The 57,671-nt window shown below is 56.6% G+C and carries 42 protein-coding genes and 1 pseudogene (1 of these 43 running past the window's edge); 22 read left to right on the top strand and 21 right to left on the bottom strand.

Going from position 1 to position 57,671, the window contains the following annotated elements; all coding sequences use genetic code 11:
- Positions 1–7,753 carry the 3' portion of a putative Ig domain-containing protein gene (locus EV660_RS17135; protein WP_071479094.1) on the top strand. The gene continues 188 nt to the left of window position 1, outside the view, so 7,753 of the gene's 7,941 nt are visible here — the last part of the coding sequence; its start codon lies beyond the left edge, outside the window; the stop codon is at positions 7,751–7,753.
- Between the two features lie 180 nt (positions 7,754–7,933).
- Here the strand turns inward: EV660_RS17135 and EV660_RS17130 are convergent, their stop codons facing one another.
- Positions 7,934–9,280, bottom strand: coding sequence for an IS5 family transposase (locus tag EV660_RS17130; protein WP_071479095.1), 1,347 nt, complete (start codon positions 9,278–9,280; stop codon positions 7,934–7,936).
- 358 nt (positions 9,281–9,638) lie between these two features.
- On the opposite strand from EV660_RS17130, the gene EV660_RS17125 reads away from it, so the two are divergent.
- Positions 9,639–10,469 (top strand): helix-turn-helix transcriptional regulator, encoded by an 831-nt coding sequence (locus EV660_RS17125; protein WP_071479096.1) that lies wholly within the window; start codon positions 9,639–9,641, stop codon positions 10,467–10,469.
- 545 nt (positions 10,470–11,014) lie between these two features.
- Entirely contained in the window at positions 11,015–17,188 is a 6,174-nt protein-coding gene (locus tag EV660_RS17120; RefSeq protein ID WP_071479098.1) for a VCBS domain-containing protein, read from the top strand.
- Between the two features lie 298 nt (positions 17,189–17,486).
- Here EV660_RS17120 and EV660_RS17115 read toward each other — a convergent pair whose 3' ends face one another.
- Positions 17,487–18,095: a TetR/AcrR family transcriptional regulator gene (locus EV660_RS17115; RefSeq protein WP_071479099.1), complete on the bottom strand. Its 609-nt coding sequence runs from the start codon at positions 18,093–18,095 to the stop codon at positions 17,487–17,489.
- Positions 18,096–18,192: 97 nt separating this feature from the next.
- Here EV660_RS17115 and EV660_RS17110 point away from each other — a divergent pair, with 97 nt between their 5' ends.
- On the top strand, positions 18,193–18,927 hold the full coding sequence (locus tag EV660_RS17110; RefSeq protein WP_071479100.1) for an alpha/beta hydrolase: 735 nt from the start codon (positions 18,193–18,195) through the stop codon (positions 18,925–18,927).
- Between the two features lie 553 nt (positions 18,928–19,480).
- Here the strand turns inward: EV660_RS17110 and EV660_RS18725 are convergent.
- Positions 19,481–19,654 (bottom strand): hypothetical protein, encoded by a 174-nt coding sequence (locus tag EV660_RS18725; RefSeq protein WP_168800335.1) that lies wholly within the window; start codon positions 19,652–19,654, stop codon positions 19,481–19,483.
- 130 nt (positions 19,655–19,784) lie between these two features.
- On the opposite strand from EV660_RS18725, the gene EV660_RS17105 reads away from it, so the two are divergent.
- Positions 19,785–20,303 (top strand): hypothetical protein, encoded by a 519-nt coding sequence (locus tag EV660_RS17105; protein ID WP_134014094.1) that lies wholly within the window; start codon positions 19,785–19,787, stop codon positions 20,301–20,303.
- 560 nt (positions 20,304–20,863) lie between these two features.
- Entirely contained in the window at positions 20,864–22,603 is a 1,740-nt protein-coding gene (locus EV660_RS17100) for a recombinase family protein (RefSeq protein WP_071479103.1), read from the top strand.
- A gap of 165 nt (positions 22,604–22,768) precedes the next feature.
- Here EV660_RS17100 and EV660_RS17095 read toward each other — a convergent pair whose 3' ends face one another.
- From EV660_RS17095 to EV660_RS17065, 7 genes are all read right to left on the bottom strand, one after another.
- Positions 22,769–24,271: an amidohydrolase family protein gene (locus tag EV660_RS17095; protein ID WP_071479104.1), complete on the bottom strand. Its 1,503-nt coding sequence runs from the start codon at positions 24,269–24,271 to the stop codon at positions 22,769–22,771.
- On the bottom strand, positions 24,268–24,915 hold the full coding sequence (locus EV660_RS17090; RefSeq protein ID WP_071479105.1) for an aspartate/glutamate racemase family protein: 648 nt from the start codon (positions 24,913–24,915) through the stop codon (positions 24,268–24,270). Before EV660_RS17090 ends, EV660_RS17095 begins: the two co-directional genes overlap by 4 nt.
- The gene (locus tag EV660_RS17085; protein ID WP_071479106.1) at positions 24,906–25,796 is read right to left on the bottom strand and encodes a polysaccharide deacetylase family protein; all 891 of its coding nucleotides are present in this window, start codon (positions 25,794–25,796) and stop codon (positions 24,906–24,908) included. Before EV660_RS17085 ends, EV660_RS17090 begins: the two co-directional genes overlap by 10 nt.
- Positions 25,793–26,608 carry a polysaccharide deacetylase family protein gene (locus tag EV660_RS17080; RefSeq protein WP_232727325.1) on the bottom strand — a complete coding sequence of 272 codons (816 nt, stop codon included), beginning with the start codon at positions 26,606–26,608 and terminating at the stop codon, positions 25,793–25,795. The genes EV660_RS17085 and EV660_RS17080 overlap by 4 nt, the downstream gene beginning before the upstream one ends.
- A 113-nt stretch (positions 26,609–26,721) precedes the next feature.
- Complete coding sequence (locus EV660_RS17075; protein WP_071479108.1) at positions 26,722–27,513, bottom strand: BtpA/SgcQ family protein; 792 nt, start codon at positions 27,511–27,513, stop codon at positions 26,722–26,724.
- Positions 27,514–27,543: 30 nt separating this feature from the next.
- Positions 27,544–28,542, bottom strand: coding sequence for a carbohydrate kinase family protein (locus EV660_RS17070; protein ID WP_071479138.1), 999 nt, complete (start codon positions 28,540–28,542; stop codon positions 27,544–27,546).
- Positions 28,543–28,546: 4 nt separating this feature from the next.
- Positions 28,547–29,668 carry an SIS domain-containing protein gene (locus EV660_RS17065; RefSeq protein WP_071479109.1) on the bottom strand — a complete coding sequence of 374 codons (1,122 nt, stop codon included), beginning with the start codon at positions 29,666–29,668 and terminating at the stop codon, positions 28,547–28,549.
- A gap of 109 nt (positions 29,669–29,777) precedes the next feature.
- On the opposite strand from EV660_RS17065, the gene EV660_RS17060 reads away from it, so the two are divergent.
- The 5 genes from EV660_RS17060 to EV660_RS17040 all read left to right on the top strand — a co-directional run bounded on the left by EV660_RS17060 (position 29,778) and on the right by EV660_RS17040 (position 34,630).
- A complete protein-coding gene (locus EV660_RS17060; RefSeq protein ID WP_071479110.1) occupies positions 29,778–30,581 on the top strand; it encodes a DeoR/GlpR family DNA-binding transcription regulator in 804 nt (267 codons plus the stop codon).
- A 171-nt stretch (positions 30,582–30,752) separates the two neighbouring features.
- Positions 30,753–31,799 carry an ABC transporter substrate-binding protein gene (locus EV660_RS17055; protein WP_071479111.1) on the top strand — a complete coding sequence of 349 codons (1,047 nt, stop codon included), beginning with the start codon at positions 30,753–30,755 and terminating at the stop codon, positions 31,797–31,799.
- Positions 31,800–31,864: 65 nt separating this feature from the next.
- On the top strand, positions 31,865–32,875 hold the full coding sequence (locus EV660_RS17050) for an ABC transporter ATP-binding protein (RefSeq protein WP_232727326.1): 1,011 nt from the start codon (positions 31,865–31,867) through the stop codon (positions 32,873–32,875).
- 38 nt (positions 32,876–32,913) lie between these two features.
- Positions 32,914–33,801: an ABC transporter permease gene (locus EV660_RS17045; protein WP_244927335.1), complete on the top strand. Its 888-nt coding sequence runs from the start codon at positions 32,914–32,916 to the stop codon at positions 33,799–33,801.
- 13 nt (positions 33,802–33,814) lie between these two features.
- Positions 33,815–34,630, top strand: a complete 816-nt coding sequence (locus tag EV660_RS17040) for an ABC transporter permease (protein ID WP_071479114.1) — start codon at positions 33,815–33,817, stop codon at positions 34,628–34,630.
- Positions 34,631–34,976: 346 nt separating this feature from the next.
- On the opposite strand, the gene EV660_RS17035 is transcribed toward EV660_RS17040, so the two are convergent.
- The 9 genes and pseudogenes from EV660_RS17035 to EV660_RS17000 all read right to left on the bottom strand — a co-directional run bounded on the left by EV660_RS17035 (position 34,977) and on the right by EV660_RS17000 (position 44,231).
- Positions 34,977–37,364 carry an aldehyde dehydrogenase family protein gene (locus EV660_RS17035; protein WP_071479115.1) on the bottom strand — a complete coding sequence of 796 codons (2,388 nt, stop codon included), beginning with the start codon at positions 37,362–37,364 and terminating at the stop codon, positions 34,977–34,979.
- Positions 37,365–37,385: 21 nt separating this feature from the next.
- A complete protein-coding gene (deoC, locus tag EV660_RS17030; protein ID WP_375781731.1) occupies positions 37,386–38,369 on the bottom strand; it encodes a deoxyribose-phosphate aldolase in 984 nt (327 codons plus the stop codon).
- A gap of 302 nt (positions 38,370–38,671) precedes the next feature.
- Entirely contained in the window at positions 38,672–39,334 is a 663-nt protein-coding gene (locus EV660_RS17025) for a TenA family protein (protein WP_071479116.1), read from the bottom strand.
- On the bottom strand, positions 39,331–40,245 hold the full coding sequence (locus EV660_RS17020; protein ID WP_071479117.1) for a ribokinase: 915 nt from the start codon (positions 40,243–40,245) through the stop codon (positions 39,331–39,333). Before EV660_RS17020 ends, EV660_RS17025 begins: the two co-directional genes overlap by 4 nt.
- The gene (locus EV660_RS17015) at positions 40,245–41,207 is read right to left on the bottom strand and encodes a carbohydrate kinase family protein (protein ID WP_244927336.1); all 963 of its coding nucleotides are present in this window, start codon (positions 41,205–41,207) and stop codon (positions 40,245–40,247) included. Before EV660_RS17015 ends, EV660_RS17020 begins: the two co-directional genes overlap by 1 nt.
- A gap of 75 nt (positions 41,208–41,282) precedes the next feature.
- Positions 41,283–41,423, bottom strand: a pseudogene (locus tag EV660_RS19125) (LacI family DNA-binding transcriptional regulator); the annotation flags it as partial.
- Positions 41,420–42,187 carry an ATP-binding cassette domain-containing protein gene (locus EV660_RS17010; RefSeq protein WP_071479119.1) on the bottom strand — a complete coding sequence of 256 codons (768 nt, stop codon included), beginning with the start codon at positions 42,185–42,187 and terminating at the stop codon, positions 41,420–41,422. The pseudogene EV660_RS19125 and the gene EV660_RS17010, both read right to left, overlap by 4 nt.
- The gene (locus tag EV660_RS17005; RefSeq protein ID WP_157798968.1) at positions 42,184–43,218 is read right to left on the bottom strand and encodes an ABC transporter permease; all 1,035 of its coding nucleotides are present in this window, start codon (positions 43,216–43,218) and stop codon (positions 42,184–42,186) included. Before EV660_RS17005 ends, EV660_RS17010 begins: the two co-directional genes overlap by 4 nt.
- Positions 43,219–43,301: 83 nt before the next feature.
- Positions 43,302–44,231, bottom strand: coding sequence for a substrate-binding domain-containing protein (locus EV660_RS17000; protein ID WP_071479121.1), 930 nt, complete (start codon positions 44,229–44,231; stop codon positions 43,302–43,304).
- 146 nt (positions 44,232–44,377) lie between these two features.
- On the opposite strand from EV660_RS17000, the gene EV660_RS16995 reads away from it, so the two are divergent.
- The 3 genes from EV660_RS16995 (at position 44,378) to EV660_RS16985 (ending at position 46,389) form a co-directional block, all read left to right on the top strand.
- A complete protein-coding gene (locus EV660_RS16995; protein ID WP_071479122.1) occupies positions 44,378–45,241 on the top strand; it encodes a BtpA/SgcQ family protein in 864 nt (287 codons plus the stop codon).
- On the top strand, positions 45,238–45,516 hold the full coding sequence (locus EV660_RS16990) for a hypothetical protein (RefSeq protein ID WP_071479123.1): 279 nt from the start codon (positions 45,238–45,240) through the stop codon (positions 45,514–45,516). The genes EV660_RS16995 and EV660_RS16990 overlap by 4 nt, the downstream gene beginning before the upstream one ends.
- A gap of 330 nt (positions 45,517–45,846) precedes the next feature.
- Entirely contained in the window at positions 45,847–46,389 is a 543-nt protein-coding gene (locus EV660_RS16985) for a UPF0149 family protein (RefSeq protein ID WP_232727329.1), read from the top strand.
- 336 nt (positions 46,390–46,725) lie between these two features.
- Here the strand turns inward: EV660_RS16985 and EV660_RS16980 are convergent, their stop codons facing one another.
- Positions 46,726–47,652, bottom strand: a complete 927-nt coding sequence (locus EV660_RS16980) for a LysR family transcriptional regulator (RefSeq protein ID WP_084634583.1) — start codon at positions 47,650–47,652, stop codon at positions 46,726–46,728.
- 287 nt (positions 47,653–47,939) lie between these two features.
- Between EV660_RS16980 and EV660_RS16975 the strand changes: the two genes are divergently transcribed.
- The 8 genes from EV660_RS16975 to EV660_RS16940 all read left to right on the top strand — a co-directional run bounded on the left by EV660_RS16975 (position 47,940) and on the right by EV660_RS16940 (position 55,643).
- A complete protein-coding gene (locus tag EV660_RS16975) occupies positions 47,940–48,722 on the top strand; it encodes an enoyl-CoA hydratase/isomerase family protein (RefSeq protein ID WP_071479124.1) in 783 nt (260 codons plus the stop codon).
- Positions 48,723–48,734: 12 nt separating this feature from the next.
- Positions 48,735–49,925: an ATP-grasp domain-containing protein gene (locus tag EV660_RS16970; RefSeq protein WP_071479125.1), complete on the top strand. Its 1,191-nt coding sequence runs from the start codon at positions 48,735–48,737 to the stop codon at positions 49,923–49,925.
- Position 49,926: 1 nt separating this feature from the next.
- Complete coding sequence (locus tag EV660_RS16965; protein WP_071479126.1) at positions 49,927–50,850, top strand: succinate--CoA ligase subunit alpha; 924 nt, start codon at positions 49,927–49,929, stop codon at positions 50,848–50,850.
- Complete coding sequence (locus tag EV660_RS16960) at positions 50,847–51,668, top strand: citryl-CoA lyase (RefSeq protein WP_071479127.1); 822 nt, start codon at positions 50,847–50,849, stop codon at positions 51,666–51,668. Before EV660_RS16965 ends, EV660_RS16960 begins: the two co-directional genes overlap by 4 nt.
- Before the next feature lie 2 nt (positions 51,669–51,670).
- Positions 51,671–52,156, top strand: a complete 486-nt coding sequence (locus tag EV660_RS16955) for a tripartite tricarboxylate transporter TctB family protein (protein ID WP_084634584.1) — start codon at positions 51,671–51,673, stop codon at positions 52,154–52,156.
- A gap of 6 nt (positions 52,157–52,162) precedes the next feature.
- Positions 52,163–53,650, top strand: a complete 1,488-nt coding sequence (locus EV660_RS16950; protein WP_071479129.1) for a tripartite tricarboxylate transporter permease — start codon at positions 52,163–52,165, stop codon at positions 53,648–53,650.
- A 37-nt stretch (positions 53,651–53,687) separates the two neighbouring features.
- Complete coding sequence (locus tag EV660_RS16945) at positions 53,688–54,719, top strand: tripartite tricarboxylate transporter substrate binding protein (RefSeq protein WP_157798969.1); 1,032 nt, start codon at positions 53,688–53,690, stop codon at positions 54,717–54,719.
- A gap of 180 nt (positions 54,720–54,899) precedes the next feature.
- Positions 54,900–55,643, top strand: coding sequence for a TSUP family transporter (locus tag EV660_RS16940; protein ID WP_071479130.1), 744 nt, complete (start codon positions 54,900–54,902; stop codon positions 55,641–55,643).
- A gap of 871 nt (positions 55,644–56,514) precedes the next feature.
- Here EV660_RS16940 and EV660_RS16935 read toward each other — a convergent pair.
- Complete coding sequence (locus tag EV660_RS16935; protein WP_071479132.1) at positions 56,515–56,976, bottom strand: Lrp/AsnC family transcriptional regulator; 462 nt, start codon at positions 56,974–56,976, stop codon at positions 56,515–56,517.
- Positions 56,977–57,671 lie beyond the last annotated feature (695 nt).

Genomic DNA, 57,671 nt, shown 5'->3' with positions numbered 1-57,671 from the left:
GCGCGGCGGTGAGATCACGGTCTCCAACCCCGGTACCTCCCAGAATGGGGGGTACCACGACATCGGGTTCGTACCGCTACAGAACGGGGATGTTCTGGTCACATGGGTGCGGGGTGTTCGCGACGGGCTGGGATACCTGCACACGCGTCATATGGAAGGGCAGGTCTTTTCCGCGCAGGGCGAGAGTGTGACGCAGCCTTTCACCATCGTCGAATCTCCCAGCATTGACGGTCCCTTTTACAGCAATCTCCAGGGTGTTCAGCTCACTGACGGTGAAGTGCTGTTCACGGTCAACCTGCATGATCGGGCGCAACTGGCCACTTCCTCGACCATCGGGACCATCACGCTCGATCTGAATGCACCATTCGAGGCGACCGGTGAGGTCATCATCGGCGACGGGTCCGGCCACCACAGCAACCCGCATCTGTTCGCTACCGATGCCGGCGCTGCGGTGATCTGGAATGATCAGAACCTTAGCTTTCACCTGAGTTTGCAGCATCTGAATTCAGACGGGACCAAGTCAGGCGCGGAGTACTTGTTGGACTTCGACACCAGCTACGGGCCGTTGACCGATTTTGTCGCCGCGCGAACAGGGGATGGCAACTATGTCATTGCCTGGACTGAGTTGCAGCCAACAGGGGGGCTTTCCCTTGATCCTGTCGCGATCAGGATGATGCTGTCTGACGAATATGGCAACACGATACGTGCCGCAGTCAAAGTGAACGAGGCCGAACAGGGCAATTTTCTTGTGAGTGACGTCATCGCGCTGCCGGATGGGCGGTTCATGGTGACATGGACTGACAACAGCCAGACCGGGGCGGATACCTCGGGCACCGCTGCGCGCGCGCAGATCTTTGACGCAACGGGTGCGCAGGTCGGGTCGAATTTCGTCCTCAGCAGCACGGTCGCGGGCGATCAGGCTTATCCAGTAGCGACCGTCTTGGCCGACGGGCGGGTTGTCAGCGCATGGCAGGACGGCAGCGAAACCGGGGGCGACCCCGACGGCTGGGCGATCCGAGCACAGATGTTTGGCACAACCGGACAGGATAGCAGCGAGCCCGATGATGGGGGCGGGGACAGCGATCCCGCCCCGCAGGACCCCAATGACACGGTCCCCGGCGGCGACCCGTGGACAACCCCATCCAATATTGTTGCTGCCTTCAAGGGCCCGGGCGACGGGTCAGTCTGGGCAACTGGCACTGGCAGCCAGTTTCCCCATGCCCACCAATTTGCCGCGCTTCAAAACGATGGGCGTGTCTTCATCTGGGGAAGTTTCGATGACGGCTATCTGACCGATGCGGGCGGCCAAATCGTCACTGGGGTCGAGGCGATCTACGCGACGTCAAACGCCTTTGCTGCGCTTCGGGGCGGGGCGGTGATGACTTGGGGCGGTTCTTGGGCTGGGGGCAATTCAGATGCAGTCGCCGAGCAGTTGAGTTCTGGCGTGCAGAGCATATCCACCTCTCGCGATGCATTTTCGGCACTGAAGCAGGACGGATCCGTCGTGGTCTGGGGGGCAGATGGTTACGAGTTGCATGTCTATGGCAACAACGGCGTGTTGCCCGATGACTTTGTCAAAATCTTCTCCAGCAGCAGAGAGTTCGCCGGAATACGAAGTGACGGGTCTGTCGTATCTTGGAATTGGCAACCCTTGCCCAGTGAAACGGGGTCTGACCTAGAGGACTTATTTCGTGAGCTTTTGGGCGATGCGCCGAGTTATTCCGATGTCGCGCCCGATTTGCAAGACGTGGTCTGGATCACATCCGCATCGACTGCGTTCGCAGCACTGACAGAGAATGGTCGCGTGGTCGCATGGGATAATGGTGGCTCTGAGCAGGGCAATGCTTCCGCAGTCGCGCAGGACCTGCAAAGCGGTATCGTCGCGCTGTATTCGAATAAGCGTGCTTTTGCTGCGCTAGATTCTGACGGCGCTTTGATCACATGGGGTAGCTCCAATTACGGAGGTGATTCGAGTGAGTTCGCAGACCAGCTGTCTTCTGGCGTCGTGTCGGTGACAGCATCGGAAGCTGCGTTTGCCGCGCTCAAGAGCGATGGCTCTGTTATATCTTGGGGATTCGTCGAGAATGACCCCTCGTATATATTCTCATTGCTTCTGTTGGAGGATGGCGAAGAGGCGCCGCCATACCCGCATATTTCCTTCGACAGCGTGGCCGCTGATCTGGGCGACTCGGTCGCGCGGATTTACTCGAACTCTCATGCTTTCGCTGCGCTGAAGAATGACGGCGCTGTCGTGGCATGGGGGCATGTCGATTATGGCGGCAACATGCAGATCCCCGGCGGTGTCGAAAAGATCTATTCCAACAAATACGCCTTTGCCGCCGTGACCACGGACGGCGCGGTCATTGCTTGGGGCCATCCTGACCGGGGCGGCGATCTAGGCAGTGTCGCGGCAGATCTGTCGAGCGGCGTTACTACGATTTATGCTACAGCAGAATCATTTTCAGCGCTGAGATCCGATGGCTCCGTGGTTACATGGGGTGACACTGGAACGCAGATGCCGGATGTTGCTGACAGCCTGTCTGGTGGCGTCATCGGTCTGGCATCTCCTTTTGGCTCACCGTCCGAAACCGGACAGGGGCAGCCCGGCCCTGCGCCCGAGCCGCTTCCAAACCGGTCGCCGGTGGCGGATCTGGTGGCGGCAGTCGCTTCCGAGGCAGGCGACGAAGCTGATATCAACATCGCCGCCCAATTCTTCGACCCCGATGGTGACCCGCTCACATTCACCTTTGGCGGCCTGCCCGAAGGCGTGATCGCCGATGGCGGCCAATTGACGGGGATCATCACTGCCGAACCGGGCGAATATACCGTCACCGTCACCGCCGATGATGGCCGGGGCGGCGTGACCAGCGCGAGTTTTGTGTGGAGCATCAGCGCTGGTGACGGCCCTGTCGTGATCGACCAGAATACCAACCTGCCCCAGACCGACCTGCAGGCTATCGCCCTCGACACCGGCACTTTGCTGACATGGCGAGAGGGTGACAGCGTCAACGGGCGGTTCCTTGACGCAGCAGGACGGCCTGTGGGGGATGAATTGATCCTTGGAGCGGGCACAGATTTCCGGGTGGATGATCTGGGCGATGGGCGGCATTTGCTGAACTGGGTTCAGGGCGCGAATATCCACGCGCGGATGCTGTCGAGCGACGGGGATCTCGGCGCATCGATGTTCCTTGGAACATGGGAGCACAATAGTATCGGATTCGACCGCCCGGATTTGAGCTTCTCAGGGCTCGAAGACGGCTCGTTCTGGATGCTCTATCGCCCGACCCCCAATCTGGTAACCGGCGACATGGGATGGGGTGCGCAGCAGTATTCCGAAACGGGCACCCAACTGCAGAGCTTTATCTGGCAAAGTGATGCGCCTTGGGCCAATGCGTCGAGTGCTGACAGGGCTGGTCTTTTCGTATTTCCTTCGGGCGACTCCGGAGAGGTTTGGTTCTCTGCGGAACGCGGCCTGATGCAGATGAAGTTCAACAATCTTGATGGCAGTGACCCGGTCATACATGACCTGACGCGCGCGGGGACGCATAGCCCATCGGCCATTCGCGTAATCACGCGGGATGATGGGGAGTTTCTTCTGCTTTGGCACGACATTGGCCAAAATGGCGTTGGCAGCGCGATCATGGCCAGTGTGCTGACACCTGAGGGGCAGCGCGGTTCAAGCCATTTCACGCTTGGCTTCAGAGAGACACCGCTCACATCTGCCGCGCAGCTCAAGACAGTTGAGTTGCCCAACGGCGATACAGTGGTGCTTTGGGCCGAGCAGGGCACGCGCGAGTTGAAAGGGGCTGTGATCAATGCGGATGGCGAGACGACATCTGGAACGCTCAGCTTCGGGCAGCTTGCGTCCAACGACCTGAACGACGCCGGTGCCGTGCTGGTCGATGACAACATTCTGATGCATTGGAAAACCAGCTTCGGAAATCTGGTGGGTCGTTTCGTGTCTGATCCGCAGACGATTGTTCTGGAAACCCATGCGTCAGATGTCGCGAAGGTTCTGGCGCTCCCGGATGGTGATCTGAAACTGATCCGCATCGAGAGCGGTGATGCAGATCACGCGGATGCATCATATCGGATTGTGGGAGAGGTTGTTTCACTAGGGGATCGCGATATCAACGCGGCCCCGCAAACCGATGCATCTTTCGCACCATTGCAAACTCAGACAGGCATCGACATCGCCGATCTTGGTCTGAACCTGCGGAACTTCTTCGAGGACCCCGATGGCGATGATCTGACCATCCAATTCTCTGGCTTGCCAAGAGGCGTGACAGGTCATCCTGATGGGACCCTGTCGGGCAATGTCGCGGGATCGCCGGGAACTTATACTGTTTCGGTCACAGCAGATGACGGGCGGGGCGGCAAGACGACCGCCACATTTGATTGGACGATCAACCATCGGCCTTGGGTGTTTAGCTATGATGAGCCTGCGGATATCATGCTCTTCGCGCATATGGCGTTGGATGCCTATAACGGGGATCGTTGGAACGACAATCCTGGCACGCCCATTCGTCCGGCCGAGGGGTGGGAAGTTTTGCTGACAAGCTATGATGGGCTCGGGCCGCTGCCAGTGGATTACAGGGGCAATCCGGTGCCGCTCCTACATATGCGTGATGAATTTGGCGATGCCTTGGCTGATAGTGGTATGCAGGCAACTGCATATCGTGAGATCGAAACCGGTCGTGTGATCATCGCCTATAGAGGTACCGATGATAGTTGGGGGTGGTTGAAAGATTACGGCGAGCTTATCAATGTGTCGTTACCACTGGGCGCGGGCTTGCCAACTAAGAATCCAAAGAGCCACCTCGATGCGGCAATTGGTTTCTACAACACTATCTTGTCTCGGCAAGATATTACACACGACGATCTCGCCATCACCGGACATTCTTTGGGAGGAATGCTTGCCGGATATATTGCTGCAGCAGAAAGTTTAGATGGCATGTTGTTCGCCACCGGGCCGCACAATCAAATGATACAGACATGGAGGCCAGCTAATTTAAGTGTTGACGACTTTAACTTTGATAATGTCTACAGCTCTCGAATAGTCGGCGAGTTCTTGGGTGAGGCAAATGATAGGATTACAACACCAAACAACTTGGCAATTGAGCTCGATAACTTGAATAATGGGTCGGTAAGTGGTTTACTATATAACCATTCAATGGCTGTTCAAAGCCTATATCTGCAAGGGGACTTTTCTCTTGGGTTAAGCGGTGCCTACAAGAAGGTTTTGAAAGATGCGCACGACATAAACGATAATGCAAATACCGTGCGGGTAATTGCCTCTGGTATGCATGATAGCAATCATAATCAAGCGCCTGCGCTGTTAGCGCTTCTTGATACTAAATTCGAGAACGCATATGACTTTAAGTATGGAGATTTTAAACCAGAAGATATCATAGGTAGTCTTGCAGGATATCTGATAGACATAGCTTTCTTTCTCACTGTGAGGCCTGCGCCTGACGATCTGAATAACTACATCCAAGATATATCATGGTCCAGCTTTGTCGCTCCGGCAAATCAATGGATTCAGATCGATATTCCATTTAATTACTCTATCGCATCTCATAACTTGTCAGGCCTTGTTTCGGAAGTGTATGGAATAAATGACTTTGGGCTAAGCCGCCTCATAGGCGAGGCTGATCGAATAGTCTTTACAAATCCAGACTATTCAGGCTTTGGGACATGGTACCATGGTAACTTTGATGCCTCCGATATAGATAGAACCGACATCTTTATCGCGGGCAGTCCTTCAACAGCCGGAGACACAACATTTTTAGGAGCACCAACTTCTGTTACAGTAGGAACACGTAATGCCGTTGTGTTCGGCACCGACTGGGATGATAGCCTTAACGCTGGCGCTAAGAATCAATCCTTGGTTTACCTGCTCGGCGGTGACGGAAACGACACCTACACGGCTAGCTCAGGTGTGGGTTCAACAACCGTTATCGTAAACACTGGCGGTCTTAATTCTACTGCGCATGTGCCGGGGGTAATCAGTCCTGATAGCGTGCGCGACCTAAATGGCAGCGGTGATCTGAAATTCACGTATGCGCTGCAGAATTCCGGCGGCATTTCCAGCGTCATTATCCGCGACTTCTGGGCGGACAAATGGATTGGCGAGCGTGGTGACGGGCATATCAGAACCATCACCGACCAGACCGGCGGGTCCTACAGGTTCACGCGGCCGGAGCAGGACGACGACCCCCGTTTTGTGAACCATGTTCCATCATCCGCGGAGGGAGAGTCTGGGGCGCTTGTCGTTGTTGCTACTCCTGAGAACATTGACCGCGTTACCCTTTCGGCCAATGTCCTGCAGTCCGATTCTGTCGAAATCTGGGGTTTCGACAGCCGCGACGAAATCCGCCTGACGGGCCTGCCCTCTGGCCTGACGGCGGAAAATATCAGCTTCCGCACTGGCTCGATCATTGTGGATGTGGATGAAAACCTCGACGGAAACATCGATTACTCTTTCCGCCTTGTGGGCGATTATGACGGCTACACGCCCATGATCACAGAGCAGGATGGCGAAATCGTCATCACGCTGGATGGTGATATTGAGGTGCTGTTCGATCTGGTGGGCACTGACGGGAATGACACCTTGCAGGCCGATGATACTGGTCAGGCGCTCTGGGGCGGTGCGGGGGATGATCTGCTGATCGGCGGGCTTGGGGATGACACGCTCGACGGGGGCGATGGCAATGACACGCTGGATGGCGGCGGTGGTCAGAACGTGATGTATGGGGGGGCGGGCGATGACCTGTATATCGTGCGCTCGACCGAGGATCGGGTCATCGAGTATTTCGACGAAGGCCATGATATCATCCGGGCATGGGTTGATTTCACACTGCCGATGCATGTGGAGGAGTTGCATCTTCAGGGGTCTGAAAACCTGAATGCGACAGGAAACATTCAGGACAACATCCTTGTCGGGAATGACGGAAACAACACCCTGCGCGCGATGGGCGGCGATAACGTTCTGACGGGTGGCGCTGGCGATGACACGCTTATCGGTGGCGCAGGGCAGGATATCGCGGTGTATCGCGGCGCGCGTGAAAACTATGACATCCAGACGGATCGGAACACGGGCATCACTATCGTCACTGATTTGCGGGACGCGGCGACAACCCCGGATCATGACGGAACTGATACGCTTACAAATATCGAAACGCTTCGCTTTGCGGATATGGATGTGAGCCTTGCTGTTGAAAACGTGCTCACGGTCTCGGATCGTTCTGGGATGGGCATGTCGGGGGTGACGCTTCATATGCATCAAAGCGATGAGATATCTGAGGAAATGGGGCTCACGGATGAAGATGGCCGCGTTACCTTCATGCCGGAGATCGCCGGTGAAATCAGGATAACTGGGTCAAAGGAATACGATCCAAGCACCGATGGCAATGTGACAGCACTTGACGCGCTGAACGTGTTGCGCTTGGCTGTCGGCCTTTCCCCCAGCTGGGGAACGACGTCGCCGATGGACTTTATAGCGGCTGACATCAATCAGGATGGGCGGGTTACAGCGCTGGACGCACTAGAGGTGCTGCGCGCTGCCGTGGGGCTGGAAATCGCAAATCAACCCAGATGGTTCTTCATGGATAGCGACGCCGATCTCAGCCATATTGATCGCAACGATACGCGGGTCGAAGAAGGTATCCGCTTTGATCCAGCAGTGACGGACATGTCCAGCCTGAGCATGACGGGGGTGTTGTTGGGGAACATGCAGGAATATGCGCAGTGATGGAACGGCTTCGTGCGCCCTCGCACTCTGACCGATGGCTTTCGGGTCGGGGTGTTTCGCATATAAATCGACTGACTGCCTTCGCTATTTTCTGCGGCTGCAACGCTGCAAGTTCGCAGTCTGCTGTCCGGCGAACTCGGCCCGGAGCGGCCCCTAGATAGTTCGCCCTGAACAATCCTTTCAGGCAGCCTCGGGCGCGAGTTGACCTTCTGGATGTTGCCCGAAAGCGCTGAGCATGGCAGCGATGAACAGCGCCAAAATGGCCCTCAGGTGGGCCAGTATCTTGCGGATATTGTGGCCGCAGGCGCAGAGGACGGCAAAGATCGCATCGCCTGCCGTGCCTTTCAGCGGGCATCGCGTCAGTCGGCCGTCCGTTTTCATGTGTCCGATCTCGGCCTCGATGGCGCTGCGTCGTCGCAGGAGTTTCGCCAGCATCGGCGTGATGCCTTTGCGCATGCCACTGATCAGCACGCGGGTGCGCGTCACCCCATGGCCGCGATAGCCTCGGTCGACTACGGCCAGCGCGGGGCGGATGTCGGTCAGCACTTCGACCTGGTCCAGCGCGTCCGCCAACGTGTGGCCGTCATAGGGGTTGCCAGGCATCGAGCGGGTGCCGACGATGAAGCCTTCCGCGATGGTGGCGGCGACCGACACCTTGGTGCCGAACTCGTAGCGCACGCGCGCCTTGCCCTTGGAAATGCAATCGACCTCGGGCTCGTGCAGGCTGTAGATCTTGTTCTTGTCTTTGGGCTTTTGGTCCAGGAGCCGCCCCGTCAGCACCAGCGCGTCGCAGATTTCCTCGCGCAGGGGGCCTGCGGGAATACCACTGAGATGACGGCGCAGATCGCGCATGACCCGGCCTGTATAGCCTTTCAGCGTTCGCAGCGCCTTGCGCATGCGCTTGAACTGGCGGGCATGGGCATAGCGCCCGACTTGACGCACCAGGCGCGGGGCAAGCCGTGCGTAACTCTGGCGCAGCTCGACACCTGCCTCACGGGCCAGCGCCACCAGCTTCTGGCGCGCGCGCTCGTAAAGGCGCGCATCGGTCGGATAGGCGATGTTCTTCTCCATCACCGTGGTGTCGACGGAAACCCGCTCGAGGCTCTGGTCATCGACGGCCCAGGAGGCGCGTCCGGCTTCGATGGTCTTCGTGAGCAGCCATTCCACGCCTTCCTCGCCAATGCGATTACGCCAGCGCGTGAGCGATGACGGATCGATGGGTGGGCGGTGTTGGAAGAACACCTCGCCGCAGAAATGCTGGTAGTAGGGGTTCTCCACCCAGCGCGCGATGACAGCCGCGTCGGACAACTGGTAGGCATGCTGGAGGTAGAGAAGCCCGGCGACCAAGCGCGACGGCGTGGCAGGCCTGCCAGCCTCGGACGGAAAGAACCCCGCCCATTCGCACTCGAAAAACTCCCAATCAATCAGCGCGGCCAGCTTCACCAATTCATGGCGCATGTCGATGATTTCGACCAACCGCGCGCGAAACAGATCGTCTTGCTCTGGCCCTTTCGGTTTCGCCTTCATCGCCTACCCCGAAATTGCAAGGTTTCGGCTGAAATCATACAAAACCCTGCAATCAAAGGCGACAGAAAACGACCATTTCACACACAAAATCAGGGTGTTGGGAATTATTCAGGGCGAACTAGATGTGCGACGCGGAATTCGCTGAAGCGGCCATCGAGGCCTGATGCTGCGACTGGCCATGGGCTGCCTGAGTAGGTCGCATATTTACCGCAAATTTGTGCAGTTCTGGTCGTGAAGCGCGGAACGCGCAAGAGGTCGCCACGCGTGATACTTGCGTTGATTTGCACTCTATGGAACCGCAAGGGTTGATATGTCCTTTCCGCTGGGTATCGTAGGTTCAGCATAAATCGGGCGGATAATGTTTGACGCAATTCAACTGATGGCGCGGATTCGCGAGGAACCTGACCTCGACACGCGCATCTCTCTCTTTTCGGATTTCCTGCAGGCCGAGTTCCAATATGACGGCTTCACCTATGGGGTCGGCTTTGATTTCACATCGATGGAAGCTCTGCTGTCCCGTTTTCTTCTCAAAGACAGCGGGCTACATCCCGAATGGATGGAAGCCTACACAACAGATGCCTTGGGCGCAAAAGACCTGTCTGTGCTTCATGTTGCTCTGCGTGAAGGGATATTGCTTCAATCGCAGGTCTTTCGCGCAGCCGATAGCGGGGAAATTCCGGATCATTTCTCCGAAGTTCCGAACCGCGCAAGAGATTTTCTGAAGTCAGGGTTCTTTCTGTCTCTGCGCGCGCGGGGTCTGGTTGGCGGGATGGGGCTTCACTCTTCGACCATGACGCCCGATCAACATGATGCGCGCTTCGCCCGCCACGGCCATATTGTCGTCGAACTGTGCCGCCAGTTCCACGATATCGCCTGCTGGCGGCAAGAGATCATCGCCGCGACTGGACTGACCGAAGCAAATCTTCAGATCCTGTCCCTGCGTGCTCAAGGGCTGCGTGACAAGCAGATCATCGAGATCACAGGGCACGCGCATGAAAACTCGGTTGGCCAGCACATGGAGCGCGTGCGCCAGAAGCTTTTCGCCCAGAACGAGCGCCAGACACTGAGCCTTGCCGCAGGCCTTGGGCTGATTGGGCAGCCTGAATTGCCCGACAAGCGCCTGCTGGATCTGGAGCGCACCGCGCAGGATGTCGCCCGCCGCGCAGGTTGGTTGCACGGCATGACATAAATGCCACATGTGTGAAGCCACATATGGCCAAAGGGGCGTATTTTTTGCACGGTTAACCCCGCGCAATTCAGCGCAAACCTATGACAGGAAGTACGATTCAAATGAAATGTCGATATCAGGGATCACTCTGCAAACGGTCATGCGCGGCGCGGCTGCGCTAGTGCCGCTGGCCCGCCCGAGATTTCAAGCAAGTTTTTTCAGCACCATCGAGCGCTCAGCCCAACGGGTTGGGCGTTCTTTTCGTCAAGCGATCCGCCTTGGGTCAAAGGTCCATGTGTAACTGGCAACCAAACAACATGCGAAAGACCTAATGAATCCCCTCCCATCAAGCTTCCGACCGCCGAAAGCTGTTTCCCACCAGTGGCGAGACGCCTACCCACCGCGCTTGCCGCGTGCCTCTAGGCAAAGGGCAATGCGACCCGCAGCGCAAACTGCGCCACGCAGATCCAGCTTGGGACGGTTCTGAACAGCAGGCAAGGGAGATTCTTCCGATATAACTATGATGCCTTAGGCAATTAATTTGAAAATATTTATTGAGTGATAGAATGCATCAATATTCAATCCGTTTCACCTTTGATGGCCAAGATTATTTCGCGAATTTCGACAATGAATTATCAGCTCTTCAAATTGAGATGATCGAAAGCGGCGATTTTGTTGCAGGTAATGCTGCGCTGGCAGGAACTGCCTTGACAGCGCTTTTCCACATGCGCGCGGTCGAACACTGGGGTAACGACGGCAATGCAGAGTTCTTCGACAGCGCGATCAGGGCTGACCAAACCTTCCGTGCCGCGATAAGGACCGCTGAAACAAATAGCTGGTGGTCAGATGCTGGTGAAGTGGCTGGGGGCAGTCTTGCGAGTGCGGCCGGGTCCGTTCAGGCCGGTGCCCCGGTGGCTGTCGCAGTCTCTGTCATTCCGGGCCTTGGATTGCCGGCTGCCGGCGTCAGTCTTGGCTTAACAGCCACGACGTCGGCATTGGCGGGGGGGGTTACTGCCGCGCTGACTGTCAGCGCGCGAAATGCCGACATTGCCTATAACGGTATGCTCGGGACTTTCGGCGGCTCCTTGAACGCCGATCTCATAAACTATTTCATGAAATTTGTCGCTGATGTTGATGTGGATCCCGAGACTGGCGCACGCCGTATAGGGGAGCTGCGGCCAATCACGGATACCGATACAGAGATCACATGGTCTGATTTCAACACGCAGTCTGCATCGGCAATCGCAAATCTCTATACAGTTGCTGCAATGGCAGGCGAGATTGAGCGTGTCGAAGGCAATTTGCCCCAAACAGACCTGTGGCAATCCTACGTTGACAGCTTCGCGGCGAGTCTCATCACCAGCAAGGATCCGACGGGGATCAGCGGGGCAGTGCTGGGTTCTGCTCGCAGTGTATTTGACTTGCATGCGCGCGACGGGCGCCCAGAGAGTTTTGAAGCTTTCATTGCCAGCATCGAGTCGCATATCGATTCGCGCGTTTCAGAGGTGACCAGTGAACTGCGGGGGCTTCTGAACAATGCCGGTCAAAGGGGGTTCACCTATATCGGAACCGATAGCGACGACCGCTTTGTCGTTGGTGCGGACAGTTCCACGATTTACACGCTCGGAGGGCGGAATGAGGTTCTCGCTCCCGAAGGCGGTAGCCACTCGATCATTGGCGGCAGCGGTGATCTGAGTGTTTCGCTTGAGTTGCAAGAGCTTGGGCAGTCCTTTCGACAAATTACCGGCAGTTCGAGCAGCCGCGTGGCCAGTTTGGGAGGGATCAATACGGTTCGCGGAAGCGAAGGGTTTTCCGAGGTTGTGATCGACATATCAGAGGTTGATATGGATCCGGATGCACCTGCAGCCTGGCGACCAGTTACCTACTCGGCAACAGGTTCAGTCGGTGGTGGGCCGACGTTCCATTGGAACCGTCTTACACCTGAAGGGATAACCTTTTCGCAGGCCGAAGCCTTCGCGAACGAACCCGGGTTGAAATATCTCTGGCTTGACGAGACACCCGCCGGGAGCGTCCGGATGACCACTTGGGGCACGACGGCGGTTTCTGGCGAATTGCCAACAACGGCCTTCCGACTGACAGACATTGACCGGCTGCACTACGAGGGCGGAGCGGGTGACGACGTCTTGATCCCGTTCGGCCCAGGGATCACGCGTGCGATTGGTGGCGGCGGGACGAACACGCTGTATGTCGACTGGCGCGATCTGACGGGTGATGTGGTCTGGGACCTGAACACAACGCTGGAGGATGAAACAGAGCTCGCCAATGGCTGGACGGTGCAGGGCATCCATCGGCTGCTCGGCTATATGGGCGATGGGGATCATGATATCACCTTCCATGCAGGCGATAACCATATTGTCGCTGGAGATGGGAACTACCGGCTGACCCTGACCGGAGCTGACAACCATATCGTTGGAGGTGATGGCGACTATCATGTGCGTGGCAATCATGGTGGTGATCGTCTGGATCTCGCTGCCTCGCGCAACGCGGATATATCGCTTCGCGACATGGGCAACGGTAACACGATCATTGGCGGCAGCGGCGATCTGAGTGTTTCGCTTGAGTTGCAGGATCTTGGGCAGTCCTTTCGACAAATTACCGGCAGTTCGAGCAGCCGCGTGGCCAGTTTGGGAGGGATCAATACGGTCTACGGAAGCGAAGGGTTTTCCGAGGTTGTGGTTGACATATCACAGTTGGATATGGATGCAGGCCCCCTTGCATCCTGGAGACCCGTCACCCTTTCGGCAAGTTATTCAGTCGGTGGTGGGCCGACGTTTCAGTGGAACCGTCTTACACCTGAAGGGGTAACCCTTTCGCAGGCCGAAGCCTTCGCGAACGAACCCGGGTTGAAATATCTCTGGCTTGACGAGACACCCGCCGGGAGCGTCCGGATGACCACTTGGGGCACGGTGGCGGTTTCTGGCGAATTGCCGACAACGGCCTTCCGACTGACGGACATTGACAAGCTGCACTACGAGGGCGGCGCGGGTGACGACGTCTTGATCCCGTTTGGTCCAGGGATTACGCGTGCGATTGGTGGCGGCGGGACGAACACGCTGTATGTCGACTGGCGCGATCTGACAGGTGATGTGGTCTGGGACCTGAACACAACGCTGGAGGATGAAACAGAGCTCGCCAATGGCTGGACGGTGCAGGGCATCCATCGGCTCCTCGGATATATGGGCGATGGGGATTATGATATCACCTTCCATGCAGGCGATAACCATATTGTTGCAGGGGATGGCGATTACCATGTGCGCGGTGCTCATGGTGGGGACCGCCTTAACCTGTCAGCCTCGCGCAACGCCGATATTGCACTGCGCGATCTCGGCAATGGCAATGAGGTCACTGGCGGCAGCGGCGATCTGGCGGTTTCTCTGGGGATTGATGCGCTTGGCGGCACGAATGTGGTGCGCGGGGGTGAGGGGCACAGCGAACTGACGCTCGACATCTCGGCGCTGGATGTTGGGGAGATGGCTGCGGCGGCCTGGCGCCCGCTGCTGATCTCCAATTGGGGCTCTGGTGTCCGCAGGACGCGCCTTGATCCGGAAACGATCACGCTCGAACAGGCCGAGACCTTCGCGCTCGGAACGAGGACGGCCAATTTCTCTCTTATGGCGGAAGGCGAGCGCTGGCTTTACCTTGATAACGGCACAGGCCATGAAGGCGCCACGGGCACGCAAGTCAGGACATTCGATCTGGACAGGTTGCATTACGAGGGCGGCGCCGGTGATGACCTGCTGATCCTGTTCGGCAATGACGTAACGCGCGCGATCGGGGGCGGCGGGACGAATACAGTGTATGTCGACTGGCGCGACTTCGTAGCGGATGTGATCTGGGACCTGAACACAACGCTGGAGGATGAGACGGAACTGGCCAATGGCTGGACAGTTCAGGGCGTCCATCGGTTGCTGGGCTATATGGGCGATGGGGATTACACGCTCACCTTCGCCGGGGGTGGGAACCAGATCGTTGCAGGGGATGGCGATTACCGCATCACGCTTGCCGGGGCGGAGAACCGGATCACCGGCGGGGACGGCGATTACCATGTGCGCGGCACTCATGGCGGGGACCGCCTTAACCTGTCAGCCTCGCGCAACGCCGATATTGCACTGCGCGATCTCGGCAATGGCAATGAGGTCACTGGCGGCAGCGGGGATCTGGCGGTTTCTCTGGGGATTGATGCGCTTGGCGGCACGAATGTGGTGCGCGGGGGTGAGGGGCACAGCGAACTGACGCTCGACATCTCGGCGCTGGATGTTGGGGAGATGGCTGCGGCGGCCTGGCGCCCGCTGCTGATCTCCAATTGGGGCTCTGGTGTCCGCAGGACGCGCCTTGATCCGGAAACGATCACGCTCGAACAGGCCGAAACCTTCGCGCTCGGAACGAGGACGGCCAATTTCTCTCTTATGGCGGAAGGCGAGCGCTGGCTTTATCTTGATGACGGTACAGGCGCTGAGGGCGCCACGGGCACCCAGATCAGAACCTTCAATCTGGATACGCTGAATTACATCGGCGGTGATGGTAACGATCTGATGATTGGGTTGGGCGGGGATGAGTTCTTCCGTGGTGGGCTTGGCAATGACGTGGTGGTCCTCAACGGTGGCAGCAACCGGATCATCGGAACGCTGGAGGAATTGCATGGCGACCGGATCCTCGATCTGACAACGCGCGACGTCATTGTCGTGGAAGGGATCGAACTGGCCGACCACAACGTGGCCTTTGATACTGCAGAGACTCGCCTGATAATTACGCCCGAAGGTAGCGAAATCGCGTTCCATATCGATCTTTATGGAGAGTTCATCCCGGAGGCTTTCGAGGTAACGGTGGTCGGTGAGATATCGGAAATCCGTTACCTTGGTGAGATCGCTCCAGACCCGACCCTGCTTCCCAATTTGGATTTGTCAGCGATTCAGGACGGACCGGTGATTGAAGGCCGCGTCTTTGACATTGATACTGGCTTCTCCGTCCTCAGCGTGAACGGCATGCCTGTCAAGGAAGACAGTTTGCATGACGGGACCCTAGGAACGCTTCAGATAAGCGACGACGGCGTTTTCAGCTATAATCCAGACATGGCCGTACATCTTCCCGAGGGTGAGCGCCAAGACGATCTTTTCACGCTCGTCGTTTCGAACAGTGTTGGTGACACGTCAGAACTGGTGATCCGAGCTTCCGTGACTGGCGTCAACGACCCGGCCAGCATTTCCGGTGACAGCACGGGGATAGTGGTCGAGGATGACCCTGAGCGCGTGCAGGTCGCGGGCGTGCTAACGGTCACCGACCCCGATGCAGGAGAGGATCGCTTCCGCGCGCCGGAGCCGGGCGCGTTGCAGGGCACCTTCGGCACCTTCGCCTTTGACCCCGAGACCGGCGCGTGGACCTACACGCTCGACAACGACCTAGACGCGGTGCAGGCCCTGCCTGAGGGGGGCGAGGTCACCGACAGCCTGACCGTCACCAGCCTCGACGGCACGGCAAGCGAGACGATCACCGTGACCATTCGCGGCGCTAACGATCCCGCCAGCATCGCAGGCGAGAGCACCGGGCTGGTGGTCGAGGATGATGCGGACCGCGCGCAGGCCACAGGCGTGCTGAGCGTCACGGACCCGGATGCGGGCGAGGACCGCTTTGCCGAGATTGATCCCGCCGCGCTGGCGGGCGATTACGGCGCCTTCGCCTTCGACCCCGAGAGTGGCGTCTGGACCTACACGCTCGACAACGACCTGGACGCGGTGCAGGCCCTGCCCGAGGGCGCCGAGGTGACCGACAGCCTGAGCGTGACCAGCCTCGACGGCACTGCCAGCGAGACTATCACCGTGACCATCCGCGGCACGAATGACCCGGCCAGCATCGCCGGGGACAGCACCGGGCTGGTGGTCGAGGATGATGTGGCCCGCCAGACGACCACGGGCGTGCTCACAGTCACCGACCCGGATGCAGGCGAAGACCGGTTTGCCGAGATTGATCCCGCCGCGCTGGCGGGCGATTACGGCGCCTTCGCCTTCGACCCCGAGAGCGGCGCCTGGACCTACACGCTCGACAACGATGCCGACGCGGTGCAGGCCCTGCCCGAGGGTGCCGAGGTCACTGACAGCCTGACCGTCACCAGCTTCGACAGCACGGCCAGCGAGACGATCACCGTCACCATCTTGGGTGCAGATGTCGCCACACCAGAGCCCAACGGCACGATAATGCCCCAAAGCGCGATCCAAGGCAGATCTGGCGAGACGCTGGACGGTATGACGGTGACATTTACCCCTGATGATGGGTCAACAGCGATTGATATAGCGAACACTGCAGAGGGCTTCGATCTCGCAACCGCAGCCAGCGCATCAGGCCGCATTACAGCATCGCGCGACTACATCCCGGAGACGGATGGCAATGTCACGGCGCTGGATGCTCTGAACGTGTTGCGTCTGGCTGTCGGGCTCTCGCCCAGTTGGGGGCCAGCCTCGCCGATGGACTTCATTGCGGCTGACATCAACCAAGATGGCCAGGTCACTGCGCTGGATGCGCTTGAGGTTCTGCGCGCGGCCGTGGGGCTGCAAAGCGTAAATCAGCCCAGATGGTTCTTCATGGATAGCGAGGCCGATCTGAGCCACATCAACCGCAACGATACGCTTGTCGAAGAGGGTATCCGTTTTGATCCTGCGGTGACGGACATATCCAGCCTGAGCATGACGGGGGTGTTGTTGGGCAGCATGCAGGAATATGCGCAGTGATGGAGCGGTTTCGAGCGCCCTCGCACTCCAAAAGATAGCTTTCGGGGCGGGGTGTTTCGCATGTAAATCGACTGACTGCTTTCGCGGTTTTCTGCGGCAGCAATGCCGCGATGTCACAGTCTGCAGTCCGCCCTCTGCGAAGACGACTGCTTGATCGGAGTGCTCGGCCCTTTGGTGACGCTCAGCACGAATGCCACGCCGCGGTGCAGCGTCAGCGATCAAGACGCTCATGCTTCGCGCAGCAATTCTACCGAGCATCTGTTCCCACGGGCGATTCTGGTGGAACCAACAAGCTTCGTCAGCTTGGTGTGCGAAGAAGGCGCACGATGTGCTCGATGATGTCCTCATCAGAGAGACCTTCATCGCCTGTCACTGCAAGGGCCGCGCGGATTTCCAGCTGGCTATCAAGCCAGAATTGCACCATCGCACCGCCCATGATCGCAGCGAGGCCGGGCGGCAGGTCACTTCGAATAAAACCGGAAGCCTGAGCGCTTTGCATAAGTGCAACGACAGGACGCGTCATTGTCTCGGAGCGGGAGAGGCGTTCTTCCTGCAGTCCATCCAACCGTCGCCAGAGATTGAACCGGAACGATAGTGGCCGTTCTTTCCAGAAGTTCAGGTAAGCGCGAAGCATCGTGGTGATGGCGTCCTCCGGCGGCAAATTCACATCTACTGCGTCGGTCATAAAGGCCATGAAGTCAGCGGTAATCTGTTCCCCGACAACATGCCACAGCGCTTCCTTGCTCCGGAAGTGGTGCAGCAGAAGCGGCTGGGAAACGCCTGCCGTTAGAGCGATCTGGCGGGTGGCAGCGCCATGAAACCCCTTGGCCGCGAACACGGTGAGCGCGGCGTCCACGATGGTATTGCGGGCGTCGCCTTGTGGAAAAGTCGGGCGCAATTCCGGCATTGCAGGGCCTCCAAACGAATCGGTCTGTTTGATCGCACGATCAGTGTTGACTGATCAAGCGATCAGTCATAGAGGTGGGCAAACTCAGGAGGCATGCATGACCACTCTGTCCCAGACCGCTAGGACCTTCGTTCTGATCCACGGCGCAAGCCACGGTGGCTGGTGCTACGATCGCGTCGCAGCGATTCTTCGATCACAGGGCCATCAGGTGTTTGCCCCAACACTCGCCGGACTGGCCGAGCGTGCGTCCATGGATGCGCGCCAGATCAACCTGACCACACATATTGACGAGGTGGTCGATCTATTTGAACGGGAAGACCTGAATGATGTGATCTTGTGCGGTCATTCTTATGGCGGCATGGTCATTGCCGGCGTTGCTGACCGAATTGCGGACCGGATCGGTCATCTTGTCTTCCTTGATTCCGTCCTGCCCGAGAGCGGAAAATGCATGAACGATTATGTTTTTCCCGGCTGGCGCCTGCTGCCGATCCTGCTCTCGGTCTGGCTGTTTGGCCGGGGCTACAAACTGACCCCGCCGCCACCAGCCTGGTACTTCAATGTGAACAAGGCGGATCGCCCCATGGTGAATCAGCGGCTGACCGGGCATCCCTTCAAGACCCTGACCGAACGAATTCAGATCGGAAACAATGCAGACCTCATTGCAAAACATACCTATATCTACGCCACGAACTGGGGAAATTCACAGATCGCCAAGCAGTATGAGCTCGCGAAGAAGCGCGAAGGCTGGAAAACATTCGAAGTTGACAGTGGCCACGACGTCATGATCGACGCGCCGGACGACCTCGCACGAATTCTCATTTCGGCAAGTTAGTTCAGTCTGAGCAAAGCCTTCGTCCTGCCATCTTTACACAGGCGCCGCGGAGTTCGCTGTTCGCTGCGATTTGCAAGAGCTATCTCAATCCCGGCTGTGCTGCTTCGCCGTCTGCCCTCTCCTGCACGGCGGATGGCTAAATGATGTGCTCGGCGGAATGTTTCCGCGCATCGAGTTCACCGACGCCGGCTTCGCAACGCCCGCGAGCAGCGCGTTGCCGCTGGTTGAAGTCTCTACGTGATTGATGGCTTTCGAGAGTTTCCGCAGATGCATCGGTACATTTTCGCAAGGCCACTGCCCGCCCTTGAGGTCGATCCCGCGCCGATGACACCGCGCGGGGATCGAGCGTCTCCTCCGTCGAGATGCTGCATCTGCTCTTCCGCACCGCCTTGAGGCCGCTTCCCGCCCTTCGCGTCGATCCTGTGCGCTGCCTCGGCATCCCCGGGCTGGATCAATGACCTATCGCCCGGCAGGGATGCCCTGGTACTCCCATACTGCAGGTGGTCACAGCGTAACGGCGTCTCTCCTATCGGAGACGCTATTGACCATCGGATCAGCCATCTTTTTCAAGATATCCCTTATTTTCTAGCCAATCCATGAGGATCAGTTCGGCCATTGAGGCCATAGATCTGCGGTCATCTTTTGCCGCTTTTTCAAGTGCGGTTTTCAATGATGGGGTAACTCGGAGGCCCAGAGGAGTCGAGCGGAGCTCATTCTTTGCTGTCATTGTTAGAACTTTTCTATTGACGGATAACGCTTGGGGTGCAATATATAGAATGTTGCTAACAATAGCAACGGGGCCTGGCGGTGTTCCCGCACCAACCAGACCCCTAACCTGGAACCTGTATGGAGGCCCCATGGCTGACCGTAAGACTACCACCGCCCACGGTGGAACGAAAGCGATTGCAGAATTCACGCCGACGATGTCGTCGTTTTATCTGTTGCTCCGCCGCATCAAGAAGACTGTTGAGATCGAACACAGGCATCAGGCCGAGGGCGTTGATCTTTTCGCCCCGGAGAGGACGGATGATCTGCGTGATCTGGAAGTGGCTTGGGAAGACCTGACGGAAACCGTGTTCGACGTGATCCTGCAGCTGCCTGTCGTCCCGGAAGATCGCGATCTGCGCCGGGTCGCGTTTTTGATGAAGTCCGTTTTCGAGATCGAGGAACCCTGTGACCGGGCGCATTTCGTAGCGGAAGCCCGGAGGCATCGCGACCTTTTCGACTGCGCCGTGCCCGGGATGCAGGGCGAGATCACGACGCGGCTGATCGGGCGGTTTTTTCAGGTCTTTGATCAGATGGCGGAACTCAAGCAGTTTGGCGGGACGCCGGTTAAAGCGCCGCCCTCGGATTGCATCGGTATGAATCCGGCGTAACACCGTATACCCGCGCTGGGGGTCTCAGCGTGGGTATTCCGCCCGCCGATGATGGTCTGAGTATTGGCCCCGGAGCGTGCAGTGCCACGCCCGCCTCTGTCGGCATGGCCCTTGCCCCGTGGTCAGACACCCGGTCTCATATCCCGCCATTCCCCCTGAGCGACCCTAAAAATGGCGCCATAAGGGAGGTTATCCACAAAATACGGAGGAACCGCCCCACAAGCGGGGCTGATTCGAGGACCCATATGCGCTATCTTCATATCAATCACGCAAGGACGCCCGGACGCATCCTTGCACTTATCATCACGATGCCCCCGCTTTTCGCGGGCTGGTCTGGAGGTCCCGCGCATGCGCGAACAGAGAAGAATTGCCCGGAGGCGGGACTGCGATGGCTGAACTGTCAGAAGAACCCGCGCGCCCCGCCGCGATACAAAAGAGACGGCGGCGGAGGGCCCCTATCGCGCCGCCTGAGCCGACCCACCCTGCCCTTCTCCAAATGGTCAGGCTCTTGGCGCGCGCGCAGGCGCGTGTCATGATCGAGAAGAACGAAGGCGAACAAGATGACGGACAAAACCCATAAGCGCGCGGTGATCTACGCGCGCTATTCGACCGATATGCAATCCGCGGCCTCCATCGCGGATCAGGTCCGGATCTGCCGCAAGCTCGCGCAGGAGCGCGGCTGGGAGGTGGTGGAGGTCTTCTCGGATGAAGCCCTGTCCGGTGAGAGCCATCTGCGCCCCGGGTTTCAGCGATTGCAGCAAGCGGCGTTGGACGGCGCATTCGATTTCGTGGTCTCGGAAGCGATGGATCGGCTTTCGCGCGATCAGGAACATATCGCAGGGCTGCACAAGCGGATGCGCTATCTCGGGATCGAGATCATCACCAAATCCGAAGGTGTGATCACCGAGATGCGTGTGGGCCTGGGCGGGACGATGTCGGCGCTCTTCCTGCGCAACCTCGCCGCGAAGACCCACCGGGGCCTCGAGGGCCGGGTCAAGGCGGGGAAGTCGGCGGGCGGGATCAGCTATGGCTATCGCCTCGACCGCCAGCCCCTGCCGGATGGCACATTTACCACCGGGGACCGCGTGATCGATCCGGATGAAGCCGCGATCGTACGCCGTATCTTTGAAGAATATGATCAGGGGCGTTCGGCCCGGACCATCGCCATGGGACTGAACAAGGACAGCGTTCCTGCCCCGCGCGCAGGCGGCAAGGGGTCGGGCACATGGTCGTTTTCAACGATCTCGGGGAACTGGAAGCGCGGGACCGGGATCCTGAACAACGAGTTGTATATCGGTCGGCTGGTCTGGAACCGGCAGCGCTTCGTCAAGGATCCTGACACCAACAAGCGGCAGGCCCGGCTCAATCCGCCAGAGGAATGGGTCATCCATGATGTTCCCGACCTGCGCATCATCGACGATGACCTCTGGGAGCGCGTCAAGCGCCGCCAGGGCGCGATCCGGGATGATATCGTGACCGCACGGGACACGGCACCTGATCAGCGTGCCCCGCGCGCTGAGCGCGGCAAGCGCCCGAGTTATCTGTTTTCAGGGCTCTTGCGCTGCGGGTGCTGCGGGTCGAATTACATCATGATCAGCGCCACGCGCTATGGCTGCGCGTCCGCACGCAACAAAGGCACCTGCGACAATCGCAAGACGATCACCCGCCGGGATGTCGAAACCCGCATTCTGACCGGGCTGCGTCAGAAGCTCTGGACGCAGGACATGGTCCGGGAGTTCATCAAGGAATTCCATGTCGCCATGCGCGACGCTGACACGAAAGCGGCGCGCGCGCGCATCGCCCATCAGAAACGTCTGGAAGAGGTCACCCGGGAGATCACCAACATGGTGGACGCCATCGCCAAGGGGATGTTCCACGAGAGCATGAAGGCGCGCATGGATGCGCTCGAGGCCGAGCGGAAGGACTTGGAAGCGCGGCTCAACGCCCTGCCCGACCCGTCGCCGATTTTCCTGCACCCACGGCTGTCGGATGTCTATGCCGACAAGATCGAAGACCTGAGCGCCGCACTGGATCACCCCGACACCAGGATGCAGGCGGCGGAGCTCTTGCGCGGGTTGGTCGAGCGGATCACGCTGCGCCCGGACCCGGACGCGCCAAACGGGCATGTGATTGAGTTATATGGGGAATTGGGCGCGATCATCGCGCTTTGTGATGGGGAGGGCGGTACAAATGCCAACGCCCACCGTGAAGGTGGGCGCGTTGGGCAAGTAACGATGGTTGCGGGGACAGGATTTGGACACTATTTCACAAAAATGACCCGATATCGCGCCGCTCCCTAAGATCATTTGCGCTCACAACTGAAAGCGTCGCTCGACTTGGCTACTTTAGAAAGAGCCCCACAGCTCCATCATGTCAGTGTTTACAATACCAGTGACTCGCCTCAATATGGAAGCCCTCCAGACCAAAATCACTCCGCCTTTTAAAAAGCATTCTAAGAAGGACAATCAGGTGTCGATTTTCCAGTCACAATAAAATGCTGCCACATGATCCATCACCTCCAATGCCATGCTGCGTCGAGTCTCTTCAGTTCCGGAGAGAGGCGCACGCAAACGAGAGGCAATCTCTTCCAGAATTTGGTCCCGGGCAATGCGGGTGAAGTCACCCATATGGTAGATCGTTTCACCTGCCACCATAACCGTTTCAACCGCCCCGGCTTTCGCGCGCCGGATCAAAACATCAACAAGCGGTAGCTCTGGATCCTGCCACGGCCAAGTCACCTTCTGCCAATCGAGGATGACCACATCGGCGGCGCAACCAATCTGAAGCTGCCCGATCCGGGCACCGAAAGGCGTCGTGGCCGCGCCACCTGATGTTGCCATTTGCAGAATTTGCGCGGCGCTCGGGGAGCGGCTTTCATGGCCTGCCGGCCGGTGCAAGGTCATGGCAAGCCGCATCTCTTGAAGCATGTCACGATCATCGTTGAGTCCGGCCTCATCGATTCCGAGGGCGACAGGGAGGCCTGTCGCCAGAAAAGAATTCAGGTCCGCAGTTCCGCTTTTTAGCCGCATGTTTGATGAGCAATTGTGACACAGGCACCCGCCGCGCTCTGCCAGAAGCGCCAGATCATCATCAGTCATCCAGACACCGTGACCGATGGTAAGTTGTGGGCCGACAAGTCCGAATTGATCGATAAAATCCAGTGCGGAGCCGCCGGTACGCCGACGCGCGTATTCCTTCTGGTATGGAGTCTCGAGCAAGTGCATATGCATGGGCGCGCCGGTTGCGGCATGAAGCCGCGCAGCGGCGTCAAGAGCCGCATCTGAAAGCCAGTGAAGGTTGGAGGGGGCGATCTGAATGGCAATGCGTCCATCGCCCGGCCATCGCGCGTTTAAATGGTGGAAGACAGCAATCTGATCCTCGAGGGGGAGAGCGAAGCCATGTAGATAGGAGGCCATCGCGTCGCGTAAATGAACAGGCAGACGCGAAATGAAATCCTCATCAGCGGCATAAATCATTCGGTTCTGATCACGCATCGCGAAAGAGTAAGATGCGCGCATTCCCAGAGCTTCATAGGCCCCGATAATACTTTCCGCCGTTGAAATCACTCTGTCGATATCTCCGGCTGCGCGGCTGTGGAGGTGCTGGACGCAGGTTACGCCGGAGGCAACCATCTCGAAGCCGGAATAGAGTGTGTCGAGCCACGGGTCGACATCGCGCATGCGCAGCCGTTCAGCAAACCACAATTCCAGCGGCTGGTCGCGCGCGCCCAGCTGAAACGGAGTCAGGCCGACATGATGATGTGCATTGATCAGCCCCGGAATGACAATGCGACCCCGCCCGCCATGTTCCGGCACCTCTGGATGTACCCTGCGCAATTCGCGTAGGGGGCCAAGCGCAGCAACCCTACCATCAATGACAAGTAGCGCCGCATCCTGATGGAGGACAGGTGTTCCATCAGATGCAAAACCCGTCAGGATGTAATCACCTGTGATAAGCGCTGTGCTCATATTTGGCCTGCCATTATCTGTTGACGCGCCCGCCGCATGGCCTCAGGCACAGGTTCGATCAGAGGAACATCAATGGTACGCGTCAGCGCACGGGCAGCCCGCGCGAGTGGACCGCCACCGATTATAATGGCCTCTGCGCGCCCTTCAGCCACCGCGCGCAAGCAAGTGGTACCAAGAGCTCTGATCAGGTTGTCTTGATTGGACATCACCACCACCGGATCGCCTGGAGTGACCCAAGTTCCTGCAAAACGCGCATGTCCATAATCTGATGCGCGTTCAGCAATCCTGCGGCTCAGATCCGGGGTGGTGGTCACCACCGCAAAGCGACGCCCCCCCGTTGCAGCTTCTGACATTGCCGCTTCGGCAATACCGATCACAGGGCAGGCAACCATGTTGCGCAGTTTCTCGAGTGCAGGGTCGCCAAATGCAGCGACAATCACCGCGGCGCTGTCAGATATCTGCGGCGCAAGCGCTTCGACTGCCCGCGCACTTTCAGCCAGTTCCGCCTCTGTTGTGATGAGAGAAGCACCAAAGTGTGCAGTCAACCCGGTTACACGAAACTCCGGGCATGCTTCCCGTGCAATAGCAACCATGTCTGATGTGGTGTCCGGGTTGGTGTTCGGATTTAACAGCGTTACATGCATGGAGAGCTCTCCGCGAAGGCTTTGGCGATCTGGTAGCGGGTGGTGATCCACAAATCATCCCGTCGCTCTGACAGCATCTCAAGAATCTGCTCGAAAGCGGCGAAGCGCCCAGGGCGACCGATGATACGCAAATGAAACCCGATATTCATAAGGCGTGGCAGGCCTCGCTGCGATTCCGCCTGGAGGACATCGAGCGCCGCTCGGACATAATCAACCATGTCTTCGGCACGCACGAAGCCATTCGGATGGAAGAATTTCATATCATTCGTGTCGAGCGCATAGGGCACAACCATCAGACCGGAAGGGTCACGGTAAGGCAGGTCATCATCAAATCCGTTAGAGGTATAAAAATAGCCGCGCTCGGCCAGCAACGCGCGTGTCCAAGGGCTTTCGGCGCCCCGGCAGAAAAAACCGCGCGGCGTCTGGCCTGTTGCGTCATGGATGGCCAATTCTGCACGTTCCAGCGCTGACGTTTCATCTTCACGCCGCTCAAAGTCAGCATGGGGGCGCCAGAGCCAGCCGTGATTGGCCACTTCGTGCCCGTCCTGTGCCAGCATTGCCAGCACAGAACCAGCGCGCTCTGCAGCGCGCCCACAAACAAAAAGTGTCGCAGGCATCTGATGGCGCCGTAGTGCCTCTGCTATCCGCCATGCGCCTGCGCGTGTGCCGTAGGCAAATATCTGTGCCTGTCCCGGATCAGGTCGTCCATGCGGGACGACAGAGATGACTTCACCAATACGTTCTGTGACAGGATCACCATCACTAACTTGTTGTTCGGCCCCTTCTTCAAAATTCACTACCAATGAGACAGCCAATCGTGCCCCGTTCGGCCAAGTGATATCAGGCCAGTTGCCGCCATATCCGACCAGATCGCGGTTCATTGGCTGAAGCTTTCTGGTGTGGGGCGGGATTGCCATCGGGGAAGTTTCAAGGCGCTGCGCCAAGCGTGAGCGATTTCTGCGCGGGTCGCAAACCATACACCCTGCTGTCCAGTAGCGTGATCCAGAAACTGTTCCAATCCGCTGATACGTGCTGGTCTGCCAATAATGCGAGTGTGCAAGCCAATAGACAACATGCGGGGTGCATCGGCGCTTTCTGCTAGCAAACGATCAAAAGCTGCAATGCAATAGCGTGCAAAATCGTCAGCGAAAACGAATCCGCCATGATTGAAAAACCGCATATCGTTGGTGTCAAAAGCATAAGGCAGCACAACATGAGGCCCGGCTGCCGTCTCCACCAGATAGGGCAAGTCGTCATTATAGGCGTTACTGTCGTAGAGAAACCCGCCCTGTTCTATCAGCAAGTCACGTGTATGCAGAGATGTCGCCGAACGCGTATGCCAACCCAAAGGTGGCGTACCCGCAACGCGTGTAATAGTTTCGACAGTGCGCGAAATGGCTTGCCGCTCGGATGCTTCATCCATATGAGCGTGACGCTCCCAACGCCAGCCGTGAGCTGCAACTTCGTGCCCATCAAGTACGGCCTCTTCTGCGATCCAGGGAGTAGCTTCCAACGCACGGCCACAAGCATTCAGTGTAGCGGGAACAGAGCGATCGCGCAGCGCGGCACGAATCCTCGGCCAGCCTGCACGGGGGCCATATTCGAAATGACTTTCCATGCACAAATCTCGCGTGCCCTCGACGCATTCAACCGCCTCGTAGATAAATTCGTTCTGCGCATCGCCGGCCCCCAACGACAGCTCTGCACCTTCTTCGACATTAACAACGACCGACACAGCAAGACCGGCACCACCAGGCCAGCGCATTGCAGGGGGAGTTCCGCGATAGCCTGCGAAATCACGTTGATTCATGAGACTGCTCGCGCGGCATCCATGAAGCGCAGGCACTTCTCGCGATCCCAACGCAACTTGTCTTCGGATATTGCATCATTGCGCATCAAAGCGGTACTTACGATCACTCCCTGAGACGACTTCAATGCTTGCGCAACATTACTCTCGGCCACGCTGCCACCAATAAGAATTGGGCGGGTAATCCTGGCCTTGCGCAAAGCATTGATCCGCATACATGTATCGTCCAGATCAGAGCCTGTAATGATCAGACCGTCGGCACCGGTCTTGACTGCCCATTCTGCGGCAAAAGGTTGAGACTCATGTGTCAGCGAAACTGCTGTTCGGTCGTGGATATCGGCCAGGGTCGCAATTTCTGTTGCCCCCAGTTGCGCGCGATAAGTGAGGGCTTCGGCCCCAAGGCCGTAGCGAGGACCTTGTGCCGTCATCACTCCGCCAACAAAAACTTTCAGGCGCACAAAGCCCGCCCCTGTCGCATGCGCCACTGCAATCGCAGCACTTGGATCATGCGCCTCAATAATGATCCCGAGGCCAAGTGATGGGCATTCATCCCGGATCAGGCGACCGAGGCTGGCCATCAGGGCCAGTGTCTCGGGGCGAGCGGGTTTTGCGCTGCGTGTTGAATCTTGTAGCTTGACCCAAGGGATGCCCGCTTCGGCAAACAGGCGCGCATTGGTCACAACATAATCTTCTAACCAAGCGACCGAGTGCTGCGGCGACCGAGAAAAATCTGGCAAATGCAAAGCTGCGACGACCAGAGGACCGGAAGTCTGGAAGAGTGGTAGCGTCATGAAGCAGTTATCCTTGAGTAAATTTGAGTTCTACAGATGGGTATCTGGCATCAATGAAAGCGCGCCATCTGCCCCGAATGCGGCGACAACCTTGCTTGCAGCGCGCGCTCCCGCGCGCGCTGCAAGAACAGCATCGCGGCTCTCAACTAGGCCCGCCAAAAATCCGCCGCAAAAGGCGTCACCTGCTCCGGTCGGGTCGACTGTCCGGGTAGGAACCGCTGGAACCGCGATAGCGCTTGCCGTAGCGCGATCCCAGACCAACACGCCTTCAGGCCCAAGCTTCACAGCGACAGCGCCAAGGCAATGTTTTGCCAGAACTGCCAAACCCTGGGCTGGCCGCGCGCCAGGAACAAGTGCTGAAAGTTCCACCTCGCTGGGCAGGAACGCATCCAGCCGCCCAAGGATAGAACTCAGTCTATCGAGTGGGTGTGCGGCCAGCTGCCAACCTGGATCAGCGGTAACGAGCGCTTCGGTCGGGGCAAAGAGCGCAAGCATTGCTTCCATGACCTCTGGCTGACTGGGTGCCAGATGGACACCCCTTGCCTTCAGGAAATGGGGCGGCACCTGTTCAGGGCATAAAGGACGGGAGAGACGAAACTGAGAATAGCTGATCTCGCCCGACGTATCGCGCTGCATGAGCAATTTGCGGAAGGCTACGACCTGCTCAGGTTTCAACCGGTCGGTCGGGAAACCCGCCTCGGCCAATGCTTCGGGCGAGCTTTGTAGCCGCTCTTCGCGTCGACCATCGGGCTCATAAATGAACCAGTTACAGGCCGAAAGCAGCTCTTCCGACCAGATAACACCGCTCAGATCGATGCCGGCATGCTCTAATCGGCGAATCACTGCACGTGGATAGCTGGCGACAGCATGGCTCACCAGTCCGACCTGACCACCTGAAATCCGTGCTCCAACCGCAGAATAGGCACCATTGCCCCCAGCTTGCCCAAGGCCCACACGACCATCTGCCGCGATTACGTTATCGACCGTAAGCCCGCCGACCGTTACCAGATCAACACTGCGCTGTGTCACTGGTTCAACCGCCCAATCTGGGCGCACCAAGCCCAAGAGCGTCTCTTTCCACAGCAGCGTGATACCCAAAGAGATGCAAGGGAATTGAGTAGAGGATCGGCGCAAAAGCGTCGCTTACCTTGGGCAGGTGCCAGGTCAAATCAGCGATCTCGGTGATGTCAGTCTCATCTTCTGGCACAAGGGCAATGCAGAACCCTTCACAACCACGGCTCATAATCGTCGTCTCCAGTGCGCGCTGATGGCTTTGAGCATCTGGTGCGATTACAAAAAGTGGATCACCTGCTTTCTGCGTCCGATAGTGGTGATATTCCTCCAGTGGAAAGGAAATTGCATGGACCGGCGCCAGCTCCTTGAGTTTGGCCGCACCAAAGGCCGCTGGCGCGTAAGCCCCTCCTGCTCCGCAAAGCAAGACCAGATCAGCGCGGGCAAGTTTGCGCGCCAGATCCTGAGCCGGAGTAAAATAAGCTTGCGCAACAGCATCCACCTGCTCTGGAAGCGCTACAAGACCAGCTTCAAGCTCCTTGACGAATTCCGGTTGATCGCCCTTGGCGCGCGCGATTGCCGCTGCAAGAGCCAGTTTCAGCGCCATAGACGCAGTACTGGACTGAGTTGGCCAGCCACCACGGGTCGCGCGAATATGTAGCGCGCCTGGGAATTCTTCCATCAAAGGTGAGCCAAGCGTATTTGAAAGACCGATCGTGTACGCCCCACGCGCGGCAGCTTTCTTCATCCCATCGATCACAGGCTCTGTCTTGCCACTGGAGGACAGGCCGATAACCACGGTCTCGTCATCACACATCTCTGTGCCGTAGCAGTCGAAATCAAAAGCTTCATAGGGCTCACAGATAGCACCTAACGCCCGCTCCATTGCGCGCCGCACACCGTAGCCAGAAATCCATGAATCGCCGCAGCCAATCATCACGACCCTTCGAATGCGGCGAGACGCCAAATCGGCCGCTATCTTCGCAAGTGGCTTACTATTTGCGTCAAGTGTAGCGCGGATCGCATCAGGTTGAGACATCATTTCGGTTTTGGTCAAGGCCACACGCCGAAACCGCTCGGGATCGCCAGGGGCATCCGATGAGGATTCGCGCTGAATGGCCTTGATGCGCTCTGCAATGGTCATCAAAATCTCCTTTGTTCTGGTCCATGTCGCGGCATAAGACGGAATGGCACGATGGATACACTTTCGTTATTCGTCATTTTAAATTAAAACGCAAGGCAAGGATAGAAAAATGAGCGAAGCTGAAGACGCGCCGACACTTCTGGCACCACGCCATCAACGCATTCTGGATATGGTCGAAGAGAAGCGCGTAGTCGAAGTGACCCAATTAGCTGACACACTCGGTGTCTCTGCTGTTACGATTCGCACAGATCTTGAAATGCTGGATCGACGCCGACTCTTGCGTCGCATCCGGGGCGGAGCAACCGCCCTGAGGCCCGCAAGGTTTCAGCGTCCGCTTGACCTGCTCACACACACTTTTGACGCAGAGAAAGAGCGGATCGGCGCTATGGCCGCCCGTATGGTGCGCGACGGCGAGACAATCATTCTTGATGCTGGCACAACAACACTGGCGATGGCTGCTGCACTACCTGAGGATTTGCGCGATGTGGTCGTGCTGACAAGCAGCCTCGATATCGCACTCACCCTTAATCAAAACCGAGGAATCACGGTCTTTCTGACGGGTGGAAAGCTAAAAAAAGCAGGGAAAAACATAAACTCCCGCTCGCTCATACCACCATACGGCACCTTCCTTCTTGAAGAGATCAACGCCGACTGCAGCTACCTGTGCTGCGCAGGCATTGATGCCCAGCGGGGCTTTACCAATGCCTTTCTGGAGGAAATTCCGATGAAGCGGGCGATGCTGGCCTCGGCGCGACGGACAGTCATGCTGGGCGACCACGGCAAGATCGGACATGTTGCCGGCGCGCGGATCGCAGACCTGAGCGAAGTCACGACCCTGATAACCGGCTCTGAGGCCAAGCCATCCGACCTTCAGTCCTTAGAGGCAAAGGGCCTTGAAGTTTTGCGCGCATGACCGCGAAGACGCCGCAATTCTAACCAAACGCCGCCCTTGGCCCCACTTTACGAACAAATTTTAATCACCTCACATTTTTTCTTGCGAAAACTTTTGTTTTGACCAAGTATGAAAGTCAAGATGGGAGGCGCACAAGCAAAAGTGCGGAGTAAATCTAGACAGGAGGCCACAATGAGACTGAAACGGAGAACGATTCTTGGCGGGTTGATGGGAAGCGCAGTGCTGTCTGCCCCGACAATCCTGCGGGCTCAGACACGTGAGCTGGTGATGATCGGGTATGGCAACGAGCAAGATCAACCTCTCATTCGCGCTGGTGAAGAGCTTGGGAGACGCAATCCAGGTGTGAGCCTTCGGGTTATTGGCGGCCTGTCAACCGAGGCACTGGCGCAGGTGCGCGCAGCGCGAGGTGACTCACCTTATGATCTTGCCGTGATGGGCTCGCCTGCGATCATCAACGCGCTGGACGAAGAAGTTCTGGAGCCGCTCAACCTCGATATGATCCCAAATATTGCGCATGTTGACCCGCGCTTTCCGCCTTACGGCTACGACACAGGGTGCCCGATCAGCTTCGAAGGTATCGGAGTTGCCTATAACACGGAAACCGTCGAGAACCCACCAGAGACTTGGGCAGATCTTTGGAAGCCTGAATTTGCCGGGCGTGTAGGCATGGCTCGACCGCAATCCAATCTTGGCCTGGGCGTTCTGGCCGCGACAAGTGCAGCCTTTGACCGGGCAGAAGACGATATGCAGTTTGCACTTGAAAAATGGATGGAGCTTGAACCACTTGTCGGGCGTAGCCCTCCTCTCTTGCAGCAGATGTTAGAGCGCGGCGAAATAGATCTAGCACCCTTGTGGCACGTCAATTCGGCCCTTGCCGCTGGCGCAGGACTTCCCATAGGCTACGTAAAAATCGCATCGCCCGGACCGCTTATGCTACCGTCCAACATCGTTCAATTCATAAACACGGCCGATGGCACCAGCGATCTGGTACATGAATTCGCCGATATTCTTCTCGAAGAAGAGAGCCAGCGTTTCATTGGGGGCGCGCCCTTCTTTTTCGGTACTGTCCGCGAAGGAATAGAGGTGCCCGAGGACGGTCGCGATTTTGTTCCTTCGACGGAGGAAGAGCGCGCCAGCATGACATCGCTTGACTGGCCCGCCATCGCGCCATTGCGCGGGGACACAGTTGCCGATTTCGATCGCATGTTCGCAGGATGACTATCGCTCAAGACATATCGCTGGCGTCTTCTGACAAAACAGCGCCCGTATTGCGTGTCGAAAACGTGAGCAAGCGTTTCGGCACCTTTACGGTGCTACAATCCTGTTCGATCAGTGTTTCAGAAGGCGAGATCGTCACACTTCTGGGTTCTTCTGGTTGTGGCAAGACAACTCTTTTGCGCTGCATCGCAGGGTTCTGGGCTCCCGAGGAGGGTATGATCCTGATTGACGGGCACAACACGGTTCCGGTGCCTGTCAATCGTCGGCCTGTCGGTGTGGTATTCCAAAGTTATGCGCTGTTTCCACATCTGACCGTGGAAGGAAATGTCGCCTATGGCTTGAGGATGCGTGGTGTCCCACGCAGTGAAATCAGCCGTCGCGTTGCAGATGCACTTGAGTCGGTCTCGTTGCGCGGCTTCGAGAACCGGTACCCGTCACAGCTTTCCGGCGGGCAACAACAACGCGTTGCAATTGCCCGTGTGCTTGTATTGGAGCCACGCGTCTTGCTGCTTGATGAACCGTTCAACGCGCTTGATGCCAAATTGCGCGGAACAATGCAGATCGAGCTTCGTGAATTGATAAAACGGTTGGGGATGACCGCGATTTTCGTTACGCATGATCAGGAAGAAGCGCTGACGATGTCAGACCGTATCGCGGTCATGCAAGGCGGTCGAATTGAACAGGTCGCACCTCCCGACGAAATTTTTGACCGGCCCGCTACTGCCTATGTCGCTGACTTCATTGGCCTGTCCAATTTCATACCCTGCAAGGTGCGCGATGGTAAAGTGACGCTACCGGATGGTCAGAGTGTCGCTACCAAGGAAAGTGATACTGTCAAGGTCATGATCCGCCCACATAACTTACGTGTGACGGCACAAGGAACTGGCCCCTGGCAGGGGCAGGTTCGTTTCCAGCGCAATATTGGACCGCTGATCGAGTATATCGTTACCGCAGGCGAAGCGGAGATTAGGGTTGTCGCCATGCGACAGGACCGTACTCGCCCATGGAGCGAGGGTGATGCGATCAGTCTGGAAGTGATCGATCCCGAATATTGCACAATCTACCCGGCTGTATGATGGTTACGATTTCTGCACCTCCCGATAAGCCAAGGCGCATGGACTGGCTGTTTGACAAACTTTTGTCAGGCCAAGGCATCTGGCCTGCCGTGCCTGCCATCATTGTCCTGACCGTGGTTGCGGTGATCCCTTTCGTGATGCTGCTTTCACTGGGCGTAAGCGAATTCTCCGTATCGCGCGGACAAATTATCGATCAGACTTTTTCGATGCGTCATGTAACCAGCGTTCTGACGGACCAGCTTTACTGGACTACGTTTCAGCGCTCGATGTCCCTTGCGCTCACAACAACGGCGATCTGCCTGCTGCTGGGCTATCCAGTCGCATATGTGTTTTTGATCGGGGGCAAATGGACACGGCGTATGATCCTTATCCTCACGATCGCTCCGCTGCTCACCAGCGGGATTGTGCGCACCTATGCCTGGCTGGTGATTCTGGGCGGACGCGGTGTTCTTAACACGGCAATGATGAATATCGGTTTGATCGATCAGCCACTCAGGATAGTGAACACACATTGGGCGGTTCTTATCGGTATGGTCCAGATCCACCTACCTGTAATGATCCTTCCTCTTATTGCTGTCATGAGCCGTCATGATCGCAAGCTGGAAGAAGCATCGGCTAATCTTGGGGCCACTCGGATGGGCACCTTGAGAAATGTGGTTCTTCCGCTCAGCGCGCCTGGAATAGGCACTGGGGCCGCGCTTGTCTTCACGTTAAGTTACACGACCTTTGTTGTTCCGCAGCTGCTAGGTGGAGGGAACTATCTCAACGCCGCGACCATGATTTATGAACAAGTCGTGTATTCTCTGGAATGGAGCAAAGCATCGGTGATGTCGATGCTCTTGATGTCAAGCTGTCTGGTTGTTCTGGTCGGCATCGCTTTGGTGACCAATCATTTCACAGGCTGGACCCGCGGTCGGCAGGGATGAAAGGATAAATCGCATGAAGTTTCCAGATCGCTCCGCTCTTGGAGATATGCTTGGCACTGGCGCAATAGTGGGAATGGGGCTTTTTGCTCTATTCCTTCTGGTTGCGCCCTCAATCATCGTGCTCATCATCTCTTTTGACACGCGCGCCTTTGTTTCGTTTCCACCGCAAGGCTTCACCTTTGATTGGTATCTGCGTGTCTTTGAGCAACGCGTTCTTGTCGAAGCCATGCTCAATAGCCTTCAGGTCGGAATCACCGTGACGCTACTTTGTATCATCATGGGTGTGCCAACAGCGCTGGTATGCGTGCGCGGACAGTTTCGAGGGACAACGGCGCTTTCCATCTTTGTTCTTGTCCCGCATATGGTGCCTGGGATCGTTCTTGGTGTGGCGGTCCTTTTCGCGGCGGCGGCAATCGGCATCAGCCCGTCTATCGGCCTGCAATCCATCTCGATCACAGTTTTTGTGTTGGCTGTTATGGTGCGGACACTTATGAGCCGTTTACAGCGCATGGATCCCGCCCTCGAGGAAGCTGCAGCCAACTTGGGTGCCAGCCCATTTCAAACCCTACGCACAGTGACTTTTCCTTTGTTGATGCCCGCAATCCTTGCTGGCGCGGTTTTTACCTTCATCGAAGGTTTTGATAATATTTCTGTCGCCATTTTTACGCATGGATTCCGTGATCGACCACTACCTGTCGAATTGCTGGCCCTTGTCCAAACAACAAATACTCCTCTCGTAGCTGCTGTGTCTGGAGTACAGATTGTGCTTGCGATTATTGCCCTAATCGTGGTTGCAGCCAGCATCGGCCTTGAAGGGGTCAATGAATGATGCACTTTCGATACGGATGAGGCGCGAGCTTCGCGGCAGCTCTCGCGGAGCTGTTAACCGGGGCAAATGCTTCGTACAAAAAGCAGCGAGTAAGAGCGCTCCAGACCGAGATTATCTTTCCGCGAGGTGTGTCGATGCTGCTTTGCTGATCGTTGGTCAGCATGTCAATTTTCAATCAAAGCCGTCCCGCCTTGATCTCTTCGAACGGGCCCCCTCCCCTGCGGTCGTAATGCCCATAGGAGAGGGTTCCCGGCAAGCCCGTCCATTCCCGACAGGAACCCACCCTGGATGCGCGGATCGCCTGTTGTAATCCTGACGCCAGATTTATTTGTCCTCGCACTTGATCTTACTCGCCATATGGCAACCAGACTGTTTTGATCTGCGTTGCGCGGCGCAGGTATTCTGCTCCCTGACCCTCGGTATCTGCCAGCCAGTCACGCACATGGCCGAGATCGGTCCATGTGGCTTTCAGATTTCCGCATGCGGCGCGCTCGACCATTGCAGAGCCCGCCGCACTGCCGCAATACCAGATGCAGGCAACTTCGTCATGCTCAGCCAGGGTCTTTGCCAAATCTTCGCGCAAGCCAGTGATGAGATTGACAACTCCCCCAGGTAAATCAGAGGTTTCAAGCACTTGGTAGAAGGTGGTTGCCACCAATGGATGACTTTGCGATGCGATTGCAACAACACTGTTGCCCATCGCAATCGCTGGCAGGATCAGGGACAGCATGGACAGCAAAGGCCGCTCATCAGGACAGACGAGGCCCATGATGCCCCAGGGTTCATTCAACGACAGGGTCACATGCCGTTGCCTGGTTGTGTGGACCGCTCCATCGAACTTGTCCGCATATGCTGCGTACCAGAAACAGCGGCGGATGGACGCCTCTACCTCTGCGGCGGCTGATTTAGAGCTGGCCCCCGTACTGTGGATCAGGAGTGACTCGAACTCGGCACGCCTCTGTGACAGATTCTCTGCGAGGAAATAAAGCACCTGCGCCCGGTTATGCCCGGTCACATTGGCCCAGCTGCCCACTTTGGCTGCTGCCTCCACAGCGTTGCGAATGTCTTTCCTGTTTCCAAGCGCTGCATGCCCGATGATTGCCCCACCCTTGCCCGTTACGGAATAACTTTGGCCACCATCTGCGCGCTTTTGTTTGCCGCCGATATACAGCTTCGCCGTCACGTCAATGGCTGGAACATCATGCTTGGTTTTGCGCGGTGCAAATGTGGGAACCAGCTTCGGGTCAGAGCGCTCCTTCCTGCTTCCCGGCAGAACAGGTGCGAGATATTCCAGCACTCCTTCACGGGCACCTTCGCGGCCAAAGCCGCTTTCGCGGTATCCACCAAAAGCTGCGCCTGCATCAAACAGATTGGTGCTGTTGATCCAGATGACACCTGCCTTTACCCGTGCTGCGGCACTGATCGCACGGTCGATATCCTGCGACCAGATTGTTGCCGCGAGCCCGTATCGCGTATCGTTGGCAAGCTGCATTGCTTCTTCCAGCGTGCGGAAGGTCAGCGTTGTCGCGATTGGTCCAAAGATTTCTTCCTGATTGACCCTGTGCGCAGGCGCAGTGCCGGTAAAGAAACCCGGCGCGCAGAACGTGCCTTGGGCGGGAAGCTCTGCGGGTGCGGAATGCAGAATGGCCCCTTCAGCTTCGCCTGTGGCCACCAGTGCGCGAATCCGCTCGAGTTGCGGACGTGACACCACAGCGCCCACATCCATGGTCTTGTCCAATGGAGTGCCGATGCGCAATGCGGACAGGCGCGCCTTCAGCTTTGAGAAAAAGCTCTCAGCGATCCCTTCTTGCACAATGATACGGGAACCCGCGCAGCAAACCTCGCCCTGATTGAACCAGATGGCATCGACAACGCCCTCCACAGCGGCGTCCAGATCAGCATCTTCAAAGACGATAAAGGGCGATTTACCACCCAGCTCAAGCGACAGCTTCTTGCCTGATCCGGCAAGTTGTTCGCGGATCAGGCGGCCCACGGCTGTCGATCCGGTGAAGGCAACCTTGTCCACATCCGGGTGCCCGGTCAACAATGCGCCCGTTTCTCCGTCACCGTGAACGATATTGACCACACCCGCAGGCAGTCCGACATCTGCACAGATTTCGGCAAAGGCCTGCGCTGTCAGGGGGGTAAGATCAGCAGGCTTCAGCACCACGGTGTTGCCGGCTGCAAGGGCCGGTGCAATCTTCCATGCCAGCATCAAAAGCGGAAAGTTCCAGGGGATTACCTGTCCGCAGACGCCCACGGGGCGGTGGTTTGGAAATTCGCTTTCCAGAAGCTCTGCCCAGCCCGCATGGTGATAGAAATGCCGGGCAACCAGCGGGATGTCGCCATCGCGGGTTTCGCGAATGGTCTTGCCGTTATCCATTGTTTCCAACACTGCGAGGAAGCGTTCGCGTTTTTGCACATGGCGCGCGATGGCATAGAGGAAGCGCGCGCGCGCGTGCCCCCCAAGGGCGGCCCATTTCGGTTGTGCCGCGCGCGCCGCTTTCACGGCAGCGTCAATCTGGTCCGCTCCCGCTTTGGTCAATCGCGCAAGGACGCTGTCATCAGCGGGGTTGATGACAGTGGTCATTGGCCCTTCGGGCGTGACAAAATGCCCGCCAATAAAGTGGCTGATCCCGTCCGCGTGCCCGGCGAGCCAGTCTTTTACCTCGGCGTTGCTTTCTGGTGCAGGGCCATATTCCATGGTTTCCATGATATCCTTGATACTTGGCATACTAAGTCCTCAGATGCGTCTTCAGGCCATTGCGTGGCGGTTTGCAGCCGAGTAGCGGCCAGTGACATGGTGTTCCAATTGGCGTTCGATATCGCCCAGCATGGAAGAGGCCCCGAACCGGAACAGATCGTTGCGCGTCCAGCGGGTGCCAAGCTCTTCTTTCATCAAGATAAGCCAGGCAATCGCGTCCTTTGCGCTCTTTATGCCGCCAGCAGGCTTGAAGCCGACAATCTGCCCGCTCTTTTCGCGGAAATCGCGCAGCGCACGCACCATTGTCAATGATACCGGCAACGTCGCATTCAAACCCTCCTTGCCGGTCGATGTCTTGATGAAATCCGACCCGGCCTGCATGGCGACCATGGACGCCTTGTAGACATTTCCAAGCGTTTGCAAATCGCCCGTCGCAAGTATGGCCTTCATATGTGCGGGACCGCAGGCTTCGCGCATGGCGGCGATCTCATCATAAAGCTTTGACCACTGGCCTGTCAGTGCATACTCACGCGTTATGACAATATCGACCTCACTGGCCCCCTGATCAACAGCGTAATTTATTTCTGCCAGACGCAAAGACAGCGGCATCAACCCGGCAGGAAACCCGGTCGCGACGGACGCAACGGGCACGCCACTGCCCTCAAGCGCCTTGACAGCATGCGCGACCATTGTCGGATAAACACAGACCGCACCAACGCGCAGCGCGTCCAGTCCAAGCGCCGCCATGATATCGTCGCGCAAGGGCTGGCGGGCCTTGGCGCAAAGGCGCTGAACCCGACTAGGCGTATCGTCCCCTGCCAACGTTGTAAGATCAATGCAGGTAATTGCCTGCGCCAGCCATGCTGCCTGCCAGTCTTTCTTGACAGTTCGGCGCGTGGTTAATGTGGCAGCGCGGCGCTCGGTGGCAGACAAGTTGACATGATGCGCCTCAAACCAGCTTGGGTCGAAACGCGTTCCCGTCATGCGTTCGAAGCTTGGCAACGGGGCGGCCTGTTGCACTGGGTTGCTTGTCATTACAGTTTCCTTCCTGTGTTTCATCTCAACCGCACTTACAGACGCCTGTCGATAAGAAGTTCAGCCAATGGCTGTGCCGTTGATCATGCCCGTTGCTATCACATACCAAAGACCAGCCGCACCACAGCCGATAATAAAGATTACGCAAATCCTGAAGCGAAACGACAAAGACAGATGTGCCCAGAATACTGCTGAGTACTGACGTTTAATGAGCGCTTGACCTCTACGAAGGTAGCGGGCACCGTGATCACCCGCGCTCGTGTGACGCGACTGTTGGCCTTTGCCTCAAGAGCACTCATGGATTACACCCCTTCAGATGAGTCGTGATCTGCTGATTGCAGATCCAATGGAGCGGAATGGAAAGCCACCTCAAGGTTCACTGCTCCGGCAAACGCTGTTGATGCCTGCTCGAACTGTTCCGCATTTTGGACAGCCTTATCAAGCTCGGAGTCGATCCAGGTTACCCCGCGCAGAAAGCGCTCTTCTGTGTGCAGCGCGAACCAATCCTGAAGCAATGGATCATCTAATCGCCCCGCGACCAAACGCCGGGATACCTCTGCATAGGTCCACTCGGCTGCAAGCATTGCTGCGAGCCCTTCATGATACCCTCCATGACATGAAATCGCTGTCATTCCTTCGCAGAACTCGTCTACAGCACCGGGCCATGGCATGCTCGGTGGTGGCCCTATGCGCGCGAGGATGCGAGAAAACACATCGGTTTGCTCATGCGTCAAACCATACAGGATACCAACAAGATGCCTTCTTGCCTCGATATCTGGAGCTTTTAGCAAAATATGGCCGAATATCGTTACAGCCTGTTCAACGAAGCGGTGTTCAAAATGAAAATATGCATCGCGTTCGATATCCCTGAGCAAGCCCTCAGCGGCTTTTGTGAAAAATCGATGATCCACAAACTCCGCGAGCGCGGAACGGTTCGCATTACGGATGCTTTCGGCAATATTCATTGGGGCTCACACTCTCTGGAATTTTCAAAAAGCCGTGCCAGTTCTTCCTTGCTGGGGAAGGCGGACCATGTTCCGTGGCGGCTGACCGTGATGGCAGCGGCGTTGGCAGCTACAGCTAAAGCCTTGGCAGCAGTAGCATTGCGAGCGCGGGCGGCAATATATGTGCTGCAAAAAGTGTCTCCGGCTCCAGCAGTGTCAACAACCTGAGTCGGAGCGGATGGCACTTCTGCATGCTCTCCGTCACGCCACCACTGTGCGCCTGCAGCACCCAAAGTCATCACGACCTCACCAGCCCCCGCTGCCAGTAGATAAGACGCTGCATCGGATGGATGCCTTTGCCCTGACAAAACCTGTCCTTCATGAACGTTCAAAACCAAGACATCAATGAATGGCAGAAGCGGTGAGTAATCCCACCGGATCGGCGAGGGATTGACAATCACTTTTCCTTCTCGAGCATGCACATGTTTGATCGCCGCTGATGTGGTTGGATATGAAAGATTGCCCTGCACAAGCAGGATGTCCCCCGTCTCGATGTCTTGCAAGGCGGCAATAGCATTATCCGGGGTCAAAGAGTCTGCTGCCTGTGTCGAGGAAACAATATGGTTCTCACCATCCTCAGAGACAGAAATAATAGATTGGTCAGTTGAGCATTCAGGTATCAAAACAAGGTTTGCCTGTAGCGGTTCGTCAGCAAGCTGACGGATGAGATCCGCCGAAACAGTATCTTCACCCACCGGGCAGGACAGAGACACTGTCAGTCCGCAGCGTGCAGCAATCAAAGCCTGATTCAGCCCTTTGCCGCCAATATCTCGATCACGTCGGTTTGCTATCAGTGTTTCGCCAGGTAATGGCAAGCGGGGGACCCGAAACAAGATATCTTCGGTGACATTGCCCAGAACATGTAACCGCATCAAACAGTCTCCTGAAGCATCTGGCGTGCATCCGACAAACGGGTGCGCACTTCCTGCGCACCGATACCTGTCATGACCCGGGACGCGCAGATACACGCCAAAGCCGCCGCCTGAGCGGCATCCACGTCATGCAAACGCTGGCCGAGGTAGGCACCAATAAATGCATCACCTGCACCTGTACCATCCACAACCTCGACCGACAGCGCGGGGACCCTTATGGGGCGCGTGGGTGCCACCGCGGGGAAAACCGCAGCCCCGTCCATTCCAAGTGTCAGAAGGCATTCGGCCCTTTGCCCGGAAAGACTGGCGAGCTTTTCAGCCAAAGCCTCTATCAGCCGGTCCGAAGGCATTGTCCGACCCAGAATCTGTGTAGCTGATCGCCGGCTCAAAAACACTCGATCAAGCTTCAAAACTAATTCAGCGAATCCATCCGCTGTTCTAAAATAATCTTCAAGGCCAGTGTCCTGTGTGCTCAATGTCCAACCTTGTTTTCGCAATTGCGCCACGAGTGGAAGCATTGCACGGGCATGATAGCCTTCAAAGTGCATGTGGCATCGTCGGCGCATGGGACCTACGGACAGGCTATCAACAAGGTCTTTGCTATCGAGCGGAAAAGGTTCGTTGATCTTGGTACGCTCCCCACCTTCTTCGATCAGCACAATACAGCGCGACAATCTTTCATTGAACGGGCTACGCACCGCGCGGGCGCGGACCCCCCGTTCGGCTAACCGCTCCAAAGCCCAGAGGCTGTCAGCATCGTTACCAATAGCTGTTGCCAATTCAACGTCCAGCGCGCAAGCAGGACCGAGTGCAGCAGCCGCAACAGCTACATTTGCTGCGGGACCTCCTAGTGCTTTTGAAATGCGCGCTGCGGTTGCACGATCGCCACGGTGAGGCATCACCGGCAATCTTGCAATCAAATCAACCGAAATATAGCCCATTGAAACCAGCAGTGGTGTCAAATCGCCGTTCAACGCGGGAGAGCTGCCAGGGGCAGCCACAGGAGCGGCCGGAAATGTAAGTGTCGATGGCAGGTACCCGATTTCGCGCATTGCAGTATAGACACGCTCGCGCGTATGCGAGCGCACCCTCCCAGGACTGTTCAACACATTGGAAACCGTACCGATCGAAACCCCTGCAGCGGCTGCTACATCGGCTATGCCTACGCGCCGTTTCATACGGCAACCAAAGGTTTGCGTGGGTCTGCACCAGTAACGATCATCTCCACAAGATCCGCATTATCCGTATCATGCACCTCGCGTTCGCCAACCAGTTGACCCTGTTTCATTACCATAAACCGATCGCCAACAGCGAAGATGTCCTCAAGGCGATGGCTAATGATGATTACGGCCACACCTGATTTCTTCAAACGGGTGATGGTTTCGCGTACACGCTCGATCGCAGGAGCGCCGAGATTGGCAGTCGGTTCGTCCATGATAACAAGGCGCGCCTCGAACCCTGTCGCACGCGCAATTGCTACGGCTTGCTGCTGCCCACCGGAAAGCGCCTGTACTGGCAGCGTCACTGCGGGCACGCGTAAGCCAAGCGCTGCGAACATTTCTTTCGCGCGAACATTCATGGCACTTCGATCCAACACCTTCACCCCTGCAATGCGTCGGGTGATTTCGCGGCCAAGGAAAATATTCTGGGTCACTGTAAGCTCTGGGACAAGTGCGAAATCTTGGTAAATCATTTCGATGCCTGCATCACGTGCAGCAATAGGATGTGCAAATGTCGCAGGTTTCCCATCGATCAGGATTTCTCCGCTATCAGCCCGTAATGCACCAGCAAGGATTTTCATAAGCGTGGACTTTCCCGCCGCGTTATCCCCAATCAGGCCCAGCACGCCACCAGCCTCGAGTCGCAATGAAACTTTCGACAATGCAGTGACGGCACCAAAAGTCTTGGAGATGTTCCGCATCTCGATCAGAGGTGTGGTCATTTGCTTACCTCCTGTTCATCATCTGGATTGGCCCGTGCCCATGCTTCTGCCTTGCGATTTAGTACGGTATTCATGAGCACAGCCATCACCAAGATTATCCCTGTCACAACCTGGACCCAGTATGGGTTGACTCCGTGAAGGTTCAGCCCGTTGCGCACGAAGTTGATCAGCAGCGCGCCAACGACAGTTCCGGCAATGGTAGCGCGACCACCAAAGAGACTGGTACCGCCCAGAACAGTTGCCGCAATCACATCCAGTTCCAGCATCATGCCTGCGTTGGGAGATCCGTTAGAAAGGCGCGCCGAGATAACTATACCGCCCAATGCGGCCAACCCACCAGTAATCGCGTATACGGTAATTTTGATGCGCGTAATGGCGAGGCCCATTACGCGGGCCGCTTCTTCACGGCCACCTGTTGCAAGCACATAGAGTCCGAACCGCGTTCGATTGAGCACAAACCAACCGACTACGGCGACAACAGTCGCAATAATCAGCGGTGTATTGACGCCGAAAATATCTCCACGCCCTATAAACACGAATACTGGGTCCGAGATTGGGACCGCGCGACCGTCCGAATAAACGAACCCGACCCCACGAAACGATGTCAGCGCGGCCAAGGTCACGACAAAGGCTGGCACTCCTAGTGTTATGATGAAACCGTTCAGCGCGCCAAGCATCGCGCCGACAACGATCACCAACCCAATTACCAGATAAGCTGGCAGACCTGCGACAAGCCATGCAGCCGTGAGCACAGAGATCAGCGCAACCAACGAGCCCACTGACAAATCGATCCCGGCTGTCGCCATTACGAAGGTCATTCCGACGCCGATTATTATGATTGGCGCTGCTTGCCGAGCTACGTTTAATATGTTGGTTGAGGTCAAAAAATGTTCTGAGGACAGGGCCATCGCCACCATCCAGAGAGCCAAGGCGATAAACATTCCATAGCGAACAAGGAATACCGCCGCCATGCGCATATCGAACGCAGGGTTTTTGGCCTTTCGCCTAATAGTTGAGTTCACGTCGCTCATGCAGGCTCCGTTATTTTGAAATCTTGAAGGGAACATCCCGGCCACCGTGCAGTGCGCCGGGAATCGCAGAAATCAGATCAACCTTAACGGAATTGATCGACGTTGAAGGGTGTGACCACCGTTGGATTATACGAGACGACCGACGGGACATCTTCACCGTTTAGGTAATCGACCAAAAGGCGTACTGCCTGCTCGCCACCATAATCGGGCGATTGCTTCAGGAACCCAACAAGGCGCCCTTCTTCGAGTGGTGCAATAAAAGGTTGAGGGATATCATCCCAACCAAAGAACGCGATGTCGCGGTTTTGACTCAGACCTGCAGCGAGGCCACCTTGCAACTGCGGGTCACCAGTAGCGTAAATCACATTGATATCGGGATTGGCGGTCAACATATTCTCTGCTTCAGCCTGCGCGACTTCAAGGATATTGCGCCCATCACCTTCGGCTACGATCTCTACCCCGGGAAGCGCCTCCAGAGCGGCCAGAAACCCATCACGACGCGCCAATTGCACTTCGGAGGATGCGATCATCAGACCGATCCGGGCCTCGCCCCCCATTGCGCCCGCAATATATCCGGCCACATATTGCCCAAACTCGCGGGACGCATCAAATTGCGGCACCCCGATCAATGCCAGCACATTGGGATGATCTATTTGTGTATCGAGTGTAACCATCGGAATGCCCGCGGCCTCGGCCTGCTCGATCGGACCGAAGAGCGAGTTGCTTTCAATAGGGTCCATTACGATCGCATCCACCCCACGTGAAATACAATCCTCGACCAAGGTGACCTGACGACTTGCATCAGCTTGCGGATCAAGCACCGTCAAATTAACACCCAGCTCATCAGCTGCGCGTTGACCTCCCTCCACACTCGACTGAAAATAGGCGATCTGCAACGAAAAGGTCACAAAGCATATGTTCGGGCCTTCTTGTGCGATTGCGCCATTTGGCGTCACAAAACCGGCTGCCACCAGCGCGGTCGCAGCCGTTATCGTTTTTATCCGAGTCGTCATGAGTCTGTCTCCCTGCGAGATTATTTTTGAAAGTTTTCAAAACTTGACAAACGCGTGCGGGTTGGTCAACCCTTTTGTTGAGCTGAAGGCGAAGCTGCTTTCAGCGTCATGATGCACATAATTACAGCAATAAGGAAAGCAGTCGCATGCCTGAGGTTGCCACATCGACATCTGATAACGCGCTAAGAAATTCCTCTATTTTGAGAATTTTCAAAAAAGACAGAGTAGCGATCGGAGTCGTTCATTGCCCGGCCTTCCCTGGAAGCCCACGCCATGATGGTCGTCCGATCAAGGATATCTATGAGGCTGCCCTGCGCGACTGCCACGCCTATACACAAGGCGGCATTGACGGATTAATTATTGAAAATCACGGTGACCTGCCATTCCTACGCCCCGAGGATATCGGCCATGAAACCACGGCGTTCATGACCGCAATCACGCGCCAAGCCATCATCGAAACCGGGTTGCCAGTCGGAGTTAATGTGCTGGCAAACGCTCCGATTCCGGCACTGGCAGTTGCCGCTGCGTCTGGGGCGCAGTTCATTCGGGTAAATCAATGGGCCAATGCTTATGTCGCAAATGAAGGTCTGTTGAATGGTGAAGCAGCATTAGCCTTGCGCTATCGACGACAGATCGCGGCACAGCATGTCGCCGTGTTCGCCGATAGCCACGTCAAGCATGGCGCACATGCCATTACTGCGGACCGGACTGTCACTGAGCTCACGCGGGATCTGGAGTTTTTTGATGCTGACGGCGTTATCGCCACGGGCCAGCGCACCGGAGACGCTGCATCTGAGGATGAGTTGGTTGGGATCAAGCATGCGACAAGACTGCCGGTTCTCGTTGGCTCTGGCGTCACTGAAGACAATGTGGAAAATATGCTGACCCATGCCAATGGTGTAATTATTGGATCATCGCTCAAGGAAGGCGGTGTCTGGTGGAACCCGGTAGAAGAGCCTCGCGTCCGCAGCTTCATGTCGCATGTACAGAAAGTTCGGGACGGATCATGATATTGTTTTTCCGGATAGTCATCATGATTGTTGGGCTGGGAGCATTGCCGAAACTTGCATCCGACCACCCCACTGCTGATTGCGAGCATCGGCTCAAGATAACTTTGGAGATTATGCTGGCAGGCCCACTCCTCAAGGAAGAGCAGGCAACCGGGCTTATGTGGTTACGCATGGACGCTCAGGAAGCGCTTGAGCGAGGTGACGAAGAAAAATGCGCGATGCTCGTCAGTGTCGCAGAATTGCTTCTGGGGATTACGGAACCTGATGGCAGATAAGAGACAAATGAATTGGATTGATCGCCTGCATAAACTCTGGGACGGGACCCTTCAATTTGGGCATGGTAGCTTCACGAATCTTCCCGCTTCAGATGCTGCGCCGACTTAGCGGCGCAGCGCCGCATGCCGAATGAGTTAAACGCCCGTCGATCAGCTCAACCATGATTCAGAGAGACTAACGTAATTCACTGCCTATCCCCATGGCCAACCCCGCAGAGGGCTGGAACGCATCGCAATTTGCGTGCCGAGCGAGGAGGCGGAGCGGTTCAAGCAGGCTGCAGAATTCGAGGTAGACCAGAACTCGCGCCATACGCCCTGCCCTTCGAGACCATGCCCATGGCGCTGAGCGAGTTTGACGGGTACATCACCGGCCTTCTCGCCTGCCCCGAGATGATCCCGTCTTCCGAACGGCTCCCCCATGTCTGGGTCGACACCGGCGATGCGCAGTTTCCTGACCAGAAGACCACCGAGAAAACCATCGGGGCCGTCATGGAGCATTTCAATTCCGCGGCCGGGACCATGACCAGATCACTGTGGTGTGAGCCGATGTATGAAGTCGACCCGAATAGTGACGAGGTCCTGTCGGAGCCGTGGGTGGACGGTTTCACCCGCGCCATGCGGCTACGACCAAACGCAGGGGAGGCGCTTCTCGATCGCGCAGATGAAAAAACCTGGGCCAGCATGATCTTCCTGATGGCGCTGCAGGACATCAATCTTGGGCAAAGCAAGTTCACCGAGGTTGAGATCGATGAAATCGACCTTGAGGCCCCCGACCTGATCCCGAATTGTGTGGCCGCCATCCTGACGCAGTCGCGGCCTGAACGTAAGCGACGGCTGCGGCGAACCTGCCGGGCAGCCCTTACGCCGCACTGACGAAACAAGGCCGCAACGATCCGTTGCGTCTGCGGTCGGGCCGGAAATACAAGCTGTGCTGTGGCCGAAACTGAAAGAAGCAAGCTCGCCCGGGATTTCCTGCATTCTGGAAAACCGAGGAACTCAACGCGCGATGCAACATCCACGGGAGCGGACACTCAATGCAGCTTTCCGATGGGGTGACGGCACCGACTGACTATGTCGAAGAGAGTGCATCAGCGACATTCAGGCAGGCCGCAGCATGGAAGGCAGCTTACCATACGCCCTCGGATATTCACTGCCCCACACTTTACAGTGCTCTCCCGACACGTGCATACCGGAACAGTGCCGCATGCGTCAGGCAGTGTCTGCTTCGGGGCAAAATTCGGCGGCCGAATCTTCTAGCGCCGCACACAAGCCCCGCACGAAGCCTGAGGGGGCCACGTTCTCACGCCATAAGACGCCCAGTGTTCGCACGAGAGGAGGATTCCCGAATGCAATATGGCGCACGCCATCGGGAAACGGGTCCGGCATCCGCCGAAGGGGAAGAACTGTAACGCCCAAACCGTTGCGGACCAGGTTCATCGCCGCATCAAATGAGTCGACCTCGGCCAATATGCTTACTTCAATGCCACGCTCCGCCAATTCCCGCTGTATGGTGCGGCCAAGACCCCAAGCAATTCTCCGGTAGCGTATGAAAGGCAACCCGTTCAGCAGATCCACGTCGCGCTTGCCGGACAAGCCTGCAGGAGCGACGACCATTAAAGGCTCTACACAAATAGTTTGCCAGGTGAGGCCTGCATGTATGTTGCCCGATAGGGGCTGAACCGCAGCATCCAGCTCGCCGACCCGAACCATTGCATCGAGTTCGTCTGCGAGACCCGTGCGGATCGTCACGCGAACCCGCGGAAACGCATCACGAAACCGCTTTAGCGCGAATGGAAGAATTCCACTTGTGACGGTCTGTACTGCGCCGAGTTTGAACAACCCGGATTCCTCAGGCGATTTCTCGTGCCTCTTCATGCGCCCCCACACAGCCAGCATTTCGCGCGCCTGATCGAGCACAAACTGGCCTTCGCGGGTTAACCGTGGCGGGCGGGTGCTTCGGTCGAATAAGGGTTGGCCAAACTCTTCTTCCAGCGCGGCAATGCGAATGCTGACACCTGATCGCGACAACCCCAATGACTTGCCTGCATCCGAGAAGCTGCCGTGCCTTACCACGGCCAGAAGTGTTTCCAAGTTTCGTATATCCATTCTGATGACCTTTCCAAATATGATTCGCATTTCCTTCTCTCGAAATTGTCGAGCGAAGAGCGACCATTGCCTGACACCTGACGGTTTCCCGAGCTACCTGACTCCATATGTCGAGTATTGCTCAACATATAAAAACTTATAGTAAAAATATTGACACAAGAACAAAAATTCCCAACACTATCGCTACGAGGAGACAAGCGGTGGTGCGCTACCGCTAACCAAATCCAAAATGGGAAAAGCGATATAATCGTATCGCAAAGGATGCTCCAAGAGCGCCCTAACATACTGTTATGCTTATAACTTGAAGGAGTCAGTACATGAATGTGGGGCTGGATGTTTCGCAACACGGTGGTGTGCTGCTGGTGTGTTTGAATCGACCTGAGGTCCTTAATGCCATCAACACGGCACTCGGGCAGGCATTGCTGGATCTGTTTGATGGTGTGAATCGGGGCGCGCGCCCTGATGCAAGAGTTATCGTAATGACAGGTGAAGGAGCGCGCGCTTTTTGCGTCGGGGGTGACCTGAAGGAACGCAATGGCATGTCCGATGCGGACTGGCGCGCGCAACGTGTCATCTTCAAGGGATATAATAGCGCCATGGAGCGTTGCCCCGTCCCTATCCTGTGTGCGGTGAATGGCTTTGCCTTGGGTGGCGGTGCGGAAATGGTACTGCGCAGTGATTTTGCGTATGCGTCAGAGCAAGCAGAATTTGGCTTTCCCGAGAGCCGCAGAGGGTTCATGCCTGGTTCTGGTGGCACCCAACGTTTCGCGCGCGTGGCAGGGCAAGCTCGCGCCATGGAGTGGATCATGACTGGCGAACGCTTCAGCGCCCAGAAGGCGCTTGAGTGGGGGTTGGTCAATCGCATCCTGCCCCAACAGGATGTTCTGCCAGCACTTCTGGAAACAGCGCAAAAAATCGCAGCAAATCCTGATCGGGCCATCCGTGTGATCAAGCAAGTCATCCGAGCGGGCGCCCAAGCAGATATTGAAACAGCGCTTCACCTCGAAACTCTTGGACAGCAAGTTCTGACCGGCGCCGCTGATCGGCAAGAAGGCATCGCGGCCTTCGTAGAGAAGCGCCAGCCAAACTGGCAGGACTAATAAGGATACATCATGCGTTACTTGACCGAGGACATCGGAAAGCAGATCCTACGAAAGACGGGGCTGCCTGTGCCAAACGGCTTTCGTGCCGAAACACCGCAAGCTGCCGCTGATGCTGCCGAACAGCTTGGTGGGCAAGCCGTCGTCAAAGCACTTGTCCCAACCGGGCGGCGTGGCAAAGCCAATGCAGTGCGGCTCACTGATACTCCGGCTGAGGCCCGCAAAGCCGCCGAAGACCTGCTTGATGCAACGATCAACGGCCATTTATGCAAGGCGGTTTACGTAGAAGAGCGCGTAGATATAGCCTCTGAACTCTATCTTTCGTTCATTCTGGAAGACTATCCCCCACGCATTCTTGCATCAACAGAGGGTGGGGTTGAAATCGAGACAGTCCATCAGAACCGCCCCGAAGCGATCATAACTGCAACAATCGACCCGCTAAAGGGTTTGCCCGTCTGGGATGCAATCAACATCTGGGAGCGCGCGGGTTTACCCAGCGCCCAACTCCCAGCTGTAGCCAAGGTTACAGCAGCCCTTCAAACAGTATTTGAACGCAATAAGGGAATAATGCTGGAGCTGAACCCGCTTGTGATTGATTCTAACGGTCGTGTGTCTTTGGTCGGCGCGATGATGGCCATAGAAGATGACACGATGGCCGAGGTCAACGAAGATACACCCCGAACTGATCGCGAAATGCGCGAAGATCGTGTTCGCAAAGTAAGTCGGGAGCTTCCGGGTGGCATGGTGCGATACACAGAACTGGATGGTAATATCGGAATGTTTGTCGGCGGCGGCGGTGCAGGCCTGCACCAGCATGACCTTATTCTCGCTGCAGGAGGCAGACCAGCAAATCACACTGACGCCTCTACTCAGAACCCGGACAAAGTCCGAGAACTGATCGATGTGATCCTGGACAACCCCCAAGTGAAGAGCTTGTTCATCAGCTGGCATTACCAACAGATGGCGCAGATAGACAAACGGGTCATTCCCGCGCTTGAAGCGTTAACAGCGCGCGGGATTGATGCGCGCGAATTTCCGGTTGTCATTCGTATGTTCGGGCAGGGTGAGGAAGCTGCGCGCAGCGCCGCCGCTGCCATTCCTGGTGTGCATTACCTACCCCATGGCGCCCCCATGACAGATGGGATCGATCTGATCGTGAGGCTCACGGCCAAAGCACGCTCTCAAACGCAAATGGAGGTGTGAAATGGCCATAATGATAGACAAGTCGACCAGAGTTCTGGTGCAAGGATTGACAGGACGGCAGGCTCAGGTTGACAGCGCAAATTGCCTTTCTTACGGCGCGCAGATAGTTGCCGGCGTAACCCCCGGAAAAGGGGGCCAGGAAGTCTTGGGCCTTCCGATCTACAACTCGGTCCGTGGCGCAACGCTGCGTCATGATATTGATGCAAGCGTAATCTATGTGCCTGCCGCGGGGGCGGCGTCAGCGGCTTTGGAAGCTCTGCATGCCGGGGTGAGGCTGGTTCTTATCACGTCTGAGGGCATTTCTCGTCATGAAATGGCGCGTGTGGTTGCCACCGCAGCTTCCAGGGGCGCAAGCGTCGTTGGCCCGAATACGAATGGTATTATTGTACCGGGTCAAACCAAGCTGGGTGGTATCGGTGGCAAAGATCCAGCAGACATATATGCGGCAGGCCGGATCGGAATATGTTCACGCTCTGGCGGGATGTCGGCCGAGATCGGCCTGTCGCTGAAAAGTGGGGGCTATGGCGTTTCTACCGGCATTGCCATGGGCGGCGATCGTGTGACAGGGGGGCGCATGGTCGATTACGTGCGCCTGTTCGAAGAAGACCCTCAGACCGACGCGATCGTAATCTATGGCGAACCAGGTTCAGAGAACGAAATGGATCTGGCCCGCCACCTGCACGAAAATGGGGTTCGCAAGCCTATACTGGCTTTGATTGCGGGATTGTTCCAGGAAAACTATCCCACTGGTATGAGTTTTGGCCATGCTGCTGCGATGATTTCTTCAGCCGAAGACAGCGCCAGCGCCAAGCGTCGCCTGCTGGCACAAGCTGGTGCGATCATTGTGGACTCAATTTCAGACCTGCCACATTTGCTGCAGCAGGCTGGGATTTCCCCAACCCAGAACGTGGAGGAACTGACGTGAGCAATGAAACACGTGAGCATATCCGTGATTGGTGGCGCACTGACATCGTCAATGTTGAAGATGGAAACATTCGCTATCGCGGCTACGCCATCGAAGATCTGATTGGCAATGTCAGTCTGGTCGAAACTATCTGGCTGCTCCTGCGTGGCGAATTGCCTGATCCCAAGCAGGCGCGACTTCTGGAAGCTACGATGGTGGCTTCGGTAAATGCCGGGCCAATGTCACCTTCATGTGCAATCGCCGCCATGGCCATCACCTGCGGGGTCGGGCTGAACAATGCGATTGCCTCGGGGATCAATGCGCTGGGTGATACCCATGGCGGCGCAGGTCAGCAGGTAATGGAACGGCTTCTGTTAATCCGCGACAGTGACGGAACCGATATGCACGCTAAGGTTGCTACGCATCTTGAACAGTTTTTTGAGGAGGGAGGCCGCTTTCTGCCTGGATTTGGGCATCGGTTTCATAGTGTTGATCCACGCGCCCAACGTTTGCTTGAACTGATCGATGAAGCAACCGCTGACGGCGTAGTGCAGGGTGAATACGCGAAGATGGTGCGCGCCATGGAAGCAGAGCTGACCCGCCGAAAGGGCCGCAACATCCCGGTGAATGTGGACGGTGCATTTGCAGCCGTCCTGGCCGAGTTGGGCTTTGCGGCGCCTCTGGCGCGCGGGATCTTTGTTCTCGCCCGGGCAGCAGGCTTGCTGGCACATGCGGTCGAAAGCCAGACGGAAGGTCGCCGCATCAAGGGGCCGGTGCCGGACGATATCATGTACACATACTCGGGGCACGCCCCGCGCGCACTGCCCGGAGCGCAGTAATCATGGCACCACGTCCAAGCCTCAAGCAACGATTTACCCGCAGCTATCTGCATCTGCTTACGGGCATATTGCTGCTCGTGACTTCGGTGCTGTACCTGTGGTTAGCGACTAATGTCCGCGTCCCGCCTTTGGGTGACCCGATTGGACCTCGTTTCTTTCCACTTGGTTTGGGCAGTTTGCTTCTGATCTTTTCGGCGCTGATGCTGGGCAGCATTCTATGGCGTTCTTCGGAGCAAAATGATGCTGACAATATTCCAGGCCAGTTGCAGGCATGGGCTGTTCTCATGTTGCTTGTCGGGTTTGTGCTGGTTTTGCCGAAGGCAGGATTTCTGTTGTCGTCCACCGCATTTGCAACGCTTGTGTTAACTCTGATCCGGTTTCGCAGTTGGCCAGTCAACGTGCTGACGGCTGTGCTGATTGCAGGCAGCTTCCACATTGTTTTCCGTGTCTGGCTTGGGGTCCCCCTGCCATCACTCGCGTTAGGGTAGGTTTCTATGGATGTGCTTCTGAACTTGATGTCTGGCATACAGACCGCCGTCAGTGGGCCCAACCTCCTGTTCATCCTGCTGGGGGCATCGGTTGGCACATGGGTCGGTATGCTGCCAGGCATCGGCCCTGCGACAGCCATCGCTGTCTTGTTGCCATTTACGTTCTCGTTGGACCCGACCTCAGCCCTAATCATGCTCAGTGGCATCTATTTCGGAGCAATGTACGGCGGATCGATTGCATCAATCATGCTGAACATTCCAGGTGATGCGTCTTCGGTCATGTCCACGCTTGATGGTTATCCGATGACGCAGAAAGGCCGTGCGGGAGCCGCATTGCTTTTGGCTGCGACAGCCTCGTTCGTGGGCGGCACTTTGGGGCTGATTGGCCTGACACTGATCGCAGAACCTGTCTCTCGTCTGGCCCTGAGGCTCGGCCCGTCGGAGTATTTCATGCTGATGGTGTTTGCGCTTGCTGCGACTGCCAGTACAGTTCAAGGGTCCGCCGTAAAAGGATTTATTTCAGCACTTTTGGGGCTGGCTATCGCAACGATCGGGATAGATCTTCAAAGTGGGTCATCGCGTTTCACCTTCGGCACCCCTGAACTGATGGATGGCATCCCGCTATTGGTGGCAATAATAGGGGTATATGCTGTGACCGAAGTGATGATGACGGTCGAAGGCCTCGTTTCGGGACGTTGGCAAGCACCCAAAGCAATCGGGAAGCTTTGGGCGACCAAGGCAGAATGGTTGCGCGTGCGCTTTACCTTTTTTAGGGCTTCAGTCATTGGCTTTCTGGTTGGACTGATGCCCGGCGCTGGCGGTGCTGTAGCTACGTTGCTGGCCTATTCAACAGAAATGCGGTTCAGCCGCCGACGCGATGAATTCGGCAAAGGCGCTCCTGAAGGCCTGGTAGCCCCCGAAGCTGCAAACAACGCCTCAGTGTCTGGCGCGCTCGTGCCGCTTTTGACCTTGGGCATCCCGGGGTCGTCTGCAACGGCCGTGTTGCTGGGAGCGCTGATGATGCACGGTATCCAGCCGGGGCCACGTCTGTTCGTAGAGCAACCTGTGCTGACATGGGGAGTGATTGGAGGTCTCTATGTCGCCAATATTGCCCTTCTTGTTCTGAACGTACCACTGATTGGCCTGTGGGTGCGTATCCTAAAGGTTCCGGCGGCCCTCATGATGACGGTGATCCTTGTCTTAGCCATCGTGGGTTCATTCAGCCTGTCAAACAGCATGTTTGATGTGTGGCTCATGCTGTTATTTGGCGTTTTGGGTTACTTGATGCGCAAAACGGGTGTGCCTATTACGCCCATGATCCTTGGTCTTGTTCTAAGCGGGATGATTGAACAGTCGCTCCGCCAGACGCTGAGTTTGTCAGGTTCTGATTGGAGCGTGTTCGTCACACGCCCTGTCTCGCTCATCTTTTTATTGATGACCGTGGCGATGATTCTGCTCCCGCTTGTCGCCAAGCCACGTCGCGGGCAGCAGTAACATGCTTCGTCCGGCAAACACAGAAAGTGTTTTACGGATGAAGCGTCGAAACGACGGGCAACTGTCCGGTATCAAATGGGAGGAGAAAGAAATGAAGCGTCTTACCTTGAATTCTATGGCTCTGTTAGCCGGTGCTCTGTTAGCGGCGCCAGTTTTGGCAGACGAGGCGCCTGAGGGCCCCTTGGAGATTGTTGTCGGCGCAGGGCCCGGTGGTGGTTACGACCGGCTTGCACGCGCCATCCAGGAGGTTCTCGACACAGAAGGGATCATTCCCAACACCATCAATCTTACATATCAACCGGGCGCAGGAGGGGCCGTTGCCTGGGCAACAGTCAATCGCAGCGCGGGTGATATGACGAAGATATCAATCTTTTCACCAAATATCGTAACGGGAGAAGTGCTCGGGACAGACACGATTAGCTTTTCAGATATGACTATGCTGTCAATGCTCGTATTTGAGGATGGCTGCTTTGCGGTAAATCCTGACGCGGAAATCAACAGCGCAGAGAAACTGATTGAAGCGCTTCAGGACGATGCCAACAATGTGCGCTTTGGGTTTGCGGTTTCGGCGGGAAATCAGTGGCATGTTGCGATGGCGAGGTTGGTAGAGGCAGTGGGCGCCGATGTCTCTCGTTTGCGCTCGACTGTGTTTGACAGCGGTGGCCGCGCCGTTGCCGCACTGCTGGGAGAGCACGTCGATGTGGTTGCCACTGGTTGCGCGCAATTCGCTCAATATCACGAAGCAGGCGATCTGACTGTCATTGGGGTATCTGCCCCTGAGCGCATGGGCGGCGTGTTGGCGGATGTACCCACATGGCAGGAGCAAGGACATGATGTCGTGTGGGGGGCGTGGCGCGGAATTCTGGCCCCACGCGATTTGACTGAAAGCCAGATTTCTTGGTGGGAAGAAAAGCTGCGCGCTGTTACCGAATCGTCCGCTTGGATACCAGTCGCTGAAGAGAATTATTGGCGTACGGCCTTCCTCAATTCTGCGGATACCACCGAAATGCTGGTGGCTGAACGTGAAGAGTACGGCCGTGCATTACGCGCACTGGGTTTGATCGAATAGCAATTTGAACGCCATTGCGTTCACAGAACGCCCTGCAACGCGCGCAGGGCGTTCAAATTGGGCTGCCCCTTATTCGGAAACGGAAAGCACCAACGACAACGGAGCAGAGTGTTGCTTGCTTATCAATGTTTATATCCGGGTACGGTTTACTTTGCCAAAGCATGCTGGTCCTGATCTGGTATGAGTGGGTCAATTCTTGCGTTTTTTACCGTTCTGGTAATAACCACTTCCTTCCTCTCAGGTGTGTTTGGCATGGCAGGTGGTATGATCCTGATGGGAGGGCTGCTGCTGATTTTGCCTGTGGCCTATGCGATGATACTGCACGGGATCACACAGCTTACCGCAAACTTCTGGCGCGCGCTTCTTTGGTACGCTCATGTTAAGTGGTGGCTGGTATTTCGATATTCTCTCGGGCTTTTTGCAGCATGTGCTCTGTTCCTGTTCGTCCGCTTCGTTCCGGATCAAAGGCTGGTTTATATTTTTTTGGGCGTTATCCCGTTCTTGCCGCTCTTCATTCCCGACCATCATGTGCCGCGTGCCACTTCCACCGGTGGTGCAGAAAGCTGCGGCTTCATCTGTACATCAATGCAACTTGTATCCGGGATATCTGGTCCAACACTGGACCTTTTTTTTGTCAACACCAATGTTGGTCGCCGCGCCATTGTCGCCACCAAGGCTGCGTGTCAGGTCCTGACACATTTGGCCAAAGTTTTGTATTTTGGTGCTTTTCTGACTGCCGATACCAGTGTGGATCTTTCGGCAGCCGTCATTACTGTGGCCCTTGTATGCGCAGTTTTAGGCACTTCTCTTGCTCGCCCGGTGCTGGAGCGCATCAACGATGTCAGATTCCGGTTCCTAACGCGTTACATCATCATGTCAATCGGATTTGTCTACCTCGTCGTCGGCCTCTCGGGTTATGTATAACTGACAACTGGGTTCGTCCCAACAAAGGTACGCAAAGTGTTTCAAGTCGGGTCTTGCCCAGAGGCACATGTGGGGTTAGCGTCTTCTGCGGATCGGCGAGAGAACAGTTTATCATGGACAAAATCCTTGCAGGGATTCAGCCCATGTTCAAATACATCTCGTCGGTCGTTTCCACCCCAAAAATCAGCAAATCACGCCCGTGTCGTGTAGCGTGAGCCAACTGATGAAAGTGATGCCCTCATATTTCTCGTTACTCAGCCATGCGCCTCATGCATGGCGGGGCTGCGGGTTTCTGCGTTGCTGCATATCACCATCAGCATGTAAACGAACTCCAAAATGTCCATAGCTAATCCTTCAGGAGTCACAAATGGCTGTATTCGCAATTAAAAAAGGCAACAGCGCATTACGATTTACGTCCCCGTCGATTGCTTGGGTGCGACTCTGTTCTTTTCTGACAGCTATCAGCGCAGCACGTATCCTTGCCGCTGATCTCGAAATGGGTCGGGAGCCAACTCGCAGTGCGTTACATGACCTCGGGCTAAGCAGTTCGCAATTTGCTCATCGGTTCTAATTTGACCCGTCATCCAATCTCCACTCATTCATATTGAGTGGCTTTGGCTGTTGGTAAGCACAGTTCATGCCTAAAGCGTCGCGCGGAATAATTCCAGAACCCTTTGGCATCAAGATTGCGATCAAGCCTTCTATGGACGGGTTGGCTACGGTCCAGACAACGTCCCAAAAGCAGTCGATCAACGCCAATGCAGCGAGAATATGCATTCTTGCATTTGATGTCGTTGGTTTGGCTCTTGTCGAGATTCATTTAGTGATTTGGCGTTTCGCTCCCGTCAGGACCGATACTCTGATCATAGGTTTAATCCGCAATAACTGGCACCGCTAAGCTCGTCTTGACCCTGTCCATGACGGCACTTGTGCGGAAGCGCACCACATTGTCCTCTGCAAAGAAATGACGGCGGGTAAACGCTTCGAAATCAGCCATGTCGCGGGCTGACAGGATCAGGATGAAATCAGCATTTCCGGTCACATAATAGCATTGCATGACTTCGGGTGCCGCCCGCATCGCTGTCTTGAAACGGTCCAGATCGGCCTTGCGTTCGTTTTGCAAGGTCACTTCGACAATCAGGGTCAGTCCGCGCCCGACACTAGCGGGATCAAGGACCGCGATTTCGGCCTTGATGATTCCAGAGGCGCGCAATCGCGCCATGCGCTTGCGGCAGGCATCGGGCGACAATCCGATCTGATGCGACATCGCGTCGGCTGTGGTGCGGGCGTTTTGTTGCAGGATGTTCAGAATGTCCGCGTCGAATCTGTCCATCCCAGCAGTTAGCCGGAAATCCGGCCTATAGGGAAGGTGATTGAGTAGATTGCTCCGAGAATCGGCTTGGATTATCGCAATGCATCCGAAATCTGGCGCAGAGCACTCTGGTTTTTCCGGCCCCCTTGTCGGCTTTTGCGATAGGCTGTGACGAAACAGAACAGGATCTGGAATGCTGCAAGTTTTTACAAATCCCTGGCGTGGACGTGGGCTGCCAGCGGCTGGGTTGGCCCTAAGCTGCCGTTAATGTAGACCACATACGCTGCGGTGGAGCTTCACTGAAGTGGACGTTGGTCATGCCTGCTGCCCTGATTTCAACAACGTGACAATCATTCGGGCTCTCCGTTCGTTCTACTTGCGTGATCGGCTTCTTCGCAGTCGCGAGGCTACACAGAAGCATGGTCGGAGATACAATCGCGGCTGATGACCAGACTTTGACAAGTCTACTCCTCAGAATAGCATTCAAACCTGACCACTCAATGGGGGCAGACCAAACGAGAATGGGGTTCCGGAAATCGCAGTTCCGGAACCGCGATTGAGGGTTGTCACTGGAAAAACTCCGGACACAATGGCCATCTCAGCAGGTTCCGGAACCACCATAAAAACAGGGAATTCATCAGGAAGCGGGGGCGCAGCTAGGGGTTTCGAAAGGGGAAGTAAAGACCGTTAGGTTTTTTCTCCTCTTCGCCGGATAG

It is taken from the genome of Roseinatronobacter bogoriensis DSM 18756, from assembly GCF_004366635.1.
Lineage (GTDB): Bacteria > Pseudomonadota > Alphaproteobacteria > Rhodobacterales > Rhodobacteraceae > Roseinatronobacter > Roseinatronobacter bogoriensis.
The sequence above is the reverse complement of the archived record's forward strand: the minus strand, read 5'-3'. Positions and strand labels throughout refer to the sequence as shown.

What these genes read in the sequence shown, in the direction of transcription:
- EV660_RS17130 (WP_071479095.1), bottom strand. Translation starts at nt 9,280, where the DNA reads ATGAAGGCGAAACCGAAAGGGCCAGAGCAAGACGATCTGTTTCGCGCG.
- EV660_RS17125 (WP_071479096.1), top strand. Translation starts at nt 9,639, where the DNA reads ATGTTTGACGCAATTCAACTGATGGCGCGGATTCGCGAGGAACCTGAC.
- EV660_RS17120 (WP_071479098.1), top strand. Translation starts at nt 11,015, where the DNA reads ATGCATCAATATTCAATCCGTTTCACCTTTGATGGCCAAGATTATTTC.
- EV660_RS17115 (WP_071479099.1), bottom strand. Translation starts at nt 18,095, where the DNA reads ATGCCGGAATTGCGCCCGACTTTTCCACAAGGCGACGCCCGCAATACC.
- EV660_RS17110 (WP_071479100.1), top strand. Translation starts at nt 18,193, where the DNA reads ATGACCACTCTGTCCCAGACCGCTAGGACCTTCGTTCTGATCCACGGC.
- EV660_RS18725 (WP_168800335.1), bottom strand. Translation starts at nt 19,654, where the DNA reads ATGACAGCAAAGAATGAGCTCCGCTCGACTCCTCTGGGCCTCCGAGTT.
- EV660_RS17105 (WP_134014094.1), top strand. Translation starts at nt 19,785, where the DNA reads ATGGCTGACCGTAAGACTACCACCGCCCACGGTGGAACGAAAGCGATT.
- EV660_RS17100 (WP_071479103.1), top strand. Translation starts at nt 20,864, where the DNA reads ATGACGGACAAAACCCATAAGCGCGCGGTGATCTACGCGCGCTATTCG.
- EV660_RS17095 (WP_071479104.1), bottom strand. Translation starts at nt 24,271, where the DNA reads ATGAGCACAGCGCTTATCACAGGTGATTACATCCTGACGGGTTTTGCA.
- EV660_RS17090 (WP_071479105.1), bottom strand. Translation starts at nt 24,915, where the DNA reads ATGCATGTAACGCTGTTAAATCCGAACACCAACCCGGACACCACATCA.
- EV660_RS17085 (WP_071479106.1), bottom strand. Translation starts at nt 25,796, where the DNA reads ATGAACCGCGATCTGGTCGGATATGGCGGCAACTGGCCTGATATCACT.
- EV660_RS17075 (WP_071479108.1), bottom strand. Translation starts at nt 27,513, where the DNA reads ATGACGCTACCACTCTTCCAGACTTCCGGTCCTCTGGTCGTCGCAGCT.
- EV660_RS17065 (WP_071479109.1), bottom strand. Translation starts at nt 29,668, where the DNA reads ATGACCATTGCAGAGCGCATCAAGGCCATTCAGCGCGAATCCTCATCG.
- EV660_RS17060 (WP_071479110.1), top strand. Translation starts at nt 29,778, where the DNA reads ATGAGCGAAGCTGAAGACGCGCCGACACTTCTGGCACCACGCCATCAA.
- EV660_RS17055 (WP_071479111.1), top strand. Translation starts at nt 30,753, where the DNA reads ATGAGACTGAAACGGAGAACGATTCTTGGCGGGTTGATGGGAAGCGCA.
- EV660_RS17045 (WP_244927335.1), top strand. Translation starts at nt 32,914, where the DNA reads ATGGACTGGCTGTTTGACAAACTTTTGTCAGGCCAAGGCATCTGGCCT.
- EV660_RS17040 (WP_071479114.1), top strand. Translation starts at nt 33,815, where the DNA reads ATGAAGTTTCCAGATCGCTCCGCTCTTGGAGATATGCTTGGCACTGGC.
- EV660_RS17035 (WP_071479115.1), bottom strand. Translation starts at nt 37,364, where the DNA reads ATGCCAAGTATCAAGGATATCATGGAAACCATGGAATATGGCCCTGCA.
- deoC (WP_375781731.1), bottom strand. Translation starts at nt 38,369, where the DNA reads ATGACAAGCAACCCAGTGCAACAGGCCGCCCCGTTGCCAAGCTTCGAA.
- EV660_RS17025 (WP_071479116.1), bottom strand. Translation starts at nt 39,334, where the DNA reads ATGAATATTGCCGAAAGCATCCGTAATGCGAACCGTTCCGCGCTCGCG.
- EV660_RS17020 (WP_071479117.1), bottom strand. Translation starts at nt 40,245, where the DNA reads ATGCGGTTACATGTTCTGGGCAATGTCACCGAAGATATCTTGTTTCGG.
- EV660_RS17010 (WP_071479119.1), bottom strand. Translation starts at nt 42,187, where the DNA reads ATGACCACACCTCTGATCGAGATGCGGAACATCTCCAAGACTTTTGGT.
- EV660_RS17005 (WP_157798968.1), bottom strand. Translation starts at nt 43,218, where the DNA reads ATGAGCGACGTGAACTCAACTATTAGGCGAAAGGCCAAAAACCCTGCG.
- EV660_RS17000 (WP_071479121.1), bottom strand. Translation starts at nt 44,231, where the DNA reads ATGACGACTCGGATAAAAACGATAACGGCTGCGACCGCGCTGGTGGCA.
- EV660_RS16995 (WP_071479122.1), top strand. Translation starts at nt 44,378, where the DNA reads ATGCCTGAGGTTGCCACATCGACATCTGATAACGCGCTAAGAAATTCC.
- EV660_RS16990 (WP_071479123.1), top strand. Translation starts at nt 45,238, where the DNA reads ATGATATTGTTTTTCCGGATAGTCATCATGATTGTTGGGCTGGGAGCA.
- EV660_RS16985 (WP_232727329.1), top strand. Translation starts at nt 45,847, where the DNA reads ATGCCCATGGCGCTGAGCGAGTTTGACGGGTACATCACCGGCCTTCTC.
- EV660_RS16980 (WP_084634583.1), bottom strand. Translation starts at nt 47,652, where the DNA reads ATGCGAATCATATTTGGAAAGGTCATCAGAATGGATATACGAAACTTG.
- EV660_RS16975 (WP_071479124.1), top strand. Translation starts at nt 47,940, where the DNA reads ATGAATGTGGGGCTGGATGTTTCGCAACACGGTGGTGTGCTGCTGGTG.
- EV660_RS16970 (WP_071479125.1), top strand. Translation starts at nt 48,735, where the DNA reads ATGCGTTACTTGACCGAGGACATCGGAAAGCAGATCCTACGAAAGACG.
- EV660_RS16965 (WP_071479126.1), top strand. Translation starts at nt 49,927, where the DNA reads ATGGCCATAATGATAGACAAGTCGACCAGAGTTCTGGTGCAAGGATTG.
- EV660_RS16955 (WP_084634584.1), top strand. Translation starts at nt 51,671, where the DNA reads ATGGCACCACGTCCAAGCCTCAAGCAACGATTTACCCGCAGCTATCTG.
- EV660_RS16950 (WP_071479129.1), top strand. Translation starts at nt 52,163, where the DNA reads ATGGATGTGCTTCTGAACTTGATGTCTGGCATACAGACCGCCGTCAGT.
- EV660_RS16945 (WP_157798969.1), top strand. Translation starts at nt 53,688, where the DNA reads ATGAAGCGTCGAAACGACGGGCAACTGTCCGGTATCAAATGGGAGGAG.
- EV660_RS16940 (WP_071479130.1), top strand. Translation starts at nt 54,900, where the DNA reads ATGAGTGGGTCAATTCTTGCGTTTTTTACCGTTCTGGTAATAACCACT.
- EV660_RS16935 (WP_071479132.1), bottom strand. Translation starts at nt 56,976, where the DNA reads ATGGACAGATTCGACGCGGACATTCTGAACATCCTGCAACAAAACGCC.